Source organism: Roseicyclus persicicus (assembly GCF_012395815.1).
In the GTDB taxonomy this organism is placed as follows: domain Bacteria; phylum Pseudomonadota; class Alphaproteobacteria; order Rhodobacterales; family Rhodobacteraceae; genus Roseicyclus; species Roseicyclus persicicus.
Genome location: NZ_JAAZQQ010000001.1, coordinates 1 through 52,786 on the forward strand (window position 1 = coordinate 1; position 52,786 = coordinate 52,786).

Consider the following 52,786-nt stretch of genomic DNA (forward strand, 5'->3'; position numbering starts at 1 on the left):
ACCGGCACCCACGCAAGCCTGCTCGACGCCGGCAACTTCGTGCGCACGCTGGAACAGCGCCAGGGCATGCAGACCGGCTCGCCCGACGAGATCGCCTACGCCCAGGGGTGGATTTCCGCCGACCACCTCGCGAAACGCGCCCGCATGTTTGGAAAGAACGACTACGGCCGCTACCTTAAATCCCTGTTGTAGACTCGCTCCGGCCGGGATTTTCGGCACCCAATATTTTTTCAAGGACGTCTTACATAGTGATCTTCCGCCTCCACGCCCTCTACCTGCGCTACGCCGCCCGGCATGCGGACCGCCTCGGCGGGTTCTCGCTGCCACGCCGGCAGGGGCACAAGCTGGGCCATGTGGAGGAGATCCGGCGCGCCAGCGGCATGACCCGGGTCGTCGGGTGGAGCACGGCCACGCGCATCCGTCTCGACTGGCCGGGCGGCAAGTCCGAAACGGTGCCCTCGCTGCAGCGGTCGGACGTGGCGCGGCGCCTGGGCTGCCGGCTCGAGACCGGGTTCGAGATCGAGGCGCCCGAGGGCGTGCGGCCGCTGACCCTCACCGCGACGCTCGAGGGCGGCGACACCATCACCCTGCCGGTGCCGCACCCCTCGGACCCGCCGACCCCGGCCGCGCGGCGGCGCTTGTGGCGGGCCTTCGTGGTCGACCTGGCCCGCGCCTGCCCGGCGATCCTGCGCTGGAAGCTGACCGGCGATCCGGCGGCGCGCACGCGGGTCAAGCACATCATGGGCCTCGAGGCGGTGAGCGAGGCGATGCCGATCGACCCGCGCTATTTCGCGGGCGGCGTGCCGCCGCGGTCGCAGCGGGCGGTCACCATCATCCTGCCGGTCCACAATGCCTTCGACCTGCTGGCGGAGTGCCTTCAGCGCGTCCAGGTCCATACCGACGTGCCCTGGCACCTGGTCCTGATCGACGACGCCTCGACCGACCCGCGCGTCCGGCCCTTCCTGCGGACCTGGGTCGACGACCACCGGGGGCGGGTCACGCTGATCGAGCTCGACCGCAACCTCGGCTTCGTCGGCGCGGTGAACCGCGGCTTCGAGGAGGCCGAGCACCACGCCGGCCATGTTGTCCTGCTCAACTCCGACGCGATGGTGCCCGAGGGCTGGGCCTCGCGCCTGATCGCGCCCTTCGACAAGGACCCCACCATCGCCTCGGTGACGCCGATGTCGAACGACGCCGAGATCTTCACGGCGCCGATCATCTGCCAGCCCGTCCCGCTGCCCGAGGGGCTGGTCGACCGGATCGACGCCGTGGCCCAGACCCTGTCGGTGCCCGAGCGCCTGCCGTCGGCGCCCACCGGCGTCGGGTTCTGCATGGCGCTGAGCGCGCGCTGGTTCGGGCGCGAGCCGCGCTTCGACACCGCCTTCGGCCGCGGCTACGGCGAGGAGGTCGACTGGTGCCAGAAGCTGCGCAAGGCCGGCGCGCGGCATGTCTGCCTGCCGTCGCTCTTCGTCGAGCACCGCGGCGGCCAGAGCTTCGGCCGCGACGCGAAGGAGGCGCTGGTGCTGCGGGCCAACGCCACCATCGCGCGGCGCTACCCGGCCTATGACCTGGAGGTGCAGGCCTTCATCGGCCGCGACCCGCTGCGCACCCCGCGGCTGGCGCTGGCGGTTGCGATCGCGGGGTCCCTGTCCCTCGATCCGTTGCCGCTTTTCGTCGCGCATTCCATGGGCGGCGGCGCCGAACATGCGCTGGCCGCCGAGATCGAGGGGCGGACGGCGCAAGGCCAGTACGCGCTTGTCCTCCGCGTGGGCGGGCCGCTCCGCTGGCAGCTGGAACTGCACGGCCCGGGCGGGATGCTTGCGGGCGGGCTGTCGGACCTCGCCCATGTGCAGCGCCTGCTGGCGCCGGTGCCGGCGCTGCGCATCGTCTATTCCTGCGGCGTGGGCGACCCCGACCCGGTGACGCTGCCGGGGGCGATGCTGTCCCTGCGGCGGGTCGGGCGCCCCGACCGGCTCGAGGCCCGGGTGCACGACTATTTCCCGGTCAGCCCCTCCTACTGCCTGCTGAACGCCGACGGCACCTACCGCGGCCCGGTGCGCCGCGACAACCGCGACCCGGCCCATGTCATCCGCCGGCCGAGCGGCGCGCTCGCCTCGCTGGCCGAGTGGCAGCAGGCCTGGGCGCAGTTCCTGGTGGAATGCGACGAGATCACCGTGTTCTCGGAATCCAGCCGCCACCACATGAGCGCGTCCTACCCGGCCATCACGGGCCGGATCGTCTATCGCCCCCACGGGGCCATCGCCCGGATCGGCCGCGTCGCCCCGCCCAGCCACGGCACGCCCACGCTGGCGGTGCTGGGCAACCTGAACCGCCAGAAGGGCGCGGGGGTGCTGTGCCAGCTGGCCGAGGCGATTGCCCGGCGTGGCGAGGGGCCGCGCCTCGTGCTGATCGGGAACATGGACACGGCGTTTTCCCGTCCGCCGTCCCTGCGCCTGCACGGCAGCTACGACCAGACCGACATCGCCCACCTCGCCGAACGCTACGGCGTGACCGCCTGGCTGGTGCCCTCGATCTGGCCCGAGACCTTTTCCTTCGTGACCCACGAGATGCTGGCGACCGGCCTGCCGGTCTACGGCTTCGACATCGGCGCCCAGGGCGAGGCCCTGCGCCGGGCCCCGAACGGCATCGCGATCCCCTTCGATCCCGACGCCGACCATGCCGCGACCATCCTTGCGGCCATCGGCAGAACGCGCGATAGCCTCGTGGCAGCGCCCGCCCGGATGACAGGACAAGCCGCCGAATGACGGCAAGCGGCACCACAGACGACGTCTTTCAAGCCGACGACCGCCCGCTGTTCATCCTGGGCTGCGTGCGGTCGGGCACGACGCTCACGCGCGACCTGCTGCGGCGGGTGCCGGGCTTCATCTGCCCGGAAGAGACGCATTTCTTCCGCTGGGCCGAACCCTTCCGCACGCCGCTGAGCATGCACCCCTACCGCAAGAACGGCCTGTTGCGGAAACACCGCGAGATCGACGGCGTGTCCGAAGAGGCGTTCCAGAGGCTGGTGGACCGAAGCCGCAGCAAGTCGGAGCTGCAGCGCGGCTACATCACCGAGTTCGCCCGTGCCAAGGGCGTGACCGGGCCCTACCGCTGGTTCGACAAGACGCCGCAGAACGTCTACGCCGCCGCCCTGATCGCGCAGGACATGCCCCGCGCGCGGTTCCTGCATCTCGTGCGCAACCCGCTGAACGTGGTGGCAAGCCTCGTTCTGGGACGGCAGGTCAAGGTTCCCGACATCCACGGCGCCTGCAACTACTGGATCGAGGCGGTGAAGATCATGGCGACCATGGGGGCCGCCTGTCCCGACCGGATCCTGACCGTCCGCTACGAGGACCTGGTTGCGGATGTGCCGGACACCATGGCCCGGATCCTCGCCCATGCCGACGTCGCGGCGCCGGCAGGCCTGTTTTCCAGGGGTGACGCGCATCCGGAACGGGAACTCTGGCTTGAGGCGCTGGACGAGCGGCAGCTCCGCGTGGTGCGGAACCGGTGCGCGGCCCTGGCCGCGGGCTTCGGCTACGACATCGAGGCCGATCTGCAGCGACGCGCCGCCGGCTGAGGGCGGTCCTCGCCGCGTGCCGGGCAAGGCCCCTTGACCTTCCAGTTACAGGAAGGCCTATCTCTGGCATCGAAAGGGACGACCGATGCCCAGAGATACCTCCGACACCACGACACGCCGCTATGCGGTGGACAACCTCAGCTGCGGCAGCTGCGTGGCCCGGGCCGAGACGGCGCTGGCCGCCGTGCCCGGCGTGCGCACGGCCGAGGTGAACCTTGCGACCCGGCGCGCCACGCTGGAGACCGGCGCGGGCTTCGACCCGGCGGCGCTCGATCAGGCGATGGTGGCCGCCGGCTACCCGGTGCGTCCGCTCGACGCGCCGCCGCTGCGGGTGTCGGTCGGCAACCTGAATTGCGGCGGCTGTGCCTCGCGGGCCGAGACCGCGCTGAACGCCCTGCCCGAGGTGCTGGAGGCGCAGGTGAACCTCGCCCTCAAGCGGGCCGACCTGAGGCTCGCCCCCGGCGCCGACTGGGCGCGCGTCGAGGCGGCCATGGAAACGGCGGGCTACCCGGTGACGCCGCTCGACCCGCCCGCCGGGGCCGCCCCGGCGTCCGCGCCCGAACATGAACCCGAGGACGAGGCCGCGCCGATGCGCCGGGCCTTCCTGATCGCGGCCGCCCTGTCGCTGCCGGTCGTCGTGCTGGAGATGGGCGGCCACATCTTCCCCGCCTTCCACCACTGGCAGATGGCGACCTTCGGGGCCTTCCTGCCGCATCTCGTGCAGTTCCTGCTGACCACCGCCGTCCTTGCGGGGCCAGGGCGCGTGTTCTTCCGCCTCGGCGTGCCCGCGCTCCTCAAACGCGCGCCCGAGATGAACAGCCTGGTGGTGCTGGGCACCAGCGCCGCCTGGGCCTGGTCGACCGTCGTCACCTTCGCGCCGGGGCTGGTGCCCGAGACCGGGCGCTTCGTCTATTTCGAGGCCGCGGCGGTGATCGTGACGCTGATCCTGCTCGGCCGCTGGCTCGAGGCGCGCGCCCGCGGACGGGCCGGCGCGGCGATCCGCAGCCTGATGGCGCTGCGCCCCGACACCGCGATCCGCGTCGCGGGCGGGTCCGAGCGCGAGGTGCCGCTGGCCGATCTGCGCCGGGGCGACCTGATCCGGCTGAAGCCCGGCGGCCGGGTGGCCGTGGACGGCACCGTGGTCGAGGGCGACAGCTACGTCGACGAGGCGATGCTGACGGGCGAGCCGCTGCCGGTCGCCAAGCGCGCCGGTGACAGCGTGACCGCGGGCACGGTGAACGGCACCGGCACGCTGGTCTACCGCGCCACCGCGGTGGGCGCCGACACGGTGCTGGCGCGCATCGTCGCCATGGTCGAGGACGCGCAGGCGACGCGCCTGCCGGTGCAGTCGCTGATCAACAAGGTTACGGCGATCTTCGTGCCCGTGGTACTGGCCATCGCCATTGTCGCGGCGGGCGCCTGGCTGATCTGGGGCGGCGACCCGGCCAAGGCGCTGGTGATCGGCGTCTCGGTCCTGATCATCGCCTGCCCCTGCGCCATGGGGCTGGCGACGCCGGTGTCGATCCTGGCCGGGACGGGCAGGGCGGCTGAACTGGGCGTGCTGTTCCGCAAGGGCGACGCGCTGCAGGAGCTGTCCCGCGTCAACCTCGTCGCCTTCGACAAGACCGGGACGCTGACCGAGGGGCGGCCGGTGGTCACCGCTGTCACCCCCTCTGCCCATGCCGATGACGCCACGCTGCTGGCGCTGGCCGCCGGGGCCGAGGCGGCATCGGAGCATCCGCTGGCCCGCGCGATCCTGGCCGAGGCCGGGGCTCGGGGCCTTGCCCCCGCCGCCGTCCATGGCTTCGAGGCCGTGACCGGCGGCGGCGTCCGGGCGCAGGTCGCCGGCGAGACGCTCCGCGTCGGCAGCCGTGCCTTCCTGTCGTCCGAAGGCGTCGCGGTGCCGCCCGCCGACCCCTCCGAGGCGACCGAGGTGCATGTCGCCCGCGGCGCGCTCTACCTTGGCCACCTGTCGCTATCGGACCCGCTCAAGCCCGAGGCGGCCCGCGCCGTCGCCGCGCTCAAGGCGCGCGGGCTGCGGGTGGCGATGATGTCGGGCGACGCCGAGGGGCCGGTGCAGGCCGCGGCGGCGACGCTTGGCATCGCTGAGGCCCACGCCCGCCTGTCGCCCGCCGACAAGCGCGCGCAGGTCGCCGCCTGGCGGGCCGAGGGGCTGCGCGTGGCCTTCGTGGGCGACGGGCTGAACGACGCCGCGGTGCTGGCCGAGGCCGATGTGGGCATCGCGCTCGGCACAGGCACCGACGTGGCGATCGAGGCGGGCGACGTGGTGCTGGTGTCGGGCGCCCCCACCGGCGTCGTCACCGCGATGGAGGTCAGCCGCCGCACGCTGCGCAACATCGCGCAGAACCTCGTCTGGGCCTTCGGCTACAACGTTGCGCTGATCCCGGTCGCGGCCGGCCTGCTGGCGCTGGCGGGCGGCCCGTTGCTGAACCCGATGCTGGCGGCGGGCGCGATGGCGGCCAGTTCCGTCCTCGTCGTCCTGAACGCGCTGCGCCTGCGGCGGATGGTGGCCGCATGAACATCGGAGACGTCGCCACGGCCTCGGGCCTGCCCGCCAAGACCATCCGCTACTACGAGGACATCGGCCTCATCACGCCCCTGCGCGACGCGAACGGCTATCGCCGCTTCACGGAGACGCACCTGCACAAGCTCGCCTTCATCGCCCGGGCCCGCGGCCTTGGGTTCTCGATCGAGCAGTGCCGGACGCTGCTGGCGCTCTACGAGGACCGCGGCCGGGCCAGCGCCGACGTCAAGGCGGTGGCCGAGACGCACCTGGCCGAGATCGACGCCAAGATGGCGGAGCTGGCCGAGATGCGCCGCGTGCTGGCCGAGCTGATCCATGCCTGCGCCGGCGACCACCGGCCGGATTGCCCGATCCTTCAGGGGCTTGCCGCGCCTGCCGACGCGGATTGAACCCCGCCGCGGACGGGCGTAGGACGGGGGTATCCCAGCCCGGGTTGCCCCATGTCCCCGCTTCGCGGCATCACGCTCAAGCTCCTGTCGGTCTGCGTCTTCGTGGCGATGTCGGCCCTGATCAAGGCCAGCTCCGACACCGTGCCGCCGGGGCAGGCGGTGTTCTTCCGGTCGCTGTTCGCGATCCCGGTGATCGGGGTCTGGCTGGCGCTGCGCGGGGAGCTGCACACCGGGCTGCGCACGCGGAACCCGATGGGCCATGTCTGGCGCGGGCTGGTCGGCACCACGTCGATGGGGCTGGGCTTTGCGGGTCTGGGCCTGCTGCCGCTGCCCGAGGTGACGGCGATCGGCTATGCCGCGCCGATCCTCGTGGTGATCTTCGCCGCCATGTTCCTGGGCGAGGAGGTGCGGCTGTTCCGCCTGTCGATGGTCGCGCTGGGGCTGGCCGGGGTGCTTGTGGTGCTGAGCCCCCGCCTGCAGGTCGACCCCGCCACCGTCAGCACGCGCGAGACTCTGGGCGCGGTGGTGGTGCTGCTGTCGGCGGTGTTCGCGGCACTGGCGCAGGTCTTCGTGCGCAAGCTGGTGCACACCGAGACGACCTCGGCCATCGTGTTCTACTTCTCGGTCACCGCCACGGTGCTCGCCCTCCTGACCCTGCCCTGGGGCTGGGCGGTGCCCTCGCCGCAGGTGCTGGCGATGCTGGTCTGCGCGGGCCTTCTGGGCGGGGTCGGGCAGATCCTGCTGACGACCAGCTACCGCCATGCCGATGCCTCGCTGATCGCGCCCTTCGAATACGCCTCGATGCTGCTGTCGATCCTAGTCGGCTACACGATCTTCGGCGAGGTGCCGGGGGCGGCCACGCTGGCGGGCGGCGCGATGATCGTGATCGCGGGCATCCTGATCATCCTGCGCGAACGCCAGCTCGGCCTCGAGCGGGCGCGCCAGCGCAAGGCCGGGCCGACCCAGGGCCAGTGATCAGGCGCGGGCCTGACGCCGGTAGGCCGCCTCGGCCGCGTTGCCCTGCCGCGCGATCATGCCCTGCAGCCGCTGCAGCACCCGGCCGCGCGCCAGCTTGAGCGTCTGCAGCAGGAGCCGCGCGGTCATGGTCTCGGCCGACAGGTCCAGCGTCAGGGTCACCCGGGTGACATCGGCCGACAGGGGCACGAAGGCCATCTCGTAGGCGCAGTCCATCCCGCCGATGCGGCTTTCGATCAGGCACAGGTCCTGGGGGACCAGCCGGCTGACCTTGGCGGCGACCGCCCGGTTCATGCCGCGGATCGTGACCTCGCCGCGCCACTCGACGCCCTCGGCGGTTGTGCTCCAGTTGCCGACCCGGGTGATCGTCGCGCCGCGCCCGCGGGCGTCTTCCTCGAAGCCGCTGAAATCGGTGAAACGCGCCCAGACCATGGACTGCGGCGCATCGACATCCTCGGAAACCTTGAACTTCATCTCACCATCCTAGACCTGCGCCGCCACCATCCAAAGGTTTAGTCCGCGGTCCCGGTCTTGACCAGTGGTTCGGGCATCGCCTCGGCCTCGGCGAGGTGGGCGTAGGGCTCCCAGTATTCCGGGAAGATGCGGAAGGCGATGTCGTGGCGGCAGATGTCGACGATGCGGATCTGCATGTCCTCGTCCAGCGCGAAGAAGTCGTAGTTCGGGCCGCCGCTCTGCAGCCAGGGCATCCTTGCGCTGGTGCGGCACTCGGCGTTCAGGAACGCCACCATGTCCTCGTTGGTTTCCAGCCGGAAGATGCGCTCGTAGTAGTCGGGCTTGTCGCCGATGTACTTCTGCTGCTTCAGGAAATGCCGGGCCAGCGACTTGGAGCAGCGCAGGTAGCCCACGTAGTTGTCGAGGAAGGTCCAGAGGTCGGGATCTGGCGGGAGCCCCTCGCGCAAAAGCTGCTGGCCCGCCGCCTCGATGCTCAATTCGCGGTAGTGCACCACCCGGTTGGAATAGCCCGACAGGAACCGCCGGACCGGGTCGCGCAGCAGCGCGAAGCGGCGGTAGCCGGCGATGGCCTCGTGGTCGACCCGGTTGAAGCGGAAATTCTGCGCCAGCTTGTTTGCGTCGAGGCGCTTGCCCTGCACGACGTGCTCGCGGAAGGCGAACCCGTTCTCGACGTGGAACAGGAAGGCGCGCAGGGAGGTCCCCCCGGCCTTGGGCGAGAAAAAGAATGCAATCCGCTGCGCGGGCATGATGTAGGGCATCGCCTGACCTCTGCTCGAACCGTTTTTTCTTGTTTTGACACAAGCGTAGCAGAAGCCGCCCCGCTGCGACAACAGCCGAGGCGCGCCGGCGGCGACCCTGTGGCCTTGCGGACTCTAGTCGAGCCGGTCGGCGAGCCAGTGTTCGAGCAGGAAATGGGCGATCGCCCCGCGCCGGGCGGGGCGGATCTCGGGGTGCTTGCCGGCAAAGACGGTCAGGAGCTCGGCGCGCGTGACCCAGCGGGCGGCCTCCAGCTCGTTGGGGTCGACGGTGATCTCGTCGCTCAGCGCCGCGCCATGGCAGCCGATCATCAGCGAGGCGGGGAAGGGCCAGGGCTGCCCGGCGAGGTAGTCGACCTGGCCGACGCGGACGGCGGTTTCCTCGAACACCTCGCGGCGCACGGCGGCCTCGATGGTCTCGCCCGGCTCCACGAAGCCCGCCAGCAGCGAGAACATCCCATCGGGCCAGCCCGGCGAGCGGCCGAGCAGAACGCGGTCGCCGCGCGTGACCAGCATGATCACCACCGGGTCGGTGCGCGGGAAGTGATGCGCGCCGCAGGCGGGGCAGAGCCGTTGCCAACCCGCCTCGGCCACCTCGGAGGGCGCGCCGCACTTGGCGCAGTAGCCGTGGCTGCGGTGCCAGTTCCACAGCGCCCGGGCTGTCGCGGCCAGCTCGGCGTCGCGGGCATCCAGCCGGGTCATGATCCCGCGCAGCTCGCGAAAGGCGCTGCCGTCCGGCGCGGCGGGGTGGCGCTGGACGGTGGGGTCGAGAAAGGCCGCGATCTGCGCCTCGTCCACCGGCTCGGGCGGCACCCAGCCCGAGATGTCCTGCGCAAAGACCGCCGCACCCTCGATCCGGCCGAGGAAGATCGGCGCCTCGGTCGCGGCCGACAGCACCGGGTGGCCCGCCGGCAGCCGGACCAGCCGGCACGGCCCCTCGGCCGGGTCGCCCGCCACCAGCGGCTTGCCCTGCCACAGCGCGATCACGCCCGCGCCGCCGGCCAGCGCGGCGGCCAGCCCGTCCGAATCCCGCCGCTCCGCCGCCGACCGGTCCAGGTCCGATCCACCGAAGGTCACCTGCTCCGCGCGTCGCATGTTGCCGCCTTCCCGTGCATTCCCTCGCCAAGGGTATGGCCCCTTCGCCACATCCTCCGCAATGCATCCCCGAAAGGAAAATTGCTTGCAGGTGCAGAGTTTTCGCCCGCGCCCCGCCACCGCATATTTCCGCCCGGATAGCTGGGACGACGACATGACCGTGACCGGGACCGTGACGCAGGTCCCCGGGGGGATTCCCGGGGCGGAGGCGGGGATTCACCTGCGCCTGCTGGCGACGTCGGACCTGCACGCCCATCTGTTGCCCTACAACTACTATGCCGACCGGCGGGACGACGGCGTCGGGCTTGCCGGCCTTGCCGCGCTGGTCGAACAGGCCCGGGCCGAGTGCCCCAACACGCTCCTGTTCGACAACGGCGACACGCTGCAGGGCGCGCCGCTCGGCGATGCGGCCCTGTCCGACCTGATGCCGTCCGGGGCGCCGCACCCGATGATCGCGGCGATGAACGGGCTGGGCTACGACGCCGCCAGCCTCGGCAACCATGATTTCGACTACGGGCTGGAGGCGCTGGAGGCCGCGCTGGCCGGGGCGCGCTACCCGGTGGTGCTGGCCAATGTCAGGCGCGCCGGGGATGGCGGGCCGCTGGTCGCGCCCCACGTGATCCTCGACCGGGCCGTGATCGGCGCCGACGGCGCCGTGCACCGGCTGCGCATCGGCGTCACCGGGGCGACGCCGCCGCAGGTGATGCAGTGGGGCCGGACCCGGCTGGCCGGCCGGCTGGAGGTCGACCCGATCCTGCCCGCCGTCGCACGCGAGGTGGCGCTCCTGCGCGCGGCGGGCGCCGACGTGGTGGTGGTGCTGGCCCACACCGGGCTGGGCACCGACACCGCGGCGCCGGGCGACGAGAACGTGGGCCGGTGCCTTGCCGCGCTGCCGGGCGTCGACGCGGTGATCGCGGGGCACACCCACCGCGCCTTTCCGGGCGGGGGCGAGGGGCTGGTGGCGGGGCGGCCGCTGGTTCAGCCCGGCTTCTTCGGCTCGCATCTGGGCCAGATCGACCTGGAGCTGCGCGCCGGCGCGCAGGGCTGGGTGGTGCGCCGGGCCGACGCCCGCCTGCGCACAGGCGACGAGGCCGGAGTCGAGGACCGGCGCGCGCTCCGCCGCCGCCTGCGCCGCCTGCCCGATTTCCGCGCCCAGATGGCCCGCGGCCACCGCTTGACCCGCAGCTTTTCCGCCCGCCCCATCGGCGCGACGGCGGTGCCGCTGGAGACCTACTTCAGCCTGCTGGCCCCCTGCGCTGCGACGCAGCTGATCGCCGAGGCCCAGCGTGTCGCCGTGGCGCCGCTGCTGGCCGGGCGCGACGACCTCGCGGCCCTGCCGCTCCTGTCCTGCACCACGCCGTTCAAGGCCGGCGGGCGCGGCGGCCCGGACGCCTACACCGACATTCCCGCCGGGCCGCTGCGGCTGCGGCACGCCGCCGATCTCTACCCCTACGCCAACGGGCTCGCGCTGGTGCGGGCCACCGGCGCGCAGCTCCGCGAGTGGCTGGAGCGCAGCGCCTCGGCCTTCCTGCAGGTCGTGCCGGGTGGCGACGGTTCGGGGCAGCCGCAGCCGATGCTCGACCACGGCTTTGCCAGCTACAACTTCGACATCTTCGACGGGCTCACCTACGAGATCGACCTGTCCCGCCCGGCCCGCACCAACGCCGAGGGCGACGAGGTCCGCGATGGCCCCGGCCGCATCCGCAACCTGCGGCTCGACGGCGGCGGCCCCGTCCGGGACGAGGCCGAGTTCCTGGTCGTCACCAACACCTACCGCGCCGCCGGCGGCGGGCATTTCCCCGTCGCCGCGGCCTGCGCGCCGGTCTGCACCCTGCCCGACCCGGTGCGCGACCTGCTGGTGGCCCATGTCGCCGCCCGGCCCGGCCCGCTGGCGCCCCGGCCGCGGCCCAGCTGGTCCTTCACGCCCCTCGGCGGCACCGCCGTGGTCTACGAGACCGGCCCCGGCGCGCTGGCCCATGGCGACCGGGCGGCGGCGCTGGGACTCGCCCCTGACGGGATCGGCGCGGCCGGATTCGCCCGATACCTGCTGCGCCTCTAGGCGGCCGGCTGGTCAATGCCGAAAAATCGGGCATACTGAGACCTGCCTGTGCAGGAACTGCCCAGATGCCCGTTTCGCAGGCAGTTGCCCCGTTGACGCGGGCGGGCCGCGCCGATCAGGTAACCGCGTTTGTGCCCCCAAAAGGCGCTGCCAAGCCGAAGGAGAGACCGCTTGCTCACCCGTGCCATTCCCACCCTCGCCGCCACGCTGATCGCGGCGACCCCGCTCGCCGCCCAGGACATCGACATCAACTTCGCCCTCGACTGGCGCTTCGAGGGGCCGTCGGCGCCCTACTTCCTGGCCATCGACAACGGCTACTTCGCCGAAGAGGGGCTGAACGTGTCGGTCACCGCCGGCGAAGGCTCGCTCGATGCCATCCCGAAGGTCGCCTCGGGCGCCTTCCCGCTGGGCTTTGCCGACATCAACAGCCTGATCCGCTTCCTCGACCAGAACCCCGGCGCGCCGGTGACGGCCGTGATGATGACCTATGACAGCCCGCCCTTCGCCATCGTGGGCCGCGTCAGCCAGGGCATCTCGGGCATCGAGGATCTCGAGGGTTCCACCCTCGGCGCACCGCCGCCGGATGGTGCCTGGGCGCAGTTCCCGATCCTCGCTGCGGTGAACGACATCGACGTGTCGACCATCACGGTCGAGCCCGTCGGCTTCCCGACCCGCGAGCCGATGCTGGCCGAGGGCAACGTGGACGCGGTGACCGGCTTCAACTTCTCGTCCTACCTGTCGCTCGCCCGCCTCGGCATCCCCGAGGAGGACATCACCACGATCATGTTCTCCGATCACGGCGTGGCGCTCTACGGCAACGCGGTGATCGTGAACACCGCCTTCGCCGCCGAGAACCCCGAGGCCGTGACCGGCGCCCTGCGCGCCATCGCGCGCGGCTGGTCGGCCGCCATCGCGGACCCGGCCGCCGGTGCCGCCGCCGTCATCGCCCGCAACCCCGCCGGCGACGTCGAGCTGGAGACCCGCCGCCTGCAGCTGGCGATCGAGGGCAACGTGCTGACCGACTACGTGGTCGCCAACGGCATGGGCAACATCGACCCCGACCGCATGGCCACCGCCATCGAGCAGCTGCGCCTGACCTACGAGTTCCAGAACGAGCCGGACGCCTCGCTGTACTTCACCGACGCCTACCTGCCCGAGGCCGAGGTGCGGATGATCGCGCCGCAGTGACGCGGCACTGACACCAGACCACCGCCCGGGACCCGGTCAACGCGGCCCCGGGCGTTTGCCTGCAAAGGACGGCCATGGCGAGTTCCCCCTACATGATCGAACTGCGGGAGGTGACGCACGCCTACCGCACCAAGGCCGGGCCGCTGCCGGTGCTCGACAGCCTGTCGATCAAGATCCCCGAGAACAGCTTTGCCGCCGTGGTCGGTCCGTCCGGTTGCGGCAAGTCCACCCTGACGCGGCTGGTGTCGGGGCTGATGAAGCCGAACGAGGGGCAGGTCTGGCTGCATTCGCAGCTGGTGACCTCGCCGCGTCCCACCGTGGGCATGGCGTTCCAGAACCCCGTGCTGCTGGAATGGCGCACGATCCTGCAGAACGTGCTCCTGCCGATGGAGATCGTAAGGTCGCCCATGTCCCGGGCCGAGGCCGAGGCGCGCGCGCGTCACCTGCTGGAGCTGGTGGGCCTCAAGGGCTTCGAGGACAAGCGCCCGTCCGAGCTGTCCGGCGGGATGCGCCAGCGCGCGAGCCTGTGCCGCTCGATCATCCACAAGCCCGACGTGCTGATCCTCGACGAGCCCTTCGGCGCGCTCGACGCCTTCACCCGCGAGGACCTGTGGTGCACCATGCACGACCTGCGCGAGGAGGAGCCGTTCACCTGCCTCCTCATCACCCATGACCTGCGGGAATCGGTGTTCCTCGCCGACCAGGTGATCGTGCTGTCGGGCCGCCCGGCCCACGCGCAATACGTGCTCGAGGTCGACCTGCCCGGCAAGCGGTCGCTCGACGATCTCTATTCCCCCAGGGCGGTCGAGATGCTGGCCATCCTGCGCCACCAGATCCAGGTCGCCCAGGGCCGCGCGACGGACGCGGACGCGCCCCTCGACGGCCACCCGGCGGCGGAGGCCCACGCATGAGCGACACGCTGCGCAAGATCCTCGCGCCCACGATCTTCATCGTCGGCATCCTGGCGCTGTGGGAATGGGCGGTCTGGTACAACCAGCTTCCCGACTACCGCATGGCCAGCCCCTCGGACCTGATCCCGCGCTACATCCGGTTCTGGGACCTGTTCCTGATCAAGTCCTGGGAAACGCTGTGGCGCACCGTGGCGGGCCTCGGGCTTGCCGTCGTCTTCGGCACGCTGATCGGCATGATCATGGGCTTTTCCCGCTTCGCGCGCGAGGGGCTCTATCCCATTCTCGTCGGCTTCAACGCCATCCCCAAGGCGACCGTGGTGCCCATCGTGGCGCTGATGTTCGTGGGCCAGCACGATTTCAACACCGTGCTGATCGCCTTCCTGATCTCGTTCTTCCCCATCGCGGTGTCGGTCTCGATCGGCCTGTCGACGCTGGAACCCGAATACCGCGACATCCTGCGGAGCCTCGGGGCGTCGAACTTCACCATCTTCTGGAAGATCGCGCTGCCCAAGACCCTGCCCGAATTCTTCGGCGCCCTGAAGGTCGCGGTCACGCTGGCCTTCATCGGCACGAACCTGATGGAGATCGTCTCGCCCCATGGCCGAGGTCTGGGCGACCTGTTCGATTCGGGCCGGATCAGCGCGGACTACCCGCTGATGTTTGCGGTGCTGTTCGCGCTGGCGGCGCTGGGCATCCTGCTGTTCTACGCCATCGTGTTCCTCGAGCGCATCTTCGCCGGCTGGGCCGAGCGCAGCCCGGGCTGATCACCGCCCGGTGCGCTGCAGCACGCGGGTTTCCTTGCCCGTCAACGACCGCCGGGCGAGGGACGCGCCCGCCGGAATGCCATCGGCGAAAAGCTCGGGGAAGATGGCCTCGATCTCGGCGCGCTGCTGCGCGCTCAGCGTGCCGAGCGCGACATGGCCGGGATGCAGCGTCTCGCTCATCAGGCCCGAGGTGTAGACGATCTCGTGGTCGTCACACAGGATGTGCGCATAGGTCACGAAGCGGGCCGAGCGGTCGCGCGTGATCGTGCGGTCGTTCACCAGCCACAGCGCCGGGGCCAGCGCCTCGGACACGCCGAAGAGCAACTCGGCCATCGCGTCCGCCACCAGGATCCGGTGCCACGGCGATACCCGGATATCGACGCTGGGCCGGCCCGGCCCGAAGGCATCGGCGTGGATCGTCACGGGCGCCAGCGCCTCGGTCGCGGCGACGGTCCGCTGCCCGGCCCACCGCACCGTCGACCAGCCGTGGTCGCGCGTCAGCACGCGGTCGCCCGGTTTCAGGTCGCTGACGGCGCGCGCGCCTTGGTCGGTCATGATCTCGGTCGAGGCCTCGAAACAGATCACCAGTCCGCCGTCGAGAAAGATGTTGCCCGAGAGCCGCCCGGCGGAGGTCGGGGAATCGGTGAAGAAGATGTACTGCACGGTGCCGACCTCGATCACCGCGAAGAACGGCGGGTCGTCGGCCGAGAATTCGTCGAAGTCCTTGAAGAAGTTGTTGTTGCTCTTGGGCGAGACGAGGCCCGCATCCAGCACGCTGAAACTCGTGAAGGTGGTGCCGCCGTCCAGGCTGACCGTCGTCGCGGCGCCCAGGTTGGCGCTGTCGAACACCAGGGTGCTTTCGCCCAGGTTCTGGGCTGGCATGAACCGCGACGGGCCGCCCGGGCCGAGCATACCCCTTGCTGCATTGAACGTGACCGATGTCATGGCTGGAAAACCCCTTGCTGCGGGGGCGTCTTAGCATCCCGGCGGGTGCAAACGAAGTGCGCCGTTCGCGCGTGCCGCCTGAAAACGGCTTGATAGGGAAAACCCATGATCAAACCGGGGCGATGGCGGGGGTGTCGCGGCGGTGGTCGCGCCGCCTTGCGCCCGGCGCCCGGATTTCCTATGTGACGTGTCGAGAGGTTGGCGCGGGCAGGCGCCTCGCCAACCTGGTCAGGTCCGGAAGGAAGCAGCCACAACGAGCCCCGCTTGGGTCGATGTCCAGCCTCTCACCCCAGTGTATCGCGCCACAGGCGCGATACGCGTTGCCCGACAGGGTCGTTTCCCGGAAACGATCCCGAACGGGTCCGCCTCCCTGCAGCCGCCTCGCTACCCGCCCGACGGCGGCATCGCCGGTGACACCACGCTGTCCAGCGACGTGACCAGCAGGAAGTTCAGGAAGATGCTCAGCACCACCGCCAGCCCGAAATAGGCCGTCGCCGCCTCGAGCAGCACCCGCCGCCGCGCCGGCATCCCGTGGCGCTGCCACTGCCACAGCAGGATGCCCGCGATCGCCGCCGGGATGTGCAGCGCGCCGAACCCCGCCACCAGCCCCGGCCCAAGCGCCGCGATCAGGCCCCGCAGGCCGCCGGGCCAGACCACGCCGCCGACCCAGAAGGCCAGCGCCGAAGCCGCCATCGCCCAGAAAAAGCCCGTCATCGCGCGCACCAGCACCGGGTTCGGGGTGTGTTCCGACATGTCCTGCCTCCGCCGTTCCGGTCCACAGCTAGCACGCCGCGCGCCCGCTTCACCATGGACCTTGGCGCCCGGCTTCTCTAGGTTCACCCCCGACCACCCGACCGAGGCGACATGAGCGACACCCCCGACACCGGCTATCAGGTCCTGGCGCGGAAATACCGCCCGCAGACCTTTGCCGACCTGATCGGCCAGGACGCCATGGTGCGCACGCTCAAGAACGCCTTCGCCGCCGACCGCATCGCGCAGGCCTTCATGCTGACGGGCATCCGCGGCACCGGCAAGACCACGACCGCGCGGATCATCGCCAAGGGGCTGAACTGCATCGGGCCGGACGGGCAGGGCAAGCCCACCACCGACCCCTGCGGCGTCTGCCAGAACTGCGTCGCCATCGCCGAGGGCCGCCACGTCGACGTGATGGAAATGGACGCCGCGTCGAACACCGGCGTGCAGAACATCCGTGACGCGATCATCGAGACGGTCAGCTACCGCGCGGCCCAGGCGCGCTACAAGATCTTCATCATCGACGAGGTCCACATGCTGTCGACGAGCGCGTTCAACGCGCTCCTCAAGACGCTGGAGGAACCGCCGCCGCACGTGAAGTTCCTGTTCGCCACGACCGAGATCCGCAAGGTGCCGGTGACGGTCCTGTCCCGCTGCCAGCGCTTCGACCTGCGCCGGATCGAGCCCGAGGTGATGATCGACCACCTGCGCCGCGTGGCGGTGCGGGAGGGGGCGCAGATCGCCGACGACGCGCTGGCCCTGATCACGCGCGCCGCCGAGGGGTCGGTGCGGGACGCGATGAGCCTTCTGGACCAGGCCATCGCCCATGGCGCGGGCGAAACCACCGCCGACCAGGTCCGCGCCATGCTGGGCCTCGCCGACCGGGGCCGGGTGCTGGACCTGTTCGAGGCGATCATGCGCGGCGACACCGCCGCCGCGCTGTCCGAGCTGGGCGCGCAATACGCCGACGGGGCCGACCCGGTGGCGGTGCTGCGCGACCTGGCCGAGATCACCCACTGGCTGAGCGTGGTGAAGATCACCCCTGAGGCCGCCGAGGACCCGACCATCCCGCCCGAGGAACGCGTGCGCGGCCGGGCCCTCGCCGACCGCCTGCCGATGCGGGTGCTGACGCGGATGTGGCAGATGCTGCTCAAGGCGCTGGAGGAGGTCGCGTTGGCCCCCAACGCCATGATGGCCGCCGAGATGGCGGTGATCCGGCTGACCCATGTGGCCGACCTGCCCCCCCCCGGCGACCTCGTGAAGAAGCTGCAATCGACGCCGGCCCCGGCGGGCGGTGGCGGCCCCGCCCGGCCCATGGGCGGCGGCGGCCCGGTCCATGCCCCCCGCGCGCAGGCGCCCGCGCCCCGTGGCGGCGGGGGCGGCGCGCAGGCGGCGCTGCAGGTCCAGCCCGGCCCGGACCTGTCCGCCTACCCCAGTTTCCGCAGCGTCGTCGCGCTGCTGGAGGAGCTGCGCGACATCAAGCTGCTGGTCGAGGTCAAGACCTGCCTGCGGCTGGTGTCCTACGCCCCCGGCCGGATCGAGCTTCAGCCGACAGATGACGCGCCGGGCGACCTCGTGCAGCGGCTCAAGCGCGCGCTGCATCTGGCGACCGGGGCGAACTGGATCGTCGCCGTGGCGAACAGCGGCGGCGGCCAGACCATCGCCGAGGAGGACCAGGCCGACCGCCGCGCGATGGAGGCCGAGCTGATGCAGCACCCGCTGTTGCAGGCGGTCAAGGCGGCGTTCCCCGAGGCCCGCATCGCCGCCATCCGCACCCGCGAGGAGCTGCAGGCCGAGGCCCGCGCCGAGGCGCTGCCCGAGCTGCCCGAACCCGACGACCTGCCCGAGGACTGGGACCCGTTCGAGGACGAATAGCTTGTGGCCTGCGCGCCCCCCGCGTATCTCTGGCGGCACGCGCAAAGACGGAGAGAAACCGATGCTGAAGGGTCTGGGCGGGCTTGGCGACATGGCCAAGCTGATGAAGCAGGCGCAGGAAATGCAGACGAAGATGGCCGAGATGCAGGCCGCCCTCGAGACCATGACGGTCGAGGGGCAGTCGGGCGCGGGCCTCGTCAAGGCGACCGCCACGGCCAAGGGCGAGCTGATCGGCCTGAACATCGACCCCTCGATCTTCAACCAGGACGACAAGGAAGTGGTCGAGGACCTGATCCTCGCCGCGATCAAGGACGCGCAGGCCCGCGCGCAGGAGAAAAGCCAGGAAGAGCTGGCCAAGCTGACCGAGGGCATGGGCCTGCCGCCCGGAATGAAACTCCCGTTCTGAGCCGTGGCCGAGGCGCCCAAGGATATCGAGGCCCTGATCGAGATCATGGCCCGCCTGCCCGGGCTCGGGCCCCGGTCGGCCCGGCGCGCGGTGCTGCACCTCATCAAGAAGCGCGGGCCGTTGATGCGCCCGCTCGCCGAGGCGATGACCCGCGTGGCCGAGGCCGCGCGGGAATGCCTGAACTGCGGCAACATCGGCACCGCCGAGCTGTGCCCGATCTGCACCGACGCGCGCCGCGCCAACGGGCAGATCTGCGTGGTCGAGGATGTCGCCGACCTGTGGGCGATGGAGCGCGGCGGCGCCTTCGCCGGGCGCTACCACGTGCTGGGCGGCACGCTGTCGGCGCTGGATGACGTGGGCCCCGAGGACCTGCGCATCCCGCGGCTCATGGACCGCGTCACCTCGGAGCACGCGACCGAGGTGATCCTGGCGCTGAACGCCACCGTCGACGGCCAGACCACGGCGCATTACATCGCCGACGCGCTAGCGGGCACGGGGGTTTCCGTCACCTCTCTGGCGCAGGGCGTGCCCATCGGCGGGGAGCTGGATTACCTCGACGACGGAACCATCTCGGCGGCGCTGAAGGCGCGCAAGTCGATCTGACCCGGCCTGCAACACGACACCTGCACAATTGATGGGCAGACACGGACCGTGAGCCGTAAACCTAGGTTATAACGGCTTAAACGCTGGCCCTAAGGGCGGCGATTAAACCGCTGCCCGATTCCCTCCACCCTATCTCCGTCCTGTAACAGGCGGATGACAGGAGGCCGGACCGACCCGGCCCGGACCACGAGAGGGACGTTTTCGATGCTCGACATGACCCACACGCAGGCGGTCGACCTGCTGGCGCGCTTTGCCATCAACACCGCGGCCATGACCCTGCTCATCTTCGGGATGTTCTACCGCCGTTACCGCGACAAGCAGCTGGCCACGACCGCGGCCATGTTCAACACCTTCGCCTTCGCCGTGCTGACGATCCTGTCCTCGGTCGAGTTCAGCCTCGCCGCGGGGTTCGGCCTGTTCGCGATCCTAGCGCTGTTCTCGCTGCGGTCCGAACAGATCGACAAGCTCGAGATCAGCTACTTCTTCGGCGCCATCGCCATCGCCGTGATCTGCTCGGTCATGGGCACCAGCCTGGTCTTCGTGATGCTGGTGACCGCGCTCGTGCTCGCCGCTGCCTACATCATCGACCATCCCCGGGTCCTGCGCCTGTCGGACGGGATCCAGATCACGCTCGACCAGATCGACCCCCACGCCCTGTCCGACCCCGAGCTGATGCGCCGCGACCTGTCGCACCGGCTCGGCGTCGAGGTGATGTCCTACAACATCGTCGGCCTGAACTACGTGAACGACCTCGCGGTCATCAACGTCTTCTACCGCAAGTCCTGATCCCCGCAGAGCCCGAGGAAACCCGCCATGCTGGACGAGTTCGCCACCCGTTTCGCCCCCGTCACCCTGGACGAGATGAACGCCAAGGCCGCGATGATGACCCGGCTCGACAACAAGTACGTGCTGACGGTCTCCGACCTGATGGGCGCGGCCGCGGGGCTTTCGGAGATCTTCGAGGTCCTCGACATCGACGGCCAGCGCCTCTTTACCTACGAGACGGTCTATTTCGACGACGACGGGCGCCAGAGCTTCTTCGACCACCACCAGGGCCGCCGGCGGCGCTGCAAGGTCCGCACCCGGGCCTATGTCGACGCCGGCCTGTGCTTCGTCGAGATCAAGCTCAAGGACAAGCGCGGCGTGACCGTCAAGCGGCGCATCCCGGTCGACCCGGACCGGCGGCATCACCTCTGCGATGCGGGCCGCGCCCATGTCGCGGGCAGCTACAGCGCGCTGTACGGCGCGCCGTTCGAGGCCGAGCTCCACCCGGTGATCCAGATGCGCTACCGGCGGATGACGCTGGCCGCGCGCGACGGCGGCGAGCGCATGACGATCGACGCCGGCCTCTCGTTCTGGTGGGGCGACCGCCGCCGCGCGGTGTCCGACGACCTCGTCATCGTGGAAACCAAGTCGGCGCGGGGCAACGGGCTGGCGGACAGGGTGCTCCGGGCGCGCCACCTGCATCCGGTCGGCGGATGCTCCAAGTATTGCGTCGGCATGGCCGCGCTGGGCGAGGTGCCGCGCTACAACCGATTCCTGCCGGCGATGCGCAAGCTGGGCCTGCACGAGGATCTGCGCGCCGCCGCCTGAGCTGAGGGGAGGGGCGCGGCCCGCCCCGGGCATCGGACGTTACGTCAGATCGGCAACGACGCGATGGGAGACGGCCCGGATCGTGCTATCTTTATTGACATGAGCCACATTGCCGGCAGCCGCCCCTACACACGCGCCGAGTACATCTCGGACGCCATCGTGCACGCCTCGGGCATCGGCGCGGCGCTGGTCGGCGGGCCGCTCCTGATCGCGATGGCGGCCTACCGGATCGGGGAACCGGCCATCGTCATCGCCGTCGCGGTCTACTTCGCCACCGGCCTCGCCATGTGGTCCTTTTCCGCGGCCTACAACCTGCTGCGCCGCCCGGCCTGGGTCGACCGGCTGCGCCGGATGGACCAGTCGGCCATCTACTTCAAGATCGCGGGCACCTACACGCCCTTCGCCGTGCTGGCGGCGGGGCAGGCGGGGTTCCTGGCGGCGATCTGGACCGTCGCCGCCGCGGGCGCCGCGCTGATCCTGTTTTCCAGCCGCTACACCTGGCTCGCCATCCCGCTCTATCTCGGGCTGGGCTGGGCAGGGGCGCTCTGGGGCGGGCCGCTGGTGTCGGGCCTGACGCCGCTGGGCTTCTGGCTGCTGGCGGCGGGCGGCATCACCTATTCGGCCGGCATCGCCTTCCTGCTGTGGGAACGGCTGCCGTTCCACAACACGATCTGGCATGTCTTCGTGTTTCTCGGCTCGCTGGCCTGCTACGCGGCCATCGCCGCCGAGCTCTGGCAACGCACCGCGCCGGTCTGACGCGGCGTCGAATGACCGGCCCGCGTCGATTTTGACCTGTTTTCGACCCCCCGATCGCACTAACACTCGCCCTTGAAGGTTCGTTCGGCGCCTCGGCGCCCGTGAGAGGAGAGACGCGATGAAGGTACTCGTACCCGTCAAGCGCGTGATCGACTACAACGTGAAGGTCCGCGTGAAGGCGGATGGCTCCGGGGTCGATCTCGCCAACGTGAAGATGTCGATGAACCCCTTCGACGAAATCGCGGTCGAGGAGGCGATCCGCCTGAAGGAGGCCGGCAAGGCCGAGGAGGTCGTGGCCGTCTCGATCGGCGTCAAGCAGGCGCAGGAGACGCTGCGCACCGCGCTGGCCATGGGGGCCGACCGCGCGATCCTGGTGGTCTCCGCCGACGACGTGCACCAGGACATCGAGCCGCTGGCGGTGGCCAAGATCCTCGCCAAGGTGGTCGAGGCCGAGCAGCCGGGCCTCGTGCTGGCCGGCAAGCAGGCCATCGACAACGACATGAACGCGACCGGCCAGATGCTGGCCGCGCTGCTGGGCTGGAGCCAGGCGACCTTCGCCTCGGAGGTCGCCGTCGAGGGCGACCACGCGCTCGTCACCCGCGAGGTCGACGGGGGCCTGCAGACCGTCAAGGTCAAGATGCCCGCGGTCGTGACCGTGGACCTGCGCCTGAACGAGCCGCGCTACGCGTCGCTGCCGAACATCATGAAGGCCAAGAAGAAGCCGTTGGAGGAAAAGACCGCCGCCGACTACGGCGTCGACGTCACGCCGCGGCTGACCGTGGTCAAGACCGCCGAGCCGGGCGCGCGCAAGGCGGGCGTCAAGGTGGGCTCGGTCGACGAGCTGATCGCGAAACTCAAGGACGAGGCGGGGGTGATCTGATGGCGGTTCTTCTTCTTGCGGACGTGACGAACGGCCAGCTCGCGACCGACGCGGTGGCCAAGGCGCTGACGGCGGTGGCCTCGCTTGGCGAGGTCCACGTGCTGGTCGCGGGCCAGGGCGGCGACGCCGCGGCGGCCGAGGCGGCCACGTTGCAGGGCGTGTCCAAGGTGCTGTTCGCGGGCGACCACGGCTATTGCCACATGCTGGCCGAGCCAGTGGCCGACCTCGTGGTCTCGCTGGCGGGCGGCTACAGCCACATCGCGGCGCCCGCGACTTCGGATGCCAAGAACGTGCTGCCGCGGGTCGCGGCGCTGCTCGACGTGATGGTGATCTCGGAGGTGACCGCCGTGGTCGACGCCGAGACCTTCGAGCGGCCGATCTACGCCGGCAACGCGATCCAGACCGTCAAGTCGTCGGACAAGGTCAAGGTGATGACCGTCCGCACCGCGGGCTTCGACGCCGCCGGCGCGGGCAATGCGGCGCCGGTCGAGGCGCTGGGCACGGCGGCGGGCGCGGGCCTGTCGGAATGGGTCGAGGACAAGGTGGCGGCCTCGGACCGCCCCGAGCTGACCTCGGCGGGCATCGTCGTCTCGGGTGGTCGCGGCGTCGGCAGCCAGGAGCAGTTCGCCCTGATCGAGGCGCTGGCCGACAAGCTGGGCGCCGCGGTGGGCGCGTCCCGCGCGGCGGTCGATTCGGGCTATGCGCCGAACGACTGGCAGGTGGGCCAGACCGGCAAGGTCGTGGCGCCGCAGCTCTACGTCGCCGTCGGCATCTCGGGCGCGATCCAGCACCTCGCCGGCATGAAGGACAGCAAGGTGATCGTCGCGATCAACAAGGACGAGGAGGCGCCGATCTTCCAGGTCGCCGACTACGGCCTCGTCGCCGACCTGTTCGAGGCGGTGCCGGAGCTGACCTCCAAGCTGTGAGCCTGTCGCCTGTCACGATTTGACCCGCCCCGTGGCCCCCGGCCCGGGGCGGGTTCCGTTTCAGCCCAGCCGGTCGCGCAGCAGCGCCGCGGCCAGGTCATGCGCCTCGGGGCCGGGCAGGGCGCGCGCCGCGGCCTCCTCCCGCGGGGCGTAGAACATGCCGCGCGTGGCCGCCGGCCCCTCGGCGGGCGGCGCCACCGCGACGGTGAGGGAGGCGGCCAGCGGGGTGACCTCCTCCAGCATGGCCGCGGTGACCAGCACGGGGTCGGCACCCAGCCCGCCCGCGGGCGGCGCGTCGCCCGGCGCGCGGCGTGACAGCCACATCAGGTGCACGGGTGCCGCCGTCCGGCCGAGAAACCCCTTCATCCGCGCCACCCAGGCGGTGCGCAGTTCGGCCTCGACGATGCCGAAGCGGTCGGCCGACAGCGCCCGGAGATGGGTCAGCAGGTGCCGCGTGTAGTGGAATTCGGTGAAATCCACGTCGCGGTAGACGGTGCGCAGGATCGCCGTCGCCTTGACGAAGCGGTCGTTGCGCCGCGGATGCACGGCGTAGAAGCGGTTGCTCATGTTCTGCGCCCCGGTGACCTGCAGCACCACGGCCGCGGCGCCGGCCGTCGCCGCCCGGATCGCCGGGTCGTGCATCAGCACGTCGAGCCCCGCGTTCATCACCCCCATGTTCACCACCGCGGCCGGCAGCGCGGCGTCGAGCTGCGTGGCGTAGGGCAGGGGAATGAAGCGGCCGAAGGTCTCCGTCCCGCCGAGACAGAGGACGTAGGGCGGTTCCAGCGCGTGGCCGGGGCCGCGGAACCGCAGGACGGAGCCGGGATAGCTGACCGGCTGATAGTCCAGGGGCAGCGGGCCCCGCTGTTCGAAACTCATGCACCACCCCTCCTGCCGGATCGAGGACTCACCCACGACCAGACTGGTGCCAAGAGGTTTCCAAAGGGATAAGCTTCTATTTCACAAAGACTTTTACGTATTCCGCCGCCCCCGCCCCGCGCGCTTGGGCCGCGGCGGGCGGGCTTGTCTCGGGGCGCGTGCCGCGCCTATGGTGCGCGCGACAGGCGAGCGCGGGGGACGGGCCATGGAGATTTCATCGATCGGCGTGGTCGGGGCGGGGCAGATGGGCAACGGCATCGCCCATGTCTGCGCGCTGGCGGGCTACGACGTGGTGATGACCGACATCAGCGCCGACGCCCTGTCGCGGGCGCTGTCCCTGATCGAGAAGAACCTTGGCCGGCAGGTCAGCCGCGGCAAGATCAGCGAGGCCGAGATGGCCGCCGCCATGGCCCGCATCCGCACCACGACCACGCTGGCCGAGCTCGGGCCCACGGACCTCGTGATCGAGGCCGCGACCGAGCGCGAGACGGTGAAGCAGGCGATCTTCGAGGACCTGCTGCCGCACCTGAAGCCGACCACGATCCTGACCTCGAACACCTCGTCGATCTCGATCACGCGGCTGGCCAGCCGTACCGACCGGCCGGAAAAGTTCATGGGGTTCCACTTCATGAACCCGGTGCCGGTGATGCAGCTGGTGGAGCTGATCCGCGGCATCGCCACCGACGAGGAGACGTTCAAGGCGTGCAAGTCGGTGGTGGACCGGCTGGGCAAGACGGCCGCCACGGCCGAGGATTTCCCGGCCTTCATCGTCAACCGCATCCTGATGCCGATGATCAACGAGGCGGTCTACACGCTGTACGAAGGGGTGGGGAACGTCACCTCGATCGACATGGCGATGAAGCTGGGGACGAACCACCCGATGGGGCCGCTGGAGCTGGCCGACTTCATCGGGCTCGACACCTGCCTCGCGATCATGAACGTGCTGCACGACGGGCTGGCGGACACCAAGTATCGGCCCTGCCCGCTGCTGACCAAATACGTCGAGGCGGGGTGGCTGGGCCGCAAGACCCAGCGCGGCTTCTACGACTACCGCGGCGAGGTGCCGGTTCCGACGCGCTGACCGGCGGCAGACCCTTGCAAGGGTCTGCCCAGGCGCTTGCAAGCGCCTGCCCACGTCCTTGCAAGGACGTGGGTAGCTTCTTGCAAGAAGCTGCCGCTACCTCTGGTCGGGGTCGTCCCTCAGGGCCAGCGTGCGCGCGCGCAGCCAGGCCATGAAGTCCCGCGGCTTGCCGATCCGGTCCTTCCACGCCTCGGGCGGGATCGGGTGGCCGATGATCGGGGCCTGCGGCTTGTCGAAGCTGTGCACCACCTCGTGGATCAGCAGCCCCTGCCGCAGGATCGGCGAGATCCGGTTCGCGATCTGGTAGGCGCGCGAGTTCGAGCCGGTGAAGAAGCACGGCACGATGGTCGCCCCCGAGGTGCGGATCATCTTGGCGGTGAAGACGTTCCACTCGCCCTCGATCGCCGGACCCCACATCGTCTCGGACGCCGCGACCGCCCCCGAGGGGAACAGCGCGATCAGACCGCCGTTGCCGAGATGCCCCATCGCGGTCGCCCGCATCTGCAGCATCTTTTCCTGCGCGTCCTCCTCGTGGGGGAAGGGCACGGGGATCATGTAGCTCGCCGCCGCCTCGTCGATCCCGGTCAGCAGTGCGCGCGTCAGGATGCGGTAGTCGTCGCGCCGCCGCCCGATCAGGTCGGCGAGGATCATGCCGTCGACCAGCCCGTGGGGGTGGTTCGCCACGAACACCACCGGCCCCGTGGCGGGGATGCGGTCGAGCTGGTGGGCGGGCGTCTGCAGGTCGATGCCCATCACCTTCATGGTGGCCGGCCAGAAGGCCTGGCCCCGGAACTCACCCATCTGCTCGAACTGCCGCACCCGCCGCAGGATCGTCAGCTTGCCCGTCATCCACTCGATCGCCTTGATCGCGGTGCGGGTCCACGGATTTCCGAAGGTGTTGGAGTAGGTCAGGCTCCGCCGGTCGTAGACCCGGTCGGGCCCCGACATCAGCGGCGGACGCGGCGCCGCGAACTTGCGGGAACTTGTATCGGTCACGCGCCCTCGTCCCATCCGGTCTTTCGCCGTCGTCTTCCCGGATCAGCTCGCCTCGCCGAAGCGGTCCTTGACCAGCGCTTCCAGCGCATCCGCGAGCCGTTCAGCCTCCGGGCCGGTGGTTTCGACCTCAATAGAGGTTCCCATGGAGGCTGCCAACATCAAAAGCCCCATGATCGAGTCGCCGGCGGCGCTCAGCCCATCGCGGCGGACGGTGGCCCTCGCGTCATGCGCCTCGACGACCTCCACGAAGCGCGCCGAGGCGCGGGCGTGCAGGCCCTTCACGTTCACGATGTCGAGGTGACGGATCACATGGGCGTCGGACATGGCGGTCACGGGGCTCCGTCGAAGGCGTTGATGTAGCGGCGGCCGGCCTCGGCGGCGCGGGCGACCGCCTCCTCCACCGGCAGATTGCGCGATTTCGCCAGCTTGATCAGCATCGGCAGGTTCACCCCCGTCAGGATCTTGCGGTTCTGCGGCCGGCAGGCGGTCAGCGACAGGTTCGACGGCGAGCCGCCGAACATGTCGGTCACCACCACGACCCCCGATCCGTCGTCGACGGCATCGGCCGCCTCGCAGATCTCGCGGGTGCGCGCGGCGCGGTCGTCCTCGGGGCCGACCGAGATGGCGATCATCGCCGCCTGCTGGCCCACCACGTGCTCGGTCGCCCGCTTCAGCTCGGGTGCGAGGCCCCCATGGGCAACGATCACGATGCCGATCACGTCCTGTTCGCCTCTGGCCTCTCCGCAGCGCCGGCCGGCTCGGGGCGGCGCTGGTCCACTTCCCTGTGCCTTTTAGACACGGGCCACCCGGCCTCCGCAAGGTGCGCGGACAGGATTTCGGCCATCGCCACCGACCGGTGTTGCCCGCCCGTGCATCCGAAGGCGATGGTCAGGTGGCTCTTGCCCTCCTCGGCGAAGGCCGGGAGCAGCAGGTCGGCCATCTCCGCGACCCGGTCGCGGAACGGGGCAAAGCGCGGGTCGGCGGCGATGTAGCCCTGCACGCGGGGGTCGCGCCCGTCCCGGGGCCGCAGGTCCGGCGCCCAGTGCGGGTTGCGCAGGAAGCGGCAGTCGAACACCAGGTCTGCCCCGGTGGGCAGCCCGCGCCGGTAGGAGAAGGACATCACCGTGATCGCGAGCCGCCCCGCCCCCTCGGGCGCGAAGAGCCGGGTGATCTCGGCGCGCAGCTCATGCGGGGTCAGCCCCGAGGTGTCGATCAGCACGCTCGCCCGCGCCCGCACCGGGCCCAGCAGCGACAGCTCCTGCGCGATGCCCTGCGCCGGGTCGGCGTCGGGGGCCAGCGGGTGGCGGCGGCGCGTCTCGGAATAACGCCGCTGCAGCACGTCGGCGGCGCAGTCGAGATACAAGAGCTCGGGCGCGTAGCCCGGGGCCTCCCCCAGCCGCTCATAGGCGGCGACGAGGCCCGCGGCGGAGTAGTCGCGGTTGCGCGCGTCGGTGCCGAGCGCCATCGGCCGTTCCGGTGGCGGCCCCTCCAGCAGCCGCGGCAGCAGCGACAGGGGCAGGTTGTCGATGGCCTCGAAGCCGAGGTCCTCCAGCGCGTTGATCGCGGTGGAGCGGCCGGCGCCCGAGGGGCCGGTGACGAAGACGATCCGCGCCGGGGCGCGCTCGTCGGTCCGCTGGGTCGTCTCCGTGGCTGGCATCGGTCCTCCGGCCGCCTCAGGGATGGGCCCGCCCATGCCGCAGCATCAGCAGGAGCGCCGGGGCAAGACGTGGGTCGCCCGCGCCGTGAATCAACGGGCAGCCTGTCTCGCCCACCGCGATCCGGCGGGGCGGCGGCAGGCGGTCGGTTTCGGCGCGGTCGAGGTCGACGGCCAGCGCGAGCGGGGCCTCGGCCAGCGTGTCGCCCGCGTGAAGGAGCCCGACGCGGCGCGCCTCGATCAGGCCCGTGGCCTGCGCGGGCCGGCGCAGGGCGGGCGGCCGAGACGCGGTGTCGAGCCAGAGCCCGTCATCGGCGATGAGCCGCGCGCCGTGCGCCATCAGCTCCAGCGCGAGGCCCGACTTGCCCGTGCCCGAGCCGCCGAGGATCAACAGGCCGCGCCCGTCGACCGCCACGCCCGTCGCGTGCAGCCAGAGCGCCGCGCCGTCCGCGTCCTGCGCCCACCGGGCGATGGGGTCGCGGGCGGGATCGGGCGGCATGGGCGCGCGGGTCAGATCGGCAGGCCGACCACGAAGCGCGCGCCGAGCGGTTCGGAGGTGGCGTCGGCCTCGGTCGGGCGGATGTTTTCGGCCCAGATCACGCCGCCATGGGCCTCGACGATCTGCTTGGAGATGGCCAGGCCGAGGCCGGAATGGTTGCCGAACTGCTTTTCCGGCCGCTCCGAGTAGAAGCGGTTGAACACCTTGGTCAGCGCCTGTTCCGGGATGCCGGGGCCGGTGTCCTCGACCACCACCAGCACGCGGTTCTCGCGCCGGCGGGCCCAGAGGCGCACCGCGTCGCCCTCCTCGCAGAAGGAGATCGCATTGGACAGGAGGTTGACGAAGACCTGCGCCAGCCGCCCCTCCAGCCCCGAGATGCGGATCGCGTCGGTCGGCAGGTCGGTGATGAAGTCGACGCCTTTCCGCCCGGCCTCCTCGGCGTGGTACTGCGAGATGTTCTGCAGGGTGCGGACGAGGTCGAATTCCTCTTCCTCCTCCTTCACCAGCTCGCTGTCGAGGCGGGAGGCGTTGGAGATGTCGGACACCAGCCGGTCAAGCCGCTGCACATCGTGCTCGATCACCTCGAGCAGGCGGTTGCGCTGGTCCTCGGTGCGGGCGACGCGCATGGTGCCCACGGCCGAGCGCAGGCTGGCCAGCGGGTTCTTGATCTCGTGCGCGACGTCGGCGGCGAACTGTTCGTTGGCATCGATCCGGTCGTAGAGCGCCGACACCATGCCGCGCAGCGCGCCAGACAGGCGCCCGATCTCGTCGGGGCGGCCGGTCAGGTCGGGGATGCGCACGCGGGTCGGGCTCATCTTGCGGGCGTTCTTGTCGCGGCCAAGCTCGGCCGCGTCGGCCAGGTCGGCCAGCGGATGCGCGATGGTCGAGGCGAGCACCAGGCTGAGGCCGATGGACACCAGCAGCGCGACGACGAACATCTGCAGCAGCTGCTCGCGTTCGACCCGCACGAGCTGGTCGATCTCGCCCGCGGCGGTGGTGACGACGACGACGCCGGCCTGCCCGGTCTCGGCAAAGACGGGGGTCGCGGCGGCATAGAGCGTGCCCGAGGCGTCGGTGCCCCGGTTCAGCACGGTCAGCCCCTCGGTCGCCGGCCCCACCAGCGTCTGCGCGAGGTCGAGGCTGGTGCCGGTCACGGGGTCGGGGCGGCCGCCGGTCAAGAGGCCCGACAGGCCGGACCAGACGGTGTTGAGGAAATCGGTGATCAGGAGCGTGTCGTTGCGCCGGTTGTCGAGGCCGCGCACGGGCCGGGCGGGGCTGCGCGACAGGCCCTCGGTCGAGGCGACGAGCGTCGCGGGCAGGGCGTAGACGTAGACGTCGACCCCGTCCGACAGGCTGAGCCGGCTCAGCACCTCGGCGGCGTCGAGGCCGCCGTCGGCGAGCGGGTTCTCGGGCGCCCCGGCGGGCAGGCCCGCCTCCAGAACCTCGGCGATCAGCTGGGCCTCGACGGCCAGCGCGCGCTCGCGCTGCATCACGAGGCTGTCGCGGAACGGGTTGAGGTACATGACCCCCGCCACCAGCACGACCATGGCGAGCAGGTTGAACAGGATGATCTTGCGCGCCAGCGGCGAGCGGTTGAGCGAGATCAGCCCGCGTTGCGCGCGGGCCGCCTTGAGCTCGGTCTCGACCGAGCCGGGCGGCCGGTCCCAGTCTTCGCCGAGCACGATGTCGGCGCGGTCCCGGGCGCGGCGGTTGGTCATGGAGAGATCTGCGGGCACCGCGGATCCGCCCTATTCTTCGTTGTAACGGTAGCCGATGCCGTAGAGCGTCTCGATCGCCGAGAAATCGTCGTCGACCGAGCGCATCTTCTTGCGCAGGCGCTTGATGTGGCTGTCGATGGTGCGGTCGTCAACGTAGACCTGCTCGTCGTAGGCGACATCCATCAGCTGGTCGCGGCTCTTGACGAAGCCGGGGCGCTGGGCGAGCGCCTGCAGCAGGAGGAATTCGGTCACGGTCAGCGACACGTCGCGGCCCTTCCAGGTGACGGCGTGGCGCAGCGGGTCCATGGACAGCTGGCCGCGCACCATCACGGCGCTTTCCTCGGGCACGCCGGCGGCGTCCGACGCGATGGCGTCCTGCCGGCGCAGGATCGAGCGGATCCGCTCGACCAGCAGGCGCTGCGAGAAGGGCTTCTTGACGTAGTCATCGGCGCCCATGCGCAGGCCCATCAGCTCGTCGATCTCGTCGTCCTTGGAGGTGAGGAAGATCACCGGCATCCGGCTTTTCTGGCGCAGGCGCTGCAGCAGGTCCATGCCGTCCATCCGCGGCATCTTGATGTCGAAGACGCCGAGGTCGGGCATCCGCCGGTTGAAGGCGTCGAGCGCCGACTGGCCGTCGTTGTAGGTTTCCACGTCGAAGCCCTCGGCCTCGAGGGTCATGGACACGGACGTCAGGATATTCCTGTCGTCGTCGACAAGTGCGATCCTCGGCATGGGATGATCCTTGTTACTGCTCGGCTGCCTTGTTTTTTCCCCATTCTCCCGATTTAACGCCGGAGAATCAATCTCAAATGTCCGAATCGCCCCGAAACACCCAGCAAGAATAGGGGTTCGGGGGTTAAGCAGTTGTGAAACTGCCACAGCCTATGTCTTGGGCAGGCCGGTCCGGCACTTGGAACGGTACGAAAGAAAATTTCGAAATGGTTGCGCTAACTGTGCGAAACCGTCCTGTTCAGCAATAAAACCGTCATGGTATAGGCCCGCCATGGCGCGGGCCCGGACTCGCAGACAGCCACACCGGTCCAGGAGCAACGACACATGACCACCCTTCGCGTGAACCCGTCTCAGACGTTGGAAACCCAGGGCATGACGGGGCTCGGCACGGTGCACTACAACCTGCTCGAACCCGCGCTGATCGAGGCCGCCATCCGCCGCGGCGAGGGCCGGCTGGGGCAGGGCGGCACGCTCCTGGTGTCGACCGGCAAGTTCACCGGCCGCTCGCCCAAGGACAAGTTCATCGTCCGCACCCCCTCGGTCGAGGCCAACATCTGGTGGGACAACAACAAGGCGATGGCGCCCGACGCGTTCGACCGGCTCCACGCCGACATGCTGGAGCACATGAAGGGCGGCGAATACTTCGTGCAGGACCTCTACGGCGGCGCCGACCCGGCGCACCGGCTGGACGTGCGCGTGGTGTCCGAGCTGGCCTGGCACAACCTGTTCATCCGCCACCTGCTGCGCCGCCCCGCGGCCGAGGAGCTGGCCGGCTTCGTGCCCGAGTTCACGATCATCAACTGCCCGACCTTCCGCGCCGATCCCGAGCGCCACGGGTGCCGCACCGACACCGTGATCGCGATGAACTTCGACAAGAAGCTGATCCTGATCGCCAACACCGAATACGCCGGCGAGAACAAGAAATCGGTGTTCACGCTGCTGAACTACATCCTGCCCGGCAAGGGCGTGATGGCGATGCACTGCTCGGCCAACCACGCCACCGGCAACCCCGAGGACGCGGCGGTGTTCTTCGGCCTGTCGGGCACCGGCAAGACCACGCTGTCGGCCGATCCCGGCCGCACGCTGATCGGCGACGACGAGCACGGCTGGTCGGAAAGCGGCATCTTCAACTTCGAGGGCGGCTGCTACGCCAAGACGATCAACCTCCGCGAGGAGGCCGAGCCGCAGATCTACGCGACCACCCGCACCTTCGGCACCGTGATCGAGAACATGGTCTACGATCCCGACACGCTGGTGCTGGACTTCGACGACGACAGCCTGACGGCCAACACCCGCTGCGCCTACCCGCTGGACCAGATCGCCAACGCCTCCGCCACCGGCCTGGCCGGGCATCCCAAGAACATCGTGATGCTGACCTGCGACGCCTTCGGGGTGCTGCCGCCGATCGCGCGGCTGACCCCGGCGCAGGCGATGTATCACTTCCTGTCGGGCTTCACCTCCAAGGTGGCCGGCACCGAGCGCGGCGTGACCGAGCCCGAGCCGACCTTTTCCACCTGCTTCGGCGCGCCCTTCATGCCGCGCCGGCCCGAGGTCTACGGCAAGCTCCTGCAGGAGAAGATCCACCAGCACGGCGCGACCTGCTGGCTGGTCAACACCGGCTGGACCGGCGGCGCCTACGGCACCGGCAGCCGGATGCCGATCCGCTCCACGCGGGCGCTGCTGACCGCGGCGCTGGACGGCACCCTGAACAGCGCCGAGTTCCGCCGCGACCCGAACTTCGGCTTCGAGGTTCCGGTCACCTGCGCCGGCGTGGCCGACATCCTGCTCGACCCGCGCCGCACCTGGGCCGACGTCGAGGCCTATGACCGGCAGGCGGCCAAGCTGGTGCAGATGTTCGCCGATAACTTCGCCCAGTACGTCCCCTACATCGACGACGACGTGAAGGCCGCCGCGATCTCGTGACGGGCTGCCGGAGGATGGACCGGGCCCCCCGGGGCCCGGCCGCGCCGGCCGGACGGGAGCGACCCATGCAGGCATCGACGGTCAGCGCAGCGGCGGCAGTCCTGCTCTGCGTGGCCGTGCCGCTTGCCGCGCAGGAGCGCCCCGACCCCTACAAGTCGCCCCTGATCGACAGCCTCGTCTACGGCGTCTACTGCGCCGAACCCGCGATAGACATCGAAGAGGCCCCGGACACCGCCGCGGGCGTGGTCAACATCGTGCCGGGCATTCCCGAGATGCGCGCCGTCACCACGCTGGTTCCCGCGCAGCTGGGCATCGGCTTCGGGGTGATCGTCGAGGCGCGCGACGGGGTCGTCTTCGACCCGGCCGGGATCACCATCACCCACCCGCCCTATCCCGACAGCGGCATCGCGGTGGAGCGCTGGTCGACGGTGGTCGACGGCGACGGGCCGGGGCTGGTCGGCTTCAGCTTCGAGGCGGAAACCGAGCTGGTGCCCGGCGCCTGGACCTTCGAGGCCGAGCACGCGGGCGAGCTCCTGTTCCGCGTCACCTTCGAGGTGATGCCGCCCGCGCTCCTGCCGGCGCTGTCGGCGGCCTGCGGCGTCGCCACCCTGTCCTGACCGGGTTCAGCCGATCAGGCCGCGCCGCACCAGGTTCGCCCCCGCGATCACCAGCACCACCAGCGTGGCGCGGCGGAACATCACCGGGTTCATCCGGTCCGACATCCAGAACCCCACCTGCATCCCCAGGAAGGCCGGCACCAGCAGCGCCGCCGACCACGGGATCGTCACCGCGTTCAGCACCCCCGACTGCAGGTGCCCTGCCAGCAGGCTGACCGAGCCCAGCCCGTAGACCACACCCTGCACCAGCATCTGCTTGGCCTTGGGCGTGTCCAGCGCGATCAGGTAGAGCACGGTGGGCGGCCCCCATGTCCCCGTCAGCCCGCCGATGGCGCCCGACACGAAGCCCACGCCCCATTCCGACGGCCGCCGCCAGCGCGGCGCGATGTGGAACCGGACGCCGATCAGCTGCACCAGCGACAGGATCACCACCGGCACGCCGAGGACGAGGTAGAAGGTCTGCGTGGGGATCACGGTGATGAACTGCGCCACGATCACGATCATGACGCAGACCACGAGGATGTAGCGCCAGAACTCGCGCAGCGCCGCTACCGCCTCGGCCAGCGGAAAGCGCATCACCTGCAGGATGTTCGACATCACGATCGGCAGCACGATGCCCGCCACCGCCACCAGCGGGTCGAGGAACAGCGACAGCCCCGAGATCATCACCAGCGGCATGGCGAAGCCGATGGCGCCCTTGACGAATCCCGCCACAAGCGTGACCCCGAAGGCCGCGGCGAAGGCCCAGAGCGGCATCAGCTGGAGTGTGTCCTGAAACATGCGTGTCCCCCGTTCGCGCCCTTCTAGCGCGGCCCCCGGCACGCTGCACCGCAAAAAACGTCACGACATTTTCCTGCGCGGGTGCGACAAACTTGGTATTTTTGTTGCGCTGCACCTGCAAAGGCCCTAAGTCGTCGCCAAGACCCGACAGGGCGCGCGCCCCGTGCCATTCCGAAGGAGACCGACCATGCCCCGTGACGGACAGCCGATCGCCGAGACCCACGTCATCCTCCCCGATCTCCTGCATCTGACCGGCGCGGCCGTCGCGCCCGCCGAGGCGCTGCTCGAGACCGCGCGCGCCCGCGTCGCCGCGATGGTCACCGTCGACGGCCGCATCTCGGGCAGCGCGCTCGAGGACAACCAGACCGCCGCCCACGGCCTCGCCTGGCTGGCGACTTACGTCGAATCGCTGCGCCAGATGCACCGCTGGGCCGAGCGACTGGCCGCCGACGGCAAGCTCGGCGAGGTCGAGCAGCTGATCCTGCAGATCGCCTTCGGGGAATACCTGAGCCAGATCACGGGCGGCATCCAGATGAACCAGGCCGAGATCCTGCGCCCGCAGGACATGGGCCTGACGCCCGAGGACCTGCGCGGCCTGTCCGCCCCCGAGGTCGTGACCCTGGCCCGGGCCGGCAACACCCAGGCCGCCCGCTCGCGCCTCGTCGCGCTGATGCAGGAGCGCCGGGCCGAGATCACGGTGGGCGCGACCGGCCTCGAGGACGAGCTCGAGATGATCCGCGAGCAGTTCCGGCGCTACGCCGTCGACAAGGTCGAGCCCTACGCCCACGAGTGGCACCTCAAGGACGAGCTGATCCCGATGGAGGTGATCGAGGAACTGGCCGAGATGGGCGTCTTCGGCCTGACCATCCCCGAGGAATACGGCGGCTTCGGCCTGTCCAAGGCGTCGATGTGCGTTGTGTCCGAGGAACTGTCGCGGGGCTACATCGGCGTCGGCTCGCTCGGCACCCGGTCCGAGATCGCGGCCGAGCTGATCCTCGCCGGCGGCACCGAGGCGCAGAAGGAGAAATGGCTGCCCGGCCTCGCGTCGGGAGAGATCCTGCCGACGGCCGTGTTCACGGAACCCAACACCGGCTCCGACCTGGGCAGCCTGCGCACCCGTGCGGTCAAGGACGACAACGGCGACTGGATCCTCAAGGGCAACAAGACCTGGATCACCCACGCCGCCCGCACCCATGTGATGACGGTGCTCGCCCGCACCATCCCCGACACGACCGACTACCGCGGGCTGTCGATGTTCCTGGCGGAAAAGACGCCCGGCACCGACGAGACCCCTTTCCCCGACGCCGGCATTTCGGGCGGCGAGATCGAGGTGCTCGGCTACCGGGGCATGAAGGAATACACCGTCAACTTCGACGATTTCAAAGTGAAGGGCGAGAACCTGCTCGGCGGCGTCGAGGGGCAGGGCTTCAAGCAACTGATGCAGACCTTCGAGTCCGCCCGCATCCAGACCGCCGCCCGCGCCATCGGCGTGGCGCAGGGCGCGCTGGACGAGGGCATGAAGTATGCCGAGGACCGCAAGCAGTTCGGCCGCGCGTTGATCGAGTTCCCCCGCGTCGCCAACAAGCTGGCGATGATGGCGGTGGAAATCATGGTGGCCCGCCAGCTGACCTATTTCAGCGCCTGGGAAAAGGACCACGACCGCCGCTGCGACCTCGAGGCCGGCATGGCCAAGCTGCTGGGTGCCCGCGTCGCCTGGGCCTGCGCCGACAACGCGCTGCAGATCCACGGCGGCAACGGCTTCGCGCTGGAATACAAGATCAGCCGCATCCTGTGCGACGCCCGCATCCTCAACATCTTCGAGGGGGCCGCGGAGATCCAGGCGCAGGTCATCGCACGGCGGCTGCTCGGCTGAGAACGGGCACGCCACCGCGCCCTGTAGGGTGCGCCGTCACGGCGCACCCCGCCAGCCTCGCCGGGATCGGCCGCCTTTGACTCATGCGCCGGCCCCGGCCAATCTGGGCGCATGGCGACCGGCGACCGGAACTCCCCCCATCTTCCCTGCACGTGCGACCCCGTCGGCGCCAGCGGCATCGCCCGCCCCGAGGCCGGGGCCTGATGCGCGCCTTCCTCGCCCTGCCGATCCCCGACGAGACCGTCGACGCGCTCCTCCGGCTGCAATCCGCCATCCCCTTCGGCAAGCCGGTGCCGGAGGAGAACCTGCACCTGACGCTCGCCTTTCTGGACGATGCGCCCGAGGACGCGCTGGAGGACCTGCACGACCTGCTGACCGGCCTGCGCTGGCCGCCCGTCGAGATCCGCTTCACCGGGCTCGACAGCTTCACCGAGATGGAGCGCGGCCTGATCTTCGCCGCCGTCGACCGCAGCGACGCGCTGCAGGGCCTGCACGACCGCCTCGCATCCCTCTGCCGCAGCGCCGGCCTTGACCTGCCGCGCCGGCGCTTTCGCCCGCATGTCACGCTCATGCGCGCCAACCGCCGCCCCGAGGGCCGCACCCGCGACCGTCTCGCCGCGGCGCTCGGGCCGGTGGCGGACCTGCCCGGCTTCACCGCCCGCGCGGTCACGCTCTACCGCTCCACCCTCACGCCCCGCGGCGCGCTGCACGAGGCTCTGGCCAGCTATCCGTTGACCGGGTGACGCGGCACCGCCCGCCGATGCGCCCTTGACTTCGCCCGCCGAAGGTCAATGTTAGAGATACTAACTTCAGGAGCGCGTCGCCATGTCCACCATCCTCGTCACCGGCGCGTCCGGCTACATCGCCAAGCACATCGTCCTGCGCCTCCTGCAGGCCGGCCACCACGTCCGCGGCTCGATCCGCAGCCCGGCCCGCGGCGAGACCCTGCGCGCCACCATGGCCGCGCTGGTGCCCGAGGCGATGGAGCGCCTGACGCTGGTGCCCCTCGACCTCACGCGCGATGACGGCTGGGCCGAGGCCGCCGCCGGCGCCGATGCCATCCTGCACACCGCCTCGCCCTTCCCGCTGTCGCAGCCAAAGGACCCGCAAGAGGTGATCCGCCCCGCCGTCGACGGCGCGCGCCGTGCGATCCGGGCCGCGGCCACGGCCGGCGTGCCCCGCGTGGTGCTGACCTCCTCCATCGCGGCCGTGGTCGAGGGGCCGCAGCCGCAGGGCCGCCGCTACGACGAGCGCGACTGGTCCGACCCGGAGGCCCCCACGATCTCGCCCTACAGCGCCTCCAAGACGCTGGCCGAGCGCGCCGCGTGGGACATGGTGGCGACCGAGGCGCCGGGCGTGGCGCTCACCACGATCAACCCCGGCTTCGTCCTCGGCGCGCCGCTCGACGGCGACACCGGCACCTCGCTCGCGGTGGTGGAGCGCCTGCTGGCGGGTCGCGACCCGATGCTGCCCAACTTCGGCTTCGCCTGCGTCGACGTGGGCGACATCGCCGAGATGCACCTGCGTGCGCTGGACACCCCGGCCAGCATCGGCCAGCGCATCGTCGGCGCCTCGGATTTCCTGTGGTATCCCGAGATGGCCGAGATCCTCGCCGCCGCCTTCCCCGACCGCCGCATCCCCACGCGGCGCGCGCCCAGCCTGCTGATCTGGGCGCTGGGCCACGTCGACCCCGCCGTCGCCGCCATCCGGTCCTCCCTCAACCTCCGCCGCGAGCTGGACGCCAGCCGCGCGCGCGACCTGCTCGGGATCACCTTCCGCGACCCGCGCGAAAGCCTTGTCGACACCGCCCGCTGGCTGGCCGCTCAGGGCCGCGCCTGAGCCGCCCGCTGCGCGATCAGGTCCACCAGCCGTTGCCGCGCCGGCGGCAGGGGCCGGTCGCCCAGCGACGGGGCGAGGTGTTCGGACAGGAAATGCCCGGTGGTGCGCAGCCCCTCCACCACCTCGGCCGGGTCGCCCGAGGGCGTTCCGCGCAGCACGCCCGGCAGGGGCAGGAGCCGGCCAGCCCAGTCCCCGGCACCGGCCGCCGAGACCGCCCGCCCCGTGCGCGGCGAGACATAGGCGAGGTCCTGCGTCACGCCGGTGACCGCACAGGCCGTCAGGTCGAGGCCGAAGCCCGTCTCTTCCAGCAGCGCCAGTTCCCAGCCCAGATAGGCCTCGGGCCAGCGCTCGGCCCCGAGCCCGTCCAGCAGCGCGAGGCTGCGGGCATAGAGCGCGGGGTAGGCGTGGCGTTCCGGCAGGGCGAAGGACAACAGCGCGCAGACCGCCGTCAGCCCGGCCAGCGCCAGCCGGTCGCCCATCGCCTCGGCCGCCCGCCCGCGCACCAGCTCGACGCTGTAGCTGCCCAGATGCGCGTCGAGCCGCGCCCGCCACGTCGCGTCCAGCTGCGCGCCGGGCTGCAGCAGCGGCGCCATCCGGCGCGACGCCCCCCCGCGCAGCACGCCCATGTGCCGGCCGTGGCCCGCCGTGAACAGGTCGAGGATCGCGGCATGTTCCCCATGCCGCCGCACGCCCAGAAGGATGCCGTCCTCGCGCCAGTCCATGGCCGCGACTGAACCACCCGCGCCCGCGCTTGTCCATCTGCCGACCCCGTGGCAGGCTCCGCGCCATGTTCCCGGCCCTGTCGAGACCTGCCCGCCGCACGGCCCTCCTGATCGCCCTGCTGGCGGCGGTCTCGGTCGGGGCGCAGTTCCTGCATCTCAAAGCTGTCCGGGCCGAGCCGCCTCTGGCCACCGCGCTCGAGATGGCGCGGTATTTCACCATCCTGACCCATCTGCTGGTGGCGGTGACCTTCGGGGTGATCTCGCGCCCGATCCGGGGCGGGGTCTCGGGGGCGTGGCTTGCCGCGCTGACCCTGTCGATGGTCATGGTGGGGCTGGTCTACCACCTGCTGCTGTCGCATCTCATCGACTTTACCGGGCTGGGCTGGTGGGCCGACCACGGGCTGCACACCGCCGGGCCGCTGGCCATCGCGTTCTGGTGGCTGGTCCATGCGCCGAAGCGGCGGCTGGAGTATCCCGACCTGCCGATCTTCGCCCTCTGGCCCGCGGTCTACTGCGCCTATGTGCTGGCGCGCGGGTCGGTCGACGGGGTCTACCCCTATCCCTTCCTCGACCTCACCACGCTCGGCCGCGAGGCGGTGGCGGTGAATCTCGCCGGGCTCTTCGTGCTGGTGCTGCTGGGCGGGGTGGGAATGATCTCCATCGGGCGCTTCGCGGACCGCTGAGGCGGGGCAGGGGCGCGCCGCCCCTCACGCCAGCCCGTCCTCCCCCAGCAGGTGCCGCCCGGCCCTGTCCTCGACCTCGATCACCCAGAGGTCGGGGTCGAACCCCCGCTGCCGCCCGATCGCCGCGTCCACCGCCGCCTCGTCCCCGCGCGCCAGTTCCATCCAGACGCTGTCGCCCGTCATCAGGTCGGTCCGCCGCTGGAACGCCACCGCCTGCCCGTCGAGCGTGTTGCACTTGACCAGCACCGCCCCCGCCGTGGCATCCCCCCGCGCCACCACGAAGGCCGGGATGTCGGCCAGCCGCAGCCGCGCGAGATAGGCCCCCACCCAGAACTCCGCGGTCAGCCGCGCCATCGCGGCTCAGTTCCCGTCGCGGAAATCGAGCCCCATCTCGGAATAGCGCTCGGCCTCCTCTAGCCAGTTCGGGCGCACCTTGACCTGCAGGAACAGGTGCACCTTGCGGCCGAGGAATTCCTCCAGCTCCTCGCGCGCGGCCTTGGAGACGGCCTTGATCGTCTCGCCGCCCTTGCCCAGCAGGATCCCCTTGTGCCCGTCGCGGGCGACGTAGATCACTTGGTCGATCCGGGCCGAGCCGTCCTTGCGCTCCTGCCACATCTCGGTTTCCACGGTCAGCTGGTAGGGCAGCTCCTGGTGCAGCCGCAGGGTCAGCTTCTCGCGCGTCATCTCGGCGGCGATCATCCGCATCGGCAGGTCGGCGATCTGGTCCTCGGGGTAGAGCCAAGGCCCCTCGGGCATCGCGGCCGCCAGCCAGTCGCGCAGGTCGTCGACGCCATAGCCCTTCTCGGCCGAGATCATGAAGGTCCGCTCGAAGGGGAAGGCCGCGTTCATCTCCTCGGTCAGCTTCAGGAGCACCGGCGCCTCGACCCGGTCGATCTTGTTGATCGCCAGCGCCACGCGCCGCCCCTGCGCCTTTTCGGCCAGACCCGCCAGGATCGCGTCCACCCCCTCGGTCTTGCCGCGGTGCGCCTCGATCAGCAGCACGATCACGTCGGCATCCGCCGCCCCGCCCCAGGCCGCCGCCACCATCGCCCGGTCGAGCCGGCGCCGCGGCCGGAACAGGCCGGGCGTGTCGACGAAGACGATCTGCGCCTCGCCGGCCATCGCCACGCCGCGGATGCGCGCGCGCGTGGTCTGCACCTTGTGGGTGACGATCGAGACCTTGGCGCCGACCATGCGGTTCAGCAGCGTCGACTTGCCCGCGTTGGGCTCTCCGATCAGGGCGACGAAACCGGCGCGGGTGGTCATGGGGCGATCCTCGGGGTCATGCATGGCCCGTGGTCCTAGCCGATCCGGGCCGCCGACGCCACAGTCCAGAGTTGCATGGATGGCCCGTTCGGCGCTATGGGGGCCGGGTCCGGCCGGACAGGGAGACGGGATCATGACGGCAAAGGTGTTCATCGACGGCGAGGTTGGCACGACGGGCCTGCAGATCCGCGCGCGCCTCGAATCCCGCGCCGACATCACGCTCATCTCGCTGCCCGAGGAAAGCCGCAAGTCGCGGCTCGCGCGGATCGGTGCCTTCGGCGAGGCCGATGTCGCCATCCTCTGCCTGCCCGACGCCGCCGTGCACGAGATCGCCCCCGACCTCGCGCACCTGCCCTGCCGCGTCATCGACGCCTCGACCGCCCACCGCACCGACCCGGCCTGGGCCTTCGGCTTTGCCGAGCTCGACGCCGGCGCGCGGGCCCGGATCGCGGGGGCCAAGTTCGTGTCGAACCCCGGCTGCTACTCCACCGGCGCCATCGCGCTGCTGAAGCCGCTGGTCGCCGCGGGCGTCATCGCCCCCGACCACCCGGTCACGATCAACGCGCTGTCGGGCTATTCCGGCGGCGGCAAGTCGATGATCGCCGAGTTCGAGACCGGCGCCGTCACCGGCGGCTTCGTCTACGCCACAGGCCAGAAGCACAAGCACCTGCCCGAGATCGTCGCCCATGCCGGCCTGACCCGGCGGCCGATCTTCGTGCCGCAGGTCGGCCCCTTCGCGCAGGGCATGATCGTGCAGGTCCCCCTCCACCTGCCCCCGGGCGGTCCCGCCGCCGCGATGGACGCCTTGCGCGCCCACTACAAGGGCCAGCGCTTCGTGCAGGTGGTCGAGCGCGCGGCGATGGGCGACCGCATCGACCCGCAGCGCCTGAACGGCACCAACCTGATGGAGCTGACGGTGGACGGCGACCCCGAGACCGGGGCGACGGTGCTGATCGCGGTGCTCGACAACCTCGGCAAGGGCGCGTCCGGCGCGGCGGTGCAGAACCTCAACATTCTGCTCGGCAAGGACGAGGGCGCCGGCCTCTAGCCCGGGTGCCGGATGAAGGGCCAGTGGCTGGGGGCCTCGCGCTTCAGCCGCCCCTCCCCGTCGAACTCCGCGTCCGCGTTGAACGGCAACAGCGGCCTGTCGCCCAGCCCCGCCAGCACCGCGGCCTGCCCGTCCAGCACGCCCTCCAGCCGCGCCTCAAGCTCCGCCTTGCGCGCGCCCTCGTGGTAGCCGTGCACGCCGTGGACGATCAGGGGTTCGGCCACCTCCATCCCGCAGTAGCGCAGCGTGTAGGCCAAGGGCCACAGAAGCAGCCGCGTCTCCCCCTCCTTGCCGTCCGGCCCGCATTCGCTGGCCCGCGCACCGGTGGTCACGCATAACAGCGCCCGCTTGCCCCTGAGCAGCCCGGTGTCGAACCGCCGGTCCACGTCATGCACCGCCCCGTGCGCCAGCGCCCGGTCGCACCAGCCCTTCAGCATCGCGGGCGGCGCGAACCACCACAGCGGAAAGTGAAAGATCACCCGGTCCGCTGCCCGGATCTTCTCCACCTCCGCCGCGACATCCGCAGGCAAACGCCCGGCCCCCGCCGCCCGCTCCTGCGCCTTCAAGGGATCGAAGGGCGACAACGGCTCGACATACCGGCCCGGCCCCTCGGCCGGCTGGAACCCCATCGCGTAAAGGTCCGACCACAGCACCCGGTCCCCCGCCGCCTCCGCCGCGGCCGCACTCGCCCCGGCCCAGGCCCCGCAGAACGACCCCCGCTCCGGATGCGCCAGCACGATCAACGTGGTCCGCACCACGACCCCCCTCATCTTTGCTTCCAAAATACTCCGGGGAGCGCGAGGGGCAGAGCCCCTCGCACGGGTCGCCTGCGCAAGCAGGCGAAACCCCTCCTTACCCGCGCTCGACCCGGTCCAGCAGCGCCCGCGCCGCCGCCTGCTCGGCCTGCCGCTTCACCCGCCCCTCGGCCTCGGCCGACCGCCCGTCGGCCAGCCGCGCGGCGACGCGGAACACCGGCGCGTGGTCCGGCCCCTCGCGCGACAGCTCCACGTAGGCCGGCGGCGCCATGCCGCGCGCCTGCGCCCATTCCTGCAGCGCGGTCTTGGCGTCGCGCGCATCCTCGGCCACCGCGCCGACGCGCTCGCCCCAGAGCCGCAGCACCACCGCCTGCGCGGCGGCAAAGCCGCCGTCCAGGTAGACCGCCGCGATCACCGCCTCCATCGCGTCGCCCAGCAGCGCCATCTTGCGCCGCCCGCCCGTCGTCATCTCGGACTTGCCCAGCCGCAGCACCGCGCCGAGGTCGATCTCGCGGGCGACCTCGGCGCAGGTCTCCTTGCGCACCAGCGCGTTGAAGCGCGGCGCAAGCTGCCCCTCCTTGGCGTCGGCGTCCTGCGCCAGCACCGCCTCGGCCATGACGAGGCCCAGCACCCGGTCGCCCAGGAACTCCAGCCGCTGGTTGTCGGGCCGCGTGGCCGAGGACAGCGAGGCATGGGTCAGCGCGCGCGTGATCAGCTCGGGGTCGCCGAAGCGGTGCCCCAGCCGGTCGCAGAAGGCCTCGAGCTCGCGCGCCAGCTTCACTCGATCGCCCGGAAGAAACGGTCGGCCCGCCAGGTCCAGAAATAGACCATGCGCCGCCCGGCCGACGAGAACATGACCCGGTCCGCGCGCCCGAGGATGTTCTCGAAGGGCACGAACCCGACCCCGCCCACCGACTGCGGAAAGCGCGAATCGACCGAGTTGTCGCGGTTGTCGCCCATCACGAAGTAATGCCCCTCGGGCACCACGTATTCGGGCGTGTCGTCGGCGCGGCTGCCGTCGGCGATGTTGAGGATCGAGTGGCTGACCCCGTTCGGCAGCGTTTCGGTGAAGCGCTCCTTGATGCAGACGCCGCCCTCGCCCACCGGCGCGTTGGAGCAGCGCGGCGGCAGCTGCTGCGGGCCCTGGCGCTCGAACACCTCCTCGAAGGGCGGCTCGGGCGTCATCTCGACCGGCGTGCCGTTGATGTGCAGGACGCCGCCGATCATCTGCACACGGTCGCCGGGCAGGCCGACGATGCGCTTGATGAAGTCGGTCCCCTCGACCGGGTGGCGGAACACCACCACGTCGCCGCGTTCCGGCTCACGGGCGAAGATGCGGCCCTCGAAGGGGCACATCGAGAACGGGCAGGAATGGCGCGAATAGCCGTAGGCCATCTTGTTGACGAACAGGAAGTCGCCGATCAGCAGCGTGTCCTTCATCGACCCCGACGGGATCCAGAAGGGCTGGAAGAACAGGGTCCGGAACACGCCCGCGATCAGAAGCGCGTAGACGATCGTCTTGACCGTCTCCCAGATGCCGTCCTTCTTGGCCGCTGCCGCCATGATCGCCCGCCTTCTCGCCCGGTGCCTCGTGCCCGCGGGTTTGGGCCAGCCCCGCGGCCAAGTCAAGGAAGCTGGCGCCTCAGCCCCGCGGCGGGCGCGGCTTGTAGACCGGCAGGCCCCAGCCATAGCGCAGGGATCCCGCGCGGAGCGCGAAGCAGGTCACGATGCAGGCCGCCAGCGCCAGCGCCTCGGACGGCCACAGCGCCTCGACCACCAGGTAGGCGCCCGCCCCCGTCAGCGCGGCGGTGACGTAGAGCTTGCCGGTGCGGATCAGGAGCGGCACCTCGTTGGCCACGATGTCGCGCAACAGGCCGCCGAAGCAGCCCGTGGCGATGCCCATGATCAGCACGATCGGCACGCTCTGCCCGGTCTCGGACGCCGCCCGCACCCCGGCCGCCACCGCGATCGGCAGCGCCAGCGCGTCGAGCCAGGTCAGCACCGTCTGCCGGCTTTCCAGCAGGTGCGCGGTGAAGAACACCAGCACCGCCGCCCCGCAGGCGATGCCAAGCGGCGTGGGGTCGGCGATCCAGAACACCGGGTTGCGGTCGAGCAGCAGGTCGCGCACCGTCCCGCCCCCCAGCGCCGTCAGGCTGGCGAGAAAGGCAAAGCCCACCAGGTCCAGCTGCTTGCGCGACGCCGCCAGCGCGCCGGTCAGGGCAAAGACCAGCACCGCGGCGTAGTCGAGGGCGGTCAGCACGGTCATTTGAACGGCTTCATGCCTGCGCGGGCCAGCGCGTCGGCGCGCTCGTTCTCGGGGTGGCCGGCGTGGCCCTTGACCCATTCCCAGGTCACCCGGTGGCGCGCCTGCGCCTGTTCCAGCCGGCGCCAGAGGTCCTCGTTCTTGACCGGCTTGTTGGTCGAGGTGCGCCAGCCGTTGCGCTTCCAGCCGTGGATCCAGCCGGTGACGCCGTTCTTCACATAGGCGCTGTCGGTCACGATGGTGATGGCGCTGGGCCGCTCGAGCGCCTCGAGCGCGGCGATGGCGGCCAGCAGTTCCATCCGGTTGTTGGTGGTGTCCGCCTCGCCGCCGTTCAGCTCGCGCTCCTTCAGCACGGTCTCGCCGTCCTTCGCCTGCAACAGCGCGCCCCAGCCGCCCGGGCCGGGGTTCCCGGAACAGGCGCCGTCGGTATAGGCGAAGAGCTCAGGCACCGGCGCGGCTCATGCCAGCGCGCCCACGGCCAGGCAGGCGACGACGACGGCCGTCAGCAGCAGCCTGAGCCGCAGCCACCACGCCGGCGCCAGCCCGTCGCGCATCGCGGCCGCGTCGATGGCCAGCAGCGACACGAACCCCGCGATCAGCATCACGAGGCTGGCGCGCGGTTCGGCGAAGGCGGTCAGGAACACGAAGATCGCGGGCAGCACGGACAGGGCGTAGAACAGCGTCGCGCGGCGCCCCTCGGCGCGGGTGGCGAAGCCCCAGATGACGCCGGCCATGAAGCACAGGATCACGATGCCGTAGATCTGCAGGAGCGCCGGGCCTGCGTGGTTCGGGCTCCAGGCCCGGCCGAGGCCGGCGCTGGCGGGCCAGAGCACGGTCAGCGCCCCGTAGAGGAACGGCAACAGGCCGGCGAGGCCGAGGATCAGGGCGGAGGTCGGGATGCGCGTCATGGCCCCGTATCTGCCGTGCGACGCGCGGCGGGGCAAGGGCCCAGGCGCCAAAGGGCAGGGACGCCGGCGGTGCGGTGGGCATGGTGTGCCGTGAAGGCGCACCCCACAGGGGTGGGGTCGCCTGCGCCGGCAGTTACCCGGCCAGGTCCCGGATCAGCGCCGCGATGCGGGCGGCCCGCGTCTCGGCGCGTTTCGCGGTCTCGATCCGGTGCAGCAGGCCGCGGCGGCGGCCCGGGGTCAGCGCCTCCCACGCGTCCAGCACCCCGGCCGAGCGCAGGGCGTTGGTCACGTCGCGCGGCACCTCGACCGCGTCGTCGGGGGCGGGGCGGAGGCGGGCCTCGAACACCTCGCCGGGGCGCAGGCCGGTGCGGTCCATCAGCGACTTGCCGGACCACAGGAAGGCCCCGTCGACCACATCGGCCGGGCCGCGGGTGACGGCGAGGTTCACGGGGTGCTCGGCGAATTCCCCCTCGACCCGGCGGGTGGGGCCGAGCGCGGCCACCACCTCGGGCGGCAGGCGCACGACGGTGTAGATGGTGCCGCCCCAGTCGATGGGCTCGATCACCGCCTCGAAGGTGACGTAGTCGGACATGGGCCGGACCCCTCCCGCGTAACGCAATGCAAGATAGGGCGGCGGTGACGGGTGTCAGGCCGGTTCGCGCAGCACCCGCGGGACCTTGAACTCGACGTTCTCCTCGGCGGTCACGACGGGCTCCACCGTCACCTCGAAGCGGTCGCGGAAGGCGTCGATCACCTCGTTCACCAACACCTCGGGCGCGCTGGCGCCGGCGGTGATGCCGAGGCTGCGGATGCCCTCTAGCGCGCGCCAGTCGATGTCGGCGGCGCGCTGCACCAGCTGGGCGTAGCGGCATCCCGCCCTCGCGCCGACCTCGACCAGCCGTTTCGAGTTGGAGGAATTGGGCGCGCCCACCACCAGCATCGCGTCGGCCCTGGGCGCCATCGCCTTGACCGCCTCCTGCCGGTTGGTGGTGGCGTAGCAGATGTCTTCCTTGTGCGGGCCGACGATGGCGGGGAAGCGCGCCTTGAGCGCCGCCACGATGTCGGCGGTGTCGTCCACCGACAGGGTGGTCTGCGTCACGAAGGCGAGCCGCGCGGGGTCGCGGACCTGCACCGTCGCCACATCCTCGACGGTTTCCACCAGCAGCACCTCGCCCTCGGGCAGCTGGCCCATGGTGCCGATCGTCTCGGGGTGGCCGGCGTGGCCGATCATGATCATCTGCAGCCCGTTCTCGTGGTGGCGGGCGGCCTCGATATGGACCTTGCTGACCAGCGGGCAGGTGGCGTCGACGAAGAGCATGTGGCGCCGGGCGGCCTCGGCCGGCACCGCCTTGGGCACGCCGTGGGCGGAAAAGATCACCGGCCGGTCGGGCGGGCACTCGTCCAGTTCCTCGACAAAGACGGCGCCCTTGGCGCGCAGGTCGTCGACGACGTACTTGTTGTGGACGATCTCGTGCCGGACATAGACCGGGGCGCCCCATTTCTCGATCGCCATCTCGACGATCTTGATCGCCCGGTCGACGCCCGCGCAGAAGCCGCGCGGGGCGGCGAGGTGGATGGTCAGCGGCGGCTTGGTCATCGGCGGGCCTCGGGCAGCGGGGGTGTGTCTTGTCAGGTTGACACCAGAGGTAAGGCTTTCGCGCGCGCCCGTCCAGCCCGGGGGGTTGCCTTCCAGCAGGGGGAAGCCGCCAGATACATCCCGCGACAGGACGTACGGGAGACGAATGGATGGCACGATCGATCTGGATCGCGGGGGCCGCGGGGGCCGTGGCGGTGGCGGGGCTGGGCCTTGCGCTGTGGCCGGCGGGGGCCACCGAGGCGCCGGGCGGGATCCTGCGCTGGCAGGACCCGGCGGTGGTGGCGCAGGGCGCCGAGATCTACGCCGCGGAATGCGCCGCCTGCCACGGGGCCGACCTGGAGGGGCAGCCCGACTGGCAGGTGCGCAATGCCAACGGCCGGATGCCGGCGCCGCCCCATGACCGCACCGGCCACACCTGGCACCATGCCGACGCGCTCTTGATCGACATCACCACGCGGGGCACCGCCGCCGTGGTCGGGCGCGGCTACGAGAGCGACATGCCCGCCTTCGGCGACCGGCTGTCGGAGGCCGAGATCATCGCCGTGCTGAGCTACATCAAGTCGACCTGGCCGGCCGAGATCCTGGAGATCCACGCGCAGGTGAACGCGGCGGCGGCGATGGAATGAGCGGGGGCGGGGCCGGCCACTGGGATGCCGTCTACGGCGCCCGCGCCGAGGCGGCGCTGACCTGGTTCGAGGCCGACCCCGCCCTGTCCCTGCGCCTGATCGCGGCCCATGCAGGCCCGGACGCCCCGGTGATCGACGTGGGCGCGGGTGCTTCGCGGCTGGTCGATGCGCTTCTGGCGCGGGGCTACGGGCGGCTGACATGCCTCGACCTGTCGGCGGCGGCGCTGGGCGTGGCGCAGGCCCGGCTGGGGGCGGCGGCGGCGCGGGTGAGTTGGGTCGTGGCCGATGTCACGGCGTGGGCGCCCGAGCCCGGCGCCTATGCCGTCTGGCACGACCGGGCGGCGTTCCATTTCCTGACGGACGCGGCGGCGCGGCGGGCTTACCTGTCGCGGATGGCGGCGGCCTTGCGCCCGGGCGGCCACGCGATCCTGATGACCTTTGCCGAGGACGGGCCGGAGATGTGTTCGGGCCTGCCGGTGCAGCGCTGGTCGCCCGCCGCGCTGGCTGCCGAGGTCGAGGCCCAGGTGCCCGGCGCCTTCGCCCCCGTGGCGTCGGAGCGACATCTGCACCACACGCCGAAGGGCGGGGCGCAGGGTTTCCAGGCGTCCGTGTTCCGCCGGCTGTGAGCGGGCGCACACGGCACCGTGCGCGACCGGGAGCGAGACGTGACTTGCCATCGCCCCGCGCCCGGGGTTTCAGGGGCCCGTCAAGAACAGGAGCCCCCGAAAATGCTGATGCCCCGCCAGACCGTTCCCGCCCTGTCCGTGCCCCTGCTGGGCGGCGGAACCTTCGACCTTGCCGCCGAGACCAGCCCGCGGGGCACGGTGATCTGCTTCTACCGCGGGCTGCATTGCCCCCTCTGCGCCACCTACCTGACCGAGCTCGAGAAGCTGACCCCCGCCTTCGCCGAGCGCGGCGTGGGCACGGTGGCGATCTCGTCCGACGGGGCCGAGCGGGCGCAGGGCATGGCCGACAAGATCGGCGCAAGCGCCCTGCGGGTCGGCCACGACCTGACGCTCGCCAAGGCGCGGGAATGGGGCCTCTACATCTCGACCTCGCGCGGCAAGACCTCGATCGGGATCGAGGAACCGGCGCTGTTCGCGGAACCCGGCCTGTTCCTTGTGAACCCCGACCAGACGCTCTACTACATGAGCGTGCAGACCATGCCCTTCGTGCGGCCGCATTTCCGCGAGCTGCTGGGCGCCGTCGATTTCGCCATCGAGAAATCCTACCCCGCCCGCGGGGAGTATGACGGCCCGGTCTAGGGGCTGGCCCTGCGGTCCGCGCGCCGGGCGAGTTTCGCGGCCAGCGATGGCCCGACCCCGGGGCGCGACCACGGGCAGACCGCGATGCAGATCGCGCAGCCCTGCGTCTGGTTGAAGTAAGGCAGGCAGGCGTCGAAATCGACGTACCAGCGCGTCTCGCCGCGCACCGTCTGCTTGTCTGGCTTGATGGCCTCGGGCGGGCAGGCGTCCTCGCAGATGCGGCAGGCGGCGCAGAAGGCGTCGATGCCGTGCTCGGCGGGCGGGGTGGGCGCGAAGGGCGCGTCGGTCAGCACGGCGGCAAGGCGAAACGAGGCGCCCATGTCGCGGTCGATGATCGAGCCGTGCTTGCCCAGCTCCCCGAAACCACAGGCCAGCGCCGGCGGGATCATCAGGAGCGCGCCGGTCATCGGCCCGGTGGCGGGCTCGGCGGCCCAGCCCTGTTCCCGCAGCCAGCCCGCGATGGTCTTGGCCGCCAGCGCCGCGCGGCCATACTGGCGCAGCACCTCGACCGCGGCGGGGATGCCGGGGGCCTGGTCCATCGCGCCGTAGTCGTGGGCGACCCCGATCATGATGACCCGCGACTGCGGCACCGCGCGGCCCTCGTAGACCCAATCCGCGCGCATCTCGGCCACGCCGGTCTTTTCGCACAGCCCCTCGTCGACGAAGCGCCCCAGCGCGGCGGTCCAGTCCCCGGGGCTGCGCTGGGCGGGCGGCCCCGTCACCTCGGGCAGGGGGGCGTCGTAGATCGCCTGCCGCCAGGCCCGCACCTCGGCAAAGCGCGGGTCGGGCGGCGTGGCGCTGTAGAACCAGCGCTGCATGGCCCCGTGCGGGATCGTGTCGGGATCGGGTGCCCAATAGACCATGCGCGCGCGGCGCGGCGCGGTCTCGCCCAGCCCGTTGATCGCGTTGCCCGAGACACCGGGCGCCAGCGCCATCTGCGCGGGGTCGGGGACGAAGGGGCGGGGCGGACGCGGGCGCGGCATGGGCGCGAGGATGACCCGCGCGCCCATCACCTTGCAAGCGGCGGCTCAGTCGTCGCTGTCGGCCTGCTGCCGGATGCGGTCCTCGCGCGGTTCGCGGGGCGGCCGGCCGATGACCTCGCGCAGCTCGTCCAGCTCGATGAAGTTGTCGGCCTGGCGGCGCAGGTCGTCGGCGATCATCGGCGGCTGGCTGCGGATGGTCGACACGACCGACACCCGGCAGCCCTTGCGCTGCAGCGCCTCGACCAGCGGCTTGAAGTCGCCGTCGCCCGAGAACAGCACGATGTGGTCCACGTGCTCGGCCATCTCCATGGCATCGACCGTCAGCTCGATGTCCATGTTGCCCTTGACCTTGCGCCGGCCCTGGCTGTCGACGAACTCCTTCGCGGGCTTGGTCACCATGGTGAAGCCGTTGTAGTGGAGCCAGTCGACCAGCGGCCGGATCGGCGAGTAGTCGTCGTTTTCCAGCAGCGCCGTGTAGTAGAAGGCGCGCAGGAGCTTGCCGCGCTGCATGAACTCCTGCCGCAGGAGCTTGTAGTCGATGTCGAAGGCAAGCGCCTTGGCCGCGGCGTAGAGGTTGGAGCCATCTATGAACAGCGCCAGTTTTTCGTCCCGGTAGAACATGGCGAAGAAATCCTCGATCAATGTGGCGTCCGGGACCGGTCATGGTAGGGAGTGACGCTACCGCGGGCCTGAAGCCGAATGGTTTCAACATATGAGATCGATCCCCCGGTGCAAGCAGTATGCCGGCCAGGGCGAGGGGAAAAAGGATATGGGGACCTATACGAAAGGAGTGGTCGCCTTCGGTGCGAATCTGCCCTCGGGCGACCTGCCCCCGGCCCGCAGCGTCGCCGCGGCGATGGATCTGCTGGAGGCGCGGGCGGGCGTTCCGCTGACGCGCAGCCGGCTTTACCGCACGCCGGCCTTTCCGCCCGGCGCCGGCCCCGACTTCGTGAACGCGGCCGCGGCGCTCGATTGGGCGGGGACGCCCGAGGACCTGCTGGCGCTCCTGCACGGGGTCGAGGCCGCCTTCGGGCGCACCCGCACGGCGCGCTGGGAGGCGCGGATCATGGATCTCGACCTGATCGCGCTGGGCGACACCGTGCTGCCCGACCGCGCGACGCAAGGCCAGTGGGCCGCGCTGCCCCCCGATGAGGCCGCCCGCGCGACGCCCGACCGCCTGATCCTGCCGCACCCGCGGCTGGCCGAGCGCGGTTTCGTGCTGGTGCCGGCGGCCGATGTCGCCCCCGAATGGCGCCACCCGGTGACCGGGCGCACGGTCGCCGAGATGGCCACCGCCCTGCCGGCGGCCGAGCGCGCGGCGATCCGCCCGCTCGATCCGGGCGACGGGGCGCCTTGACCCTTGTCTTTTCCCGGCCCCGCGCGTAGATGGTGCCTTTCTACGACCCCCGACCAAAGGCTGGAGGTGCCGATCCATGGCCCGCGTCACCGTTGAAGATTGCGTCGACAAGGTTCCGAACCGGTTCGAGCTTGTCATGCTTGCCGCGCATCGCGCGCGCGAGATCGCGTCCGGCGCGCCGCTGTCGATCGACCGCGACAACGACAAGAACCCCGTCGTCGCGCTGCGCGAGATCGCCGAGGAGACGCAGGGCGCCGACGACCTGCGCGAGCGGCTGATCGAAAGCCACCAGACCCAGATCGAGGTCGACGAGCCCGAAGAGGACGCCATGGCGCTCCTGCAGGGCGTCGAGGCCGATCGGCCGGTCCACGACGACATGAGCGAGGAGCAGATGCTGCGCGCGCTCATGGAAGCGCAAGGCCAACGCTAAGGGCCGCGCGGGGACACAGGGCGGACGGGGCATGATCGACGCCGACGACCTGATTTCCCTCGTTCGCAATTACAACCCCAAGACCAACGAGGCGCTCCTGCGGGGCGCCTACGCCTATGCGCAGCGGATGCACGAGGGCCAGAAGCGGCACTCGGGCGAGCCGTATTTCACGCATCCCGTCGCCGTCGCCGCGATCCTGACCGAGCAGCGGCTGGACGACGCCACCATCGCCACCGCGCTGCTGCACGACACCATCGAGGACACCAAGGGCACCTACACCGAGATCGCCCAGCTGTTCGGCCGCGACGTGGCCGAGCTGGTGGACGGGGTGACGAAGCTGACCAACCTCGAGCTGTCCAGCCGCGAATCGAAGCAGGCCGAGAACTTCCGCAAGCTCCTGATGGCGATGTCCAAGGACCTGCGGGTGATCCTCGTCAAGCTGGCCGACCGGCTGCACAACATGCGCACCATCCGCCACATGCCGCCCGAGAAGCAGGCCAAGAAGGCGCATGAGACGATGGACATCTACGCGCCGCTGGCCGGCCGGATGGGCATGCAGTGGATGCGCGAGGAGCTGGAGGATCTGGCTTTCCGCGTCCTGAACCCCGAGGCGCGCAATTCCATCATCCGCCGCTTCCTGACGCTGCAGAAGGAATCGGGCGACGTCATCCCCAAGATCACGGACGACATCGAGGCCGTGCTCGACCGCGCCGGGGTCAAGGCCGACGTGTTCGGCCGCGCCAAGAAGCCGTTCTCGATCTGGCGCAAGATGCAGGAAAAGGACCTGGCCTTCTCGCGCCTGTCCGACATCTACGGCTTC

The 52,786-nt window shown here is 70.8% G+C and carries 58 protein-coding genes, 1 other RNA gene and 1 pseudogene (1 of these 60 cut by a window edge); 33 read left to right on the plus strand and 27 right to left on the minus strand.

Annotated features, from left to right (window positions below; all coding sequences use genetic code 11):
- The 6 genes and pseudogenes from HCU73_RS00005 to HCU73_RS00030 all read left to right on the plus strand — a co-directional run.
- Positions 1–192 (plus strand): annotated as a pseudogene (locus HCU73_RS00005) (glucose-1-phosphate thymidylyltransferase); the annotation flags it as partial.
- 56 nt (positions 193–248) lie between these two features.
- Positions 249–2,765 carry a glycosyltransferase gene (locus tag HCU73_RS00010; RefSeq protein WP_168621364.1) on the plus strand — a complete coding sequence of 839 codons (2,517 nt, stop codon included), beginning with the start codon at positions 249–251 and terminating at the stop codon, positions 2,763–2,765.
- A complete protein-coding gene (locus tag HCU73_RS00015; RefSeq protein ID WP_168621365.1) occupies positions 2,762–3,580 on the plus strand; it encodes a sulfotransferase family protein in 819 nt (272 codons plus the stop codon). Before HCU73_RS00010 ends, HCU73_RS00015 begins: the two co-directional genes overlap by 4 nt.
- Positions 3,581–3,665: 85 nt before the next feature.
- Positions 3,666–6,119: a heavy metal translocating P-type ATPase gene (locus HCU73_RS00020; protein ID WP_168621366.1), complete on the plus strand. Its 2,454-nt coding sequence runs from the start codon at positions 3,666–3,668 to the stop codon at positions 6,117–6,119.
- Positions 6,116–6,514: a Cu(I)-responsive transcriptional regulator gene (gene cueR, locus HCU73_RS00025; protein WP_168621367.1), complete on the plus strand. Its 399-nt coding sequence runs from the start codon at positions 6,116–6,118 to the stop codon at positions 6,512–6,514. The genes HCU73_RS00020 and cueR overlap by 4 nt, the downstream gene beginning before the upstream one ends.
- A 51-nt stretch (positions 6,515–6,565) precedes the next feature.
- Positions 6,566–7,489 carry a DMT family transporter gene (locus tag HCU73_RS00030; RefSeq protein WP_168621368.1) on the plus strand — a complete coding sequence of 308 codons (924 nt, stop codon included), beginning with the start codon at positions 6,566–6,568 and terminating at the stop codon, positions 7,487–7,489.
- On the opposite strand, the gene HCU73_RS00035 is transcribed toward HCU73_RS00030, so the two are convergent.
- The 3 genes from HCU73_RS00035 to nudC form a co-directional block, all read right to left on the minus strand.
- The gene (locus tag HCU73_RS00035) at positions 7,490–7,963 is read right to left on the minus strand and encodes an SRPBCC family protein (RefSeq protein ID WP_168621369.1); all 474 of its coding nucleotides are present in this window, start codon (positions 7,961–7,963) and stop codon (positions 7,490–7,492) included.
- Between the two features lie 38 nt (positions 7,964–8,001).
- A complete protein-coding gene (locus tag HCU73_RS00040) occupies positions 8,002–8,721 on the minus strand; it encodes a sulfotransferase family 2 domain-containing protein (protein ID WP_168621370.1) in 720 nt (239 codons plus the stop codon).
- A 114-nt stretch (positions 8,722–8,835) separates the two neighbouring features.
- Positions 8,836–9,813 carry an NAD(+) diphosphatase gene (gene nudC / locus HCU73_RS00045; RefSeq protein ID WP_168621371.1) on the minus strand — a complete coding sequence of 326 codons (978 nt, stop codon included), beginning with the start codon at positions 9,811–9,813 and terminating at the stop codon, positions 8,836–8,838.
- A 154-nt stretch (positions 9,814–9,967) separates the two neighbouring features.
- Here nudC and HCU73_RS00050 point away from each other — a divergent pair, with 154 nt between their 5' ends.
- The 4 genes from HCU73_RS00050 to HCU73_RS00065 all read left to right on the plus strand — a co-directional run bounded on the left by HCU73_RS00050 (position 9,968) and on the right by HCU73_RS00065 (position 14,735).
- Positions 9,968–11,872, plus strand: coding sequence for a bifunctional 2',3'-cyclic-nucleotide 2'-phosphodiesterase/3'-nucleotidase (locus HCU73_RS00050; protein ID WP_168621372.1), 1,905 nt, complete (start codon positions 9,968–9,970; stop codon positions 11,870–11,872).
- A 171-nt stretch (positions 11,873–12,043) separates the two neighbouring features.
- The gene (locus HCU73_RS00055; RefSeq protein WP_168621373.1) at positions 12,044–13,060 is read left to right on the plus strand and encodes an ABC transporter substrate-binding protein; all 1,017 of its coding nucleotides are present in this window, start codon (positions 12,044–12,046) and stop codon (positions 13,058–13,060) included.
- Between the two features lie 74 nt (positions 13,061–13,134).
- On the plus strand, positions 13,135–13,971 hold the full coding sequence (locus tag HCU73_RS00060) for an ABC transporter ATP-binding protein (protein ID WP_168621374.1): 837 nt from the start codon (positions 13,135–13,137) through the stop codon (positions 13,969–13,971).
- Positions 13,968–14,735 carry an ABC transporter permease gene (locus tag HCU73_RS00065; protein WP_168621375.1) on the plus strand — a complete coding sequence of 256 codons (768 nt, stop codon included), beginning with the start codon at positions 13,968–13,970 and terminating at the stop codon, positions 14,733–14,735. The genes HCU73_RS00060 and HCU73_RS00065 overlap by 4 nt, the downstream gene beginning before the upstream one ends.
- Here HCU73_RS00065 and HCU73_RS00070 read toward each other — a convergent pair whose 3' ends face one another.
- On the minus strand, positions 14,736–15,617 hold the full coding sequence (locus HCU73_RS00070; protein ID WP_168621376.1) for a Hint domain-containing protein: 882 nt from the start codon (positions 15,615–15,617) through the stop codon (positions 14,736–14,738).
- Between the two features lie 254 nt (positions 15,618–15,871).
- Between HCU73_RS00070 and ffs the strand changes: the two genes are divergently transcribed.
- An RNA gene (gene ffs / locus HCU73_RS00075) (signal recognition particle sRNA small type) lies at positions 15,872–15,970 on the plus strand.
- Positions 15,971–16,064: 94 nt separating this feature from the next.
- Here ffs and HCU73_RS00080 read toward each other — a convergent pair.
- A complete protein-coding gene (locus tag HCU73_RS00080; RefSeq protein ID WP_168621377.1) occupies positions 16,065–16,433 on the minus strand; it encodes a hypothetical protein in 369 nt (122 codons plus the stop codon).
- 111 nt (positions 16,434–16,544) lie between these two features.
- Here HCU73_RS00080 and HCU73_RS00085 point away from each other — a divergent pair, with 111 nt between their 5' ends.
- The 8 genes from HCU73_RS00085 (at position 16,545) to HCU73_RS00120 (ending at position 23,472) form a co-directional block, all read left to right on the plus strand.
- Entirely contained in the window at positions 16,545–18,308 is a 1,764-nt protein-coding gene (locus HCU73_RS00085; RefSeq protein WP_168621378.1) for a DNA polymerase III subunit gamma/tau, read from the plus strand.
- A 61-nt stretch (positions 18,309–18,369) separates the two neighbouring features.
- Complete coding sequence (locus HCU73_RS00090; RefSeq protein ID WP_168621379.1) at positions 18,370–18,714, plus strand: YbaB/EbfC family nucleoid-associated protein; 345 nt, start codon at positions 18,370–18,372, stop codon at positions 18,712–18,714.
- A gap of 3 nt (positions 18,715–18,717) precedes the next feature.
- On the plus strand, positions 18,718–19,317 hold the full coding sequence (gene recR / locus HCU73_RS00095) for a recombination mediator RecR (RefSeq protein ID WP_168621380.1): 600 nt from the start codon (positions 18,718–18,720) through the stop codon (positions 19,315–19,317).
- 204 nt (positions 19,318–19,521) lie between these two features.
- Positions 19,522–20,103, plus strand: a complete 582-nt coding sequence (locus HCU73_RS00100; RefSeq protein WP_239025401.1) for a DUF4956 domain-containing protein — start codon at positions 19,522–19,524, stop codon at positions 20,101–20,103.
- A gap of 27 nt (positions 20,104–20,130) precedes the next feature.
- On the plus strand, positions 20,131–20,910 hold the full coding sequence (locus tag HCU73_RS00105; protein ID WP_168621381.1) for a polyphosphate polymerase domain-containing protein: 780 nt from the start codon (positions 20,131–20,133) through the stop codon (positions 20,908–20,910).
- A 99-nt stretch (positions 20,911–21,009) separates the two neighbouring features.
- Positions 21,010–21,666, plus strand: coding sequence for a PAQR family membrane homeostasis protein TrhA (gene trhA, locus HCU73_RS00110; RefSeq protein WP_168621382.1), 657 nt, complete (start codon positions 21,010–21,012; stop codon positions 21,664–21,666).
- Positions 21,667–21,784: 118 nt separating this feature from the next.
- On the plus strand, positions 21,785–22,546 hold the full coding sequence (locus HCU73_RS00115) for an electron transfer flavoprotein subunit beta/FixA family protein (RefSeq protein WP_168621383.1): 762 nt from the start codon (positions 21,785–21,787) through the stop codon (positions 22,544–22,546).
- Positions 22,546–23,472, plus strand: a complete 927-nt coding sequence (locus HCU73_RS00120; protein ID WP_168621384.1) for an electron transfer flavoprotein subunit alpha/FixB family protein — start codon at positions 22,546–22,548, stop codon at positions 23,470–23,472. The genes HCU73_RS00115 and HCU73_RS00120 overlap by 1 nt, the downstream gene beginning before the upstream one ends.
- Before the next feature lie 60 nt (positions 23,473–23,532).
- On the opposite strand, the gene HCU73_RS00125 is transcribed toward HCU73_RS00120, so the two are convergent.
- On the minus strand, positions 23,533–24,351 hold the full coding sequence (locus HCU73_RS00125) for a DUF6473 family protein (protein ID WP_168621385.1): 819 nt from the start codon (positions 24,349–24,351) through the stop codon (positions 23,533–23,535).
- A 205-nt stretch (positions 24,352–24,556) separates the two neighbouring features.
- On the opposite strand from HCU73_RS00125, the gene HCU73_RS00130 reads away from it, so the two are divergent.
- Positions 24,557–25,432: a 3-hydroxybutyryl-CoA dehydrogenase gene (locus tag HCU73_RS00130; RefSeq protein WP_168621386.1), complete on the plus strand. Its 876-nt coding sequence runs from the start codon at positions 24,557–24,559 to the stop codon at positions 25,430–25,432.
- 96 nt (positions 25,433–25,528) lie between these two features.
- Here the strand turns inward: HCU73_RS00130 and HCU73_RS00135 are convergent, their stop codons facing one another.
- The 7 genes from HCU73_RS00135 to HCU73_RS00165 form a co-directional block, all read right to left on the minus strand.
- Complete coding sequence (locus tag HCU73_RS00135; RefSeq protein WP_168622314.1) at positions 25,529–26,380, minus strand: lysophospholipid acyltransferase family protein; 852 nt, start codon at positions 26,378–26,380, stop codon at positions 25,529–25,531.
- A 90-nt stretch (positions 26,381–26,470) separates the two neighbouring features.
- A complete protein-coding gene (locus HCU73_RS00140; RefSeq protein WP_168621387.1) occupies positions 26,471–26,752 on the minus strand; it encodes an HPr family phosphocarrier protein in 282 nt (93 codons plus the stop codon).
- 5 nt (positions 26,753–26,757) lie between these two features.
- A complete protein-coding gene (locus tag HCU73_RS00145; protein WP_168621388.1) occupies positions 26,758–27,147 on the minus strand; it encodes a PTS sugar transporter subunit IIA domain-containing protein in 390 nt (129 codons plus the stop codon).
- Positions 27,144–28,085 carry an RNase adapter RapZ gene (gene rapZ / locus HCU73_RS00150; protein ID WP_168621389.1) on the minus strand — a complete coding sequence of 314 codons (942 nt, stop codon included), beginning with the start codon at positions 28,083–28,085 and terminating at the stop codon, positions 27,144–27,146. Before rapZ ends, HCU73_RS00145 begins: the two co-directional genes overlap by 4 nt.
- Before the next feature lie 16 nt (positions 28,086–28,101).
- Positions 28,102–28,581, minus strand: coding sequence for an HPr kinase/phosphorylase (locus HCU73_RS00155; protein ID WP_168621390.1), 480 nt, complete (start codon positions 28,579–28,581; stop codon positions 28,102–28,104).
- 11 nt (positions 28,582–28,592) lie between these two features.
- Positions 28,593–30,299, minus strand: coding sequence for a sensor histidine kinase (locus HCU73_RS00160; protein WP_168621391.1), 1,707 nt, complete (start codon positions 30,297–30,299; stop codon positions 28,593–28,595).
- 30 nt (positions 30,300–30,329) lie between these two features.
- Positions 30,330–31,031: a response regulator transcription factor gene (locus tag HCU73_RS00165; protein ID WP_168621392.1), complete on the minus strand. Its 702-nt coding sequence runs from the start codon at positions 31,029–31,031 to the stop codon at positions 30,330–30,332.
- A 324-nt stretch (positions 31,032–31,355) separates the two neighbouring features.
- Here HCU73_RS00165 and HCU73_RS00170 point away from each other — a divergent pair, with 324 nt between their 5' ends.
- Both HCU73_RS00170 and HCU73_RS00175 read left to right on the plus strand, forming a co-directional pair.
- Entirely contained in the window at positions 31,356–32,954 is a 1,599-nt protein-coding gene (locus HCU73_RS00170) for a phosphoenolpyruvate carboxykinase (protein WP_168621393.1), read from the plus strand.
- Between the two features lie 65 nt (positions 32,955–33,019).
- Positions 33,020–33,571 (plus strand): DUF3859 domain-containing protein, encoded by a 552-nt coding sequence (locus tag HCU73_RS00175; RefSeq protein WP_168621394.1) that lies wholly within the window; start codon positions 33,020–33,022, stop codon positions 33,569–33,571.
- Positions 33,572–33,577: 6 nt separating this feature from the next.
- Here the strand turns inward: HCU73_RS00175 and HCU73_RS00180 are convergent, their stop codons facing one another.
- On the minus strand, positions 33,578–34,351 hold the full coding sequence (locus HCU73_RS00180) for a sulfite exporter TauE/SafE family protein (protein ID WP_168621395.1): 774 nt from the start codon (positions 34,349–34,351) through the stop codon (positions 33,578–33,580).
- 187 nt (positions 34,352–34,538) lie between these two features.
- On the opposite strand from HCU73_RS00180, the gene HCU73_RS00185 reads away from it, so the two are divergent.
- From HCU73_RS00185 to HCU73_RS00195, 3 genes are all read left to right on the plus strand, one after another.
- Positions 34,539–36,224, plus strand: coding sequence for an acyl-CoA dehydrogenase family protein (locus tag HCU73_RS00185; protein WP_168621396.1), 1,686 nt, complete (start codon positions 34,539–34,541; stop codon positions 36,222–36,224).
- A gap of 203 nt (positions 36,225–36,427) precedes the next feature.
- Complete coding sequence (gene thpR, locus HCU73_RS00190; protein WP_168621397.1) at positions 36,428–36,967, plus strand: RNA 2',3'-cyclic phosphodiesterase; 540 nt, start codon at positions 36,428–36,430, stop codon at positions 36,965–36,967.
- An 82-nt stretch (positions 36,968–37,049) separates the two neighbouring features.
- Positions 37,050–38,063, plus strand: a complete 1,014-nt coding sequence (locus HCU73_RS00195) for an NAD-dependent epimerase/dehydratase family protein (protein ID WP_168621398.1) — start codon at positions 37,050–37,052, stop codon at positions 38,061–38,063.
- Here HCU73_RS00195 and recO read toward each other — a convergent pair.
- Entirely contained in the window at positions 38,048–38,785 is a 738-nt protein-coding gene (recO, locus tag HCU73_RS00200) for a DNA repair protein RecO (RefSeq protein ID WP_168621399.1), read from the minus strand. The genes HCU73_RS00195 and recO overlap by 16 nt on opposite strands.
- A 65-nt stretch (positions 38,786–38,850) precedes the next feature.
- Between recO and HCU73_RS00205 the strand changes: the two genes are divergently transcribed.
- Complete coding sequence (locus HCU73_RS00205) at positions 38,851–39,468, plus strand: Pr6Pr family membrane protein (RefSeq protein ID WP_168621400.1); 618 nt, start codon at positions 38,851–38,853, stop codon at positions 39,466–39,468.
- Positions 39,469–39,492: 24 nt separating this feature from the next.
- Here HCU73_RS00205 and HCU73_RS00210 read toward each other — a convergent pair whose 3' ends face one another.
- Together HCU73_RS00210 and era are read right to left on the minus strand one after the other, a co-directional pair.
- Positions 39,493–39,822 (minus strand): DUF1491 family protein, encoded by a 330-nt coding sequence (locus HCU73_RS00210; protein ID WP_168621401.1) that lies wholly within the window; start codon positions 39,820–39,822, stop codon positions 39,493–39,495.
- 6 nt (positions 39,823–39,828) lie between these two features.
- Entirely contained in the window at positions 39,829–40,734 is a 906-nt protein-coding gene (era, locus tag HCU73_RS00215) for a GTPase Era (protein ID WP_168621402.1), read from the minus strand.
- A 133-nt stretch (positions 40,735–40,867) separates the two neighbouring features.
- Between era and argC the strand changes: the two genes are divergently transcribed.
- A complete protein-coding gene (gene argC, locus HCU73_RS00220; protein ID WP_168621403.1) occupies positions 40,868–41,782 on the plus strand; it encodes an N-acetyl-gamma-glutamyl-phosphate reductase in 915 nt (304 codons plus the stop codon).
- Here argC and HCU73_RS00225 read toward each other — a convergent pair.
- The 8 genes from HCU73_RS00225 to ispH form a co-directional block, all read right to left on the minus strand.
- Positions 41,779–42,552, minus strand: a complete 774-nt coding sequence (locus tag HCU73_RS00225; RefSeq protein WP_210730441.1) for an NAD(P)H-dependent oxidoreductase — start codon at positions 42,550–42,552, stop codon at positions 41,779–41,781. The genes argC and HCU73_RS00225 overlap by 4 nt on opposite strands.
- Positions 42,553–42,634: 82 nt before the next feature.
- Positions 42,635–43,318: a ribonuclease III gene (gene rnc / locus HCU73_RS00230; RefSeq protein ID WP_168621404.1), complete on the minus strand. Its 684-nt coding sequence runs from the start codon at positions 43,316–43,318 to the stop codon at positions 42,635–42,637.
- The gene (lepB, locus tag HCU73_RS00235) at positions 43,315–44,100 is read right to left on the minus strand and encodes a signal peptidase I (RefSeq protein ID WP_168621405.1); all 786 of its coding nucleotides are present in this window, start codon (positions 44,098–44,100) and stop codon (positions 43,315–43,317) included. The genes rnc and lepB overlap by 4 nt, the downstream gene beginning before the upstream one ends.
- 79 nt (positions 44,101–44,179) lie before the next feature.
- A complete protein-coding gene (locus HCU73_RS00240) occupies positions 44,180–44,803 on the minus strand; it encodes a trimeric intracellular cation channel family protein (protein ID WP_168621406.1) in 624 nt (207 codons plus the stop codon).
- Positions 44,800–45,249 (minus strand): ribonuclease HI, encoded by a 450-nt coding sequence (gene rnhA / locus HCU73_RS00245; protein WP_168621407.1) that lies wholly within the window; start codon positions 45,247–45,249, stop codon positions 44,800–44,802. The genes HCU73_RS00240 and rnhA overlap by 4 nt, the downstream gene beginning before the upstream one ends.
- A 9-nt stretch (positions 45,250–45,258) precedes the next feature.
- A complete protein-coding gene (locus HCU73_RS00250; protein ID WP_168621408.1) occupies positions 45,259–45,708 on the minus strand; it encodes a DUF3429 domain-containing protein in 450 nt (149 codons plus the stop codon).
- Positions 45,709–45,841: 133 nt separating this feature from the next.
- Positions 45,842–46,300: a YdeI/OmpD-associated family protein gene (locus HCU73_RS00255; RefSeq protein ID WP_168621409.1), complete on the minus strand. Its 459-nt coding sequence runs from the start codon at positions 46,298–46,300 to the stop codon at positions 45,842–45,844.
- Between the two features lie 54 nt (positions 46,301–46,354).
- Complete coding sequence (gene ispH / locus HCU73_RS00260) at positions 46,355–47,305, minus strand: 4-hydroxy-3-methylbut-2-enyl diphosphate reductase (RefSeq protein ID WP_168621410.1); 951 nt, start codon at positions 47,303–47,305, stop codon at positions 46,355–46,357.
- Between the two features lie 149 nt (positions 47,306–47,454).
- On the opposite strand from ispH, the gene HCU73_RS00265 reads away from it, so the two are divergent.
- The 3 genes from HCU73_RS00265 to HCU73_RS00275 all read left to right on the plus strand — a co-directional run bounded on the left by HCU73_RS00265 (position 47,455) and on the right by HCU73_RS00275 (position 49,196).
- Positions 47,455–47,931, plus strand: a complete 477-nt coding sequence (locus tag HCU73_RS00265; protein ID WP_168621411.1) for a c-type cytochrome — start codon at positions 47,455–47,457, stop codon at positions 47,929–47,931.
- Positions 47,928–48,557, plus strand: a complete 630-nt coding sequence (locus HCU73_RS00270) for a class I SAM-dependent methyltransferase (protein ID WP_168621412.1) — start codon at positions 47,928–47,930, stop codon at positions 48,555–48,557. Before HCU73_RS00265 ends, HCU73_RS00270 begins: the two co-directional genes overlap by 4 nt.
- Positions 48,558–48,659: 102 nt before the next feature.
- Positions 48,660–49,196 (plus strand): peroxiredoxin-like family protein, encoded by a 537-nt coding sequence (locus tag HCU73_RS00275; protein WP_168621413.1) that lies wholly within the window; start codon positions 48,660–48,662, stop codon positions 49,194–49,196.
- Here the strand turns inward: HCU73_RS00275 and HCU73_RS00280 are convergent.
- Positions 49,193–50,206, minus strand: a complete 1,014-nt coding sequence (locus HCU73_RS00280; protein WP_239025402.1) for a 4Fe-4S dicluster domain-containing protein — start codon at positions 50,204–50,206, stop codon at positions 49,193–49,195. The genes HCU73_RS00275 and HCU73_RS00280 overlap by 4 nt on opposite strands.
- An 18-nt stretch (positions 50,207–50,224) precedes the next feature.
- Positions 50,225–50,800 (minus strand): LabA-like NYN domain-containing protein, encoded by a 576-nt coding sequence (locus tag HCU73_RS00285; RefSeq protein ID WP_168622317.1) that lies wholly within the window; start codon positions 50,798–50,800, stop codon positions 50,225–50,227.
- Positions 50,801–50,948: 148 nt separating this feature from the next.
- Here HCU73_RS00285 and folK point away from each other — a divergent pair, with 148 nt between their 5' ends.
- The 3 genes from folK to HCU73_RS00300 form a co-directional block, all read left to right on the plus strand.
- Positions 50,949–51,536 carry a 2-amino-4-hydroxy-6-hydroxymethyldihydropteridine diphosphokinase gene (gene folK, locus HCU73_RS00290; RefSeq protein ID WP_168621414.1) on the plus strand — a complete coding sequence of 196 codons (588 nt, stop codon included), beginning with the start codon at positions 50,949–50,951 and terminating at the stop codon, positions 51,534–51,536.
- Positions 51,537–51,612: 76 nt separating this feature from the next.
- Positions 51,613–51,966, plus strand: coding sequence for a DNA-directed RNA polymerase subunit omega (rpoZ, locus tag HCU73_RS00295; RefSeq protein ID WP_168621415.1), 354 nt, complete (start codon positions 51,613–51,615; stop codon positions 51,964–51,966).
- 31 nt (positions 51,967–51,997) lie between these two features.
- Positions 51,998–52,786, plus strand: the beginning of a protein-coding gene (locus tag HCU73_RS00300; protein WP_168621416.1) for a RelA/SpoT family protein. 1,335 nt of this gene lie beyond the right edge of the window; 789 of the gene's 2,124 nt are visible here — the first part of the coding sequence; it begins with the start codon at positions 51,998–52,000; the stop codon falls past the right edge of the window.

Excerpts from the sequence above, each read along its gene's own strand:
- HCU73_RS00015 (WP_168621365.1), top strand. The coding sequence starts at position 2,762 with ATGACGGCAAGCGGCACCACAGACGACGTCTTTCAAGCCGACGACCGC.
- HCU73_RS00020 (WP_168621366.1), top strand. The coding sequence starts at position 3,666 with ATGCCCAGAGATACCTCCGACACCACGACACGCCGCTATGCGGTGGAC.
- cueR (WP_168621367.1), top strand. The coding sequence starts at position 6,116 with ATGAACATCGGAGACGTCGCCACGGCCTCGGGCCTGCCCGCCAAGACC.
- HCU73_RS00030 (WP_168621368.1), top strand. The coding sequence starts at position 6,566 with ATGTCCCCGCTTCGCGGCATCACGCTCAAGCTCCTGTCGGTCTGCGTC.
- HCU73_RS00035 (WP_168621369.1), bottom strand. The coding sequence starts at position 7,963 with ATGAAGTTCAAGGTTTCCGAGGATGTCGATGCGCCGCAGTCCATGGTC.
- HCU73_RS00040 (WP_168621370.1), bottom strand. The coding sequence starts at position 8,721 with ATGCCCTACATCATGCCCGCGCAGCGGATTGCATTCTTTTTCTCGCCC.
- nudC (WP_168621371.1), bottom strand. The coding sequence starts at position 9,813 with ATGCGACGCGCGGAGCAGGTGACCTTCGGTGGATCGGACCTGGACCGG.
- HCU73_RS00050 (WP_168621372.1), top strand. The coding sequence starts at position 9,968 with ATGACCGTGACCGGGACCGTGACGCAGGTCCCCGGGGGGATTCCCGGG.
- HCU73_RS00060 (WP_168621374.1), top strand. The coding sequence starts at position 13,135 with ATGGCGAGTTCCCCCTACATGATCGAACTGCGGGAGGTGACGCACGCC.
- HCU73_RS00065 (WP_168621375.1), top strand. The coding sequence starts at position 13,968 with ATGAGCGACACGCTGCGCAAGATCCTCGCGCCCACGATCTTCATCGTC.
- HCU73_RS00070 (WP_168621376.1), bottom strand. The coding sequence starts at position 15,617 with ATGCCAGCCCAGAACCTGGGCGAAAGCACCCTGGTGTTCGACAGCGCC.
- HCU73_RS00080 (WP_168621377.1), bottom strand. The coding sequence starts at position 16,433 with ATGTCGGAACACACCCCGAACCCGGTGCTGGTGCGCGCGATGACGGGC.
- HCU73_RS00085 (WP_168621378.1), top strand. The coding sequence starts at position 16,545 with ATGAGCGACACCCCCGACACCGGCTATCAGGTCCTGGCGCGGAAATAC.
- HCU73_RS00090 (WP_168621379.1), top strand. The coding sequence starts at position 18,370 with ATGCTGAAGGGTCTGGGCGGGCTTGGCGACATGGCCAAGCTGATGAAG.
- HCU73_RS00100 (WP_239025401.1), top strand. The coding sequence starts at position 19,522 with ATGCTCGACATGACCCACACGCAGGCGGTCGACCTGCTGGCGCGCTTT.
- HCU73_RS00105 (WP_168621381.1), top strand. The coding sequence starts at position 20,131 with ATGCTGGACGAGTTCGCCACCCGTTTCGCCCCCGTCACCCTGGACGAG.
- trhA (WP_168621382.1), top strand. The coding sequence starts at position 21,010 with ATGAGCCACATTGCCGGCAGCCGCCCCTACACACGCGCCGAGTACATC.
- HCU73_RS00115 (WP_168621383.1), top strand. The coding sequence starts at position 21,785 with ATGAAGGTACTCGTACCCGTCAAGCGCGTGATCGACTACAACGTGAAG.
- HCU73_RS00120 (WP_168621384.1), top strand. The coding sequence starts at position 22,546 with ATGGCGGTTCTTCTTCTTGCGGACGTGACGAACGGCCAGCTCGCGACC.
- HCU73_RS00125 (WP_168621385.1), bottom strand. The coding sequence starts at position 24,351 with ATGAGTTTCGAACAGCGGGGCCCGCTGCCCCTGGACTATCAGCCGGTC.
- HCU73_RS00130 (WP_168621386.1), top strand. The coding sequence starts at position 24,557 with ATGGAGATTTCATCGATCGGCGTGGTCGGGGCGGGGCAGATGGGCAAC.
- HCU73_RS00135 (WP_168622314.1), bottom strand. The coding sequence starts at position 26,380 with ATGTCGGGGCCCGACCGGGTCTACGACCGGCGGAGCCTGACCTACTCC.
- HCU73_RS00140 (WP_168621387.1), bottom strand. The coding sequence starts at position 26,752 with ATGTCCGACGCCCATGTGATCCGTCACCTCGACATCGTGAACGTGAAG.
- rapZ (WP_168621389.1), bottom strand. The coding sequence starts at position 28,085 with ATGCCAGCCACGGAGACGACCCAGCGGACCGACGAGCGCGCCCCGGCG.
- HCU73_RS00155 (WP_168621390.1), bottom strand. The coding sequence starts at position 28,581 with ATGCCGCCCGATCCCGCCCGCGACCCCATCGCCCGGTGGGCGCAGGAC.
- HCU73_RS00160 (WP_168621391.1), bottom strand. The coding sequence starts at position 30,299 with ATGACCAACCGCCGCGCCCGGGACCGCGCCGACATCGTGCTCGGCGAA.
- HCU73_RS00165 (WP_168621392.1), bottom strand. The coding sequence starts at position 31,031 with ATGCCGAGGATCGCACTTGTCGACGACGACAGGAATATCCTGACGTCC.
- HCU73_RS00170 (WP_168621393.1), top strand. The coding sequence starts at position 31,356 with ATGACCACCCTTCGCGTGAACCCGTCTCAGACGTTGGAAACCCAGGGC.
- HCU73_RS00175 (WP_168621394.1), top strand. The coding sequence starts at position 33,020 with ATGCAGGCATCGACGGTCAGCGCAGCGGCGGCAGTCCTGCTCTGCGTG.
- HCU73_RS00180 (WP_168621395.1), bottom strand. The coding sequence starts at position 34,351 with ATGTTTCAGGACACACTCCAGCTGATGCCGCTCTGGGCCTTCGCCGCG.
- HCU73_RS00185 (WP_168621396.1), top strand. The coding sequence starts at position 34,539 with ATGCCCCGTGACGGACAGCCGATCGCCGAGACCCACGTCATCCTCCCC.
- thpR (WP_168621397.1), top strand. The coding sequence starts at position 36,428 with ATGCGCGCCTTCCTCGCCCTGCCGATCCCCGACGAGACCGTCGACGCG.
- HCU73_RS00195 (WP_168621398.1), top strand. The coding sequence starts at position 37,050 with ATGTCCACCATCCTCGTCACCGGCGCGTCCGGCTACATCGCCAAGCAC.
- recO (WP_168621399.1), bottom strand. The coding sequence starts at position 38,785 with ATGGACTGGCGCGAGGACGGCATCCTTCTGGGCGTGCGGCGGCATGGG.
- HCU73_RS00205 (WP_168621400.1), top strand. The coding sequence starts at position 38,851 with ATGTTCCCGGCCCTGTCGAGACCTGCCCGCCGCACGGCCCTCCTGATC.
- HCU73_RS00210 (WP_168621401.1), bottom strand. The coding sequence starts at position 39,822 with ATGGCGCGGCTGACCGCGGAGTTCTGGGTGGGGGCCTATCTCGCGCGG.
- era (WP_168621402.1), bottom strand. The coding sequence starts at position 40,734 with ATGACCACCCGCGCCGGTTTCGTCGCCCTGATCGGAGAGCCCAACGCG.
- argC (WP_168621403.1), top strand. The coding sequence starts at position 40,868 with ATGACGGCAAAGGTGTTCATCGACGGCGAGGTTGGCACGACGGGCCTG.
- HCU73_RS00225 (WP_210730441.1), bottom strand. The coding sequence starts at position 42,552 with ATGAGGGGGGTCGTGGTGCGGACCACGTTGATCGTGCTGGCGCATCCG.
- lepB (WP_168621405.1), bottom strand. The coding sequence starts at position 44,100 with ATGGCGGCAGCGGCCAAGAAGGACGGCATCTGGGAGACGGTCAAGACG.
- HCU73_RS00240 (WP_168621406.1), bottom strand. The coding sequence starts at position 44,803 with ATGACCGTGCTGACCGCCCTCGACTACGCCGCGGTGCTGGTCTTTGCC.
- HCU73_RS00250 (WP_168621408.1), bottom strand. The coding sequence starts at position 45,708 with ATGACGCGCATCCCGACCTCCGCCCTGATCCTCGGCCTCGCCGGCCTG.
- HCU73_RS00255 (WP_168621409.1), bottom strand. The coding sequence starts at position 46,300 with ATGTCCGACTACGTCACCTTCGAGGCGGTGATCGAGCCCATCGACTGG.
- ispH (WP_168621410.1), bottom strand. The coding sequence starts at position 47,305 with ATGACCAAGCCGCCGCTGACCATCCACCTCGCCGCCCCGCGCGGCTTC.
- HCU73_RS00265 (WP_168621411.1), top strand. The coding sequence starts at position 47,455 with ATGGCACGATCGATCTGGATCGCGGGGGCCGCGGGGGCCGTGGCGGTG.
- HCU73_RS00270 (WP_168621412.1), top strand. The coding sequence starts at position 47,928 with ATGAGCGGGGGCGGGGCCGGCCACTGGGATGCCGTCTACGGCGCCCGC.
- HCU73_RS00275 (WP_168621413.1), top strand. The coding sequence starts at position 48,660 with ATGCTGATGCCCCGCCAGACCGTTCCCGCCCTGTCCGTGCCCCTGCTG.
- HCU73_RS00280 (WP_239025402.1), bottom strand. The coding sequence starts at position 50,206 with ATGGGCGCGCGGGTCATCCTCGCGCCCATGCCGCGCCCGCGTCCGCCC.
- HCU73_RS00285 (WP_168622317.1), bottom strand. The coding sequence starts at position 50,800 with ATGTTCTACCGGGACGAAAAACTGGCGCTGTTCATAGATGGCTCCAAC.
- folK (WP_168621414.1), top strand. The coding sequence starts at position 50,949 with ATGGGGACCTATACGAAAGGAGTGGTCGCCTTCGGTGCGAATCTGCCC.
- rpoZ (WP_168621415.1), top strand. The coding sequence starts at position 51,613 with ATGGCCCGCGTCACCGTTGAAGATTGCGTCGACAAGGTTCCGAACCGG.